Source organism: Burkholderia latens (assembly GCF_902499045.1).
In the GTDB taxonomy this organism is placed as follows: domain Bacteria; phylum Pseudomonadota; class Gammaproteobacteria; order Burkholderiales; family Burkholderiaceae; genus Burkholderia; species Burkholderia latens.
Map to the genome: position 1 here is coordinate 1 of NZ_CABVPL010000028.1, position 55,751 is coordinate 55,751.

Sequence of the window (55,751 nt, forward strand, 5' to 3'; positions counted from 1 at the left end):
TGGACGCAGCTGGATGCGGGCGGCCTGTATGCGGTCTACGCGGCCGCGGGCACGCCGGCGTGCGACGCGCTGGTGTGGGAAAGCGCGCGGCAGTCGCGCACGCGCGACGTGACGGTCGTGCTCGCACGGCAGCCCGCGCAGGTCGCCGCGCAGTTGCAGACGCGCGGTTTCGCGGGCGGCGCGCAGCCGGCCGGCTGGCCGCGCAACCTGAACGTGCTCGCGATGCCGGCGGCGCATGCCGCGGACGACGACGATGCCGCGACGCAGCCCGATGCGCCGCGCCGCGCGGCGCCCGCGCCGTTCGCGCGGCTCACCGGCGGCCTGCGCGCGATGAAGCGCTACGGTTTTCGCGCGCGTTCCGTCTATTTCGTCGAAGGCGCGCAGCGCTGGTTCAGTTGGGACGATCCGGCCGCACTCGCGGAGGAAGGCGCCGCGCTCGCGGACTGGTGCCGCACGCACCGGATCGCGCTGGTGTTGCTGGTCGACCCGGACATCGCGCGCGCGGACACCGGCCCGCGTACCGACGATCCGCCGCTCGTGCGCGACGCGAGCCGTGCGACGCGCAGCGGCTTTCACGGCGTGTGCACGGGCGTCGCGCAGCTGCAGCGCACGCACGGCGAGCTGCTGTGGGTCGTCGATTTCTGGCGCGCGGGCGACATGCTCGCGGCCGGCGAGGTGCGGCCGCTGCGCTTCGCGCCGAGCGGCCGGCTCGCGGCGATCGCCGATGGCGATGCAGCCGAGCCCGCGCGCCGGATGAAGCTCGCGACCGACGAGGATCGCGTCGTCGCGAGCCGCGCGGTGCTCGAGGACGGCACACGCGCGCCCGCCGGCTGGGAAATCGTCGACGACAACGCGGCCGTCGTCGCGGCCTGCACGCATGCGCAGGCCGCGACCGCGGTGCTCGCGTTTCGCTCGCACGCGCAGCTCGAGAGCGTGTGCGCGGCGGTCCACGCGTTGCGCCGGCAGTGCGGCGGCGCGCTGAAGATCGCGGTGGTCGAGCGCGACGTGGTGCTGCGCCAGCAGTTCGAGATGCTGGTGCTGAGCGTCGGCGCGAACCGCGTCGTCGCGCGCGACCTGCCGATGTCGCGGATGCAGACCGCCGTGACCGCGCTGCGCGGCCAGCTGTATGCGCGGCCCGTCGCGCCCGACTATCGTGCGGCGCTCGCGGCCGCGCTCGGCGACTCGGTGCTCGGCTACCTGCCAGTCGGCGCGTTCTGCCTGCGGATTCGCGCGGTGCTCGACCGCGGCGCCGTGCTCGCGCTGCCGCACACGCTCGCGAAGATCGCGCTGCTGCCGGGCGTGTCGCACGTCGATGCGCTGCGGCACTGCCGGCCGCGGCGCGCCGGCGACGTCGTGACGGCCGACGCCGCGCACCTGTACGTATTCCTGTTCGCGTGCGAGCCGGCCGATGCCGACGACGCGCTCGCGCGGATCTTCGACGTGCCGGTCGATACGCTGTCCGATCGCATCGTGTGTCTCGGGCAGGGCAGCATCGACGCCGAACTCGACGCGCTGAAGGCAGAGAACCGGCGCGCGCCGATCGCCGACTACAGCGACCTGTTCGCGGCGTCGCGGCCGGCGGGTGACGCGGCTGTGGCCGGTGCGGCGGCGCGCGTACCGGGTCGACACACCGCAGATCCCGCTGCGTTCGCCGAAGAACCGGCTGCCGAGCACACCGCGCCCGGCGGCCATGCTCCGAACGCAGCGCCGCAGCTCGCAGACGCCGACGATGCACCGCCGGCCGCCGATACGCCGGCCCCGGTTTCCGCGTTTCCCGCCGCGCGTGCGCGCGGCGCCATCCGCAGCGCGATGCCGTTGCGCAAGCAGGAGGGCGCATGATCGCCGAACTCGTCATCGGATTCATCGTCGGGATCGCGATCGCGGTGCCGGTGTGGATCGTCGTGCAACACCTGGGCGTCGGCCGCGGCTTCCACGCGCCGCGCGGGCTGCACCGGCGCGACGCGGTGCCGTGCGAGCTCGTGCCGGTCGCGCTGCGCGGGCGCCTGCTGCCCGAAGCCGATCGCACCGGCGAGGCGGCGCCATGAAGACGATCGCCATCACGTCGACGACGGGCGGCGCGGGCCGCACGACGATCGCCGCCGCGCTCTCGGTGCTGCTCGCGCGCCGCGGCCGGCCGGTGGTCGTGCTCGAGCTCGACGCGCAGAACCTGATGGGCGCGACGCTGGGCCTCGACACGCTGCCCGAGCACGGGCTCGCGCACAGCCTGCTCGGCGAGCCTGCCGACGCCGCGCCGTGGCACGCGCATACGTGGCGCAATGCCGACGGCGTGCTGTTCGTGCCGTACGGGCAGGTCGATGCGGCGGGCGCCGCCGCGTGCGATGCGCGGCTCGCCGCCGATCCCGCGTGGCTGTCGCGCGCGCTCGACGAAATCGCGCTGCCGGCCGGCGGCGCCGTGCTGATCGATACCGCGCGCTATCCGTCGCCGCAGGCCGAGCACGCGGTTCGCTGCGCGGATCTGACGCTCGTCGTCGTGCCGCCGGAGCCGGCTGCATGCGCGACGGTGGCCGCGCGTCTCGACGCGCTGCGCGCGGGCGGCGGCGACGTGCAGATCGTCGTGAACCGGCTGAACCCCGCGCGCGACATGCAGCGCGACGCGCTCGCGATGCTGCGTGCGGTGGCGGGGCCGGCGGCGATGCTCGAGCAGCGGATCCACGTCGACGCGGCCGTGCCCGAAACGCTCGCGCGCGGCAGCTGGATCTTCGACGACGCGCCGTATTCGCAGGCATCGCACGATCTGAACGGCGTCGCGAACTGGGTCGATGCGTGGCTCGCGGCCGCGGCCGCCGGCCGTGCGGGAGCCGCGCGATGAACGCCGCGTTCGGCTCGCGCTGGCGCGCCGCGGCCCGGCGCGTGAGCGACTGGTGCGCGCGCGGAATCGGGCTGCCGGCCGAGCGCACGTTGCTCGACTGGCTCGTGCGGCTGTTCTTCCATGCGCCGCCGCCCGGCCGCGCCGATCCGGTGCGCCGCTGGGCGCGCGCGGCGTTCCTGCGGCTCGCGCGCGAATGGGGCGTGCTGCAGCCGCTGAGCGTGCGCGAATGGCTGTGGCGCGCGATCGTCCGTGCGCCGCGCACGGACGACGACCGTCCCGTGCGCGATCCGCTCGCGTGGTTCGACACCTTCGTCGTGCCCGTCTACGTCGCGGTGCGCGCGCTCGGCGCACGCGCCGACGCGCTGCTCGCGAGACTGCCGTGGGCGCGCTGGGGCGGCTGGCTCGATGCGCGCGCGCACGGCGTCGGCCGGCACCGCTGGCTTGCGCCGCTGCTGCTCGTCGCCGGCGCGCTGATGTGGGCGGCGGCCGGGATGTCGCCGCTGATGCCCGGCGCGCAGTTCGCGTTCTTCGCGATCGTCGCGGTGCTGGCGCTCGCACTGCGCCGCCTGCCGGGCCACCTGCCGACGCTCGCGCTCGCGTCGCTCGCGCTGCTCGCCATGGTTCGCTACGTGTGGTGGCGCACGACCCAGACGCTCGATTTCCGCAGCCCGGTCGAGGCGTTCGCCGGCTATCTGCTGTACGGCGCCGAAGCGTATACGTGGATGATCCTGCTGCTCGGTTTCATCCAGACCGCGTGGCCGCTCGACCGGCCGATCGTGCCGCTGCCCGACGATCCCGGCAACTGGCCGAGCGTCGACATCTACATCCCGACCTACAACGAGCCGCTGTCGGTCGTGAAGCCGACCGTGTTCGCGTCGCAAAGCATCGACTGGCCGACGGACAAGCTGCGCGTGTACCTGCTCGACGACGGCCGGCGCCCCGAGTTCGAGGCGTTCGCGCGCGAGGCCGGCATCGGCTACCTGACGCGCGACGACAACCGCCACGCGAAGGCCGGCAACATCAACCGCGCGCTGCCGAAGACGCGCGGCGAATACATCGCGATCTTCGACTGCGATCACGTGCCGACGCGCTCGTTCCTGCAGACCACGATGGGCGTATTCCTGCGCGACCCGAAATGCGCGCTCGTGCAGACGCCGCACCATTTCTTCTCGCCGGACCCGTTCGAGCGCAACCTCGGCACGTTCCGCGAGATTCCGAACGAGGGCAACCTGTTCTACGGGCTCGTGCAGTCGGGCAACGACCTGTGGAACGCGACGTTCTTCTGCGGATCGTGCGCGGTGCTCAAGCGCAGCGCACTCGAGGAAGTCGGCGGCGTCGCGGTCGAAACCGTGACCGAGGACGCGCACACCGCGCTCAAGCTGCATCGCCGCGGCTACACGTCGGCGTACCTGCCGACCGTGCAGGCGGCCGGGCTCGCGACCGAGAGCCTCGCGGGCCACGTGAAGCAGCGCACGCGCTGGGCGCGCGGGATGGCGCAGATCTTCCGTATCGACAATCCGTTCCTCGGGCGCGGGCTCGGCTTCATCCAGCGGATCTGCTACGGCAACGCGATGCTGCATTTCTTCTACGGAATCCCGCGGCTCGTGTTCCTGACGATTCCGCTCGCGTACCTGTTCTTCCACCTGTACTTCATCAACGCGTCGTCGGTCGCGCTCGCCAGCTACGTGATTCCGTATCTCGTGCTCGCGAACGTCGCGAACTCGCGGATGCAGGGGCGCTACCGCCATTCGTTCTGGGCCGAGGTCTACGAATCGGTGCTCGCGTGGTACATCGCGCTGCCGACCACCGTCGCGTTCTTGAGCCCGAAGCACGGCAAGTTCAACGTGACCGACAAGGGCGGCAAGATCGACGAAGGCTACGTCGACTGGTCGACGTCGAAACCGTACCTCGTGCTGTTCGCGCTGAACGTGCTCGCGATCATGGCCGGCCTGTGGCGGCTCGCGGCCGAGCAGGGCGACGAGGCGTCGACGATCCTGATCACGCTCGGCTGGACCGTCTACAACCTCGCGATGCTCGGCGCGGCGCTGGCCGTCGCGCGCGAGACCAGGCAGGTGCGCGTCACGCACCGGATCGCGATGCGCGTGCCGGCGACGCTGCTGCTGGCCGACGGGTCGACAGCCGCGTGCTTCACGAGCGACTACTCGACCGGCGGCCTCGGCCTCGAAGCGGTGCCGGGGCTGCCGCTCGCGGTCGGCGACACGCTGACCGTGTGCGTGACGCGCGGCGACCGCGCGTTCCCGTTTCCGGTGCGCGTGACGCGCGTGACGCCGGCCCACGTCGGCGTGAGTTTCGACGCGCTGACGCTCGAGCAGGAGCGCCAGCTCGTGCAGTGCACGTTCGGCCGCGCGGACGCATGGCTCGACTGGCACGCGGCCGCGCGCGCCGATACGCCGCTGCGCGGGCTGAAGGAAGTGCTGCGCGTCGGCCTGGACGGCTACGTACGAATGTGGAAGGGCGCGGCGCGCGGCGTGCAGTCGATGCTGGCGCCGAAGCTCGATCGCGCGCGCGACTGACGCGGCGCGCATCATGGAGTGGTTTAGATGACGTTCTGGAATCTGTATTTCATCCTGAAGTTCGCGCTGTTCGCGACCGGCCACCTGCAGCCGCTGTGGGTCGCGAACCTCGCGTTCGCGGTGGCGCTCGCCGCGAGCGCGCCGATCCGGCAGCGCGGGTGGCGCATCGTGCGGCAGCTCGTCGCGATCGCGATCGCGGTGCCGCTGCTCGCGCGCGAGCTGCATGCGCCGCCGCTCGCGCGTCTCGCCGAAGCCGTGCGCGAAGTCAGCACGTTCAGGCTCGACTACTGGATGGAGCTGCTGCCGCGCCTGTTGCCGCCGGTGCTCGTGCTGACGGTGGCCGGCGCGCTGATCGTCTATTTCATCGTCAATCGCTGGGTGCGCGTCGCGACGTTCGTGCTCGCCGTGCTGATCGTGATGCCGCTGTGGCAGGCGGGCAGCGGCTTGATGGCGCGGGTCGTCGCGCCGCTGCCGCAGCAGGCCGATGCCGCGGCCGTTCGTTCCGGCCAGCCCGAGGATCACAACGCGGCGCTCGCGACGTTCCGCGCGCAGGAGTCGCAGCGGCAGGTCGCGTTCGGCCATCTCGGCAACGATCCGGCCGCGCAGTTCGACGTGATCGTGCTGCACGTGTGCTCGCTGTCGTGGGACGATCTCGACGCGGCGAAGGTGCGCAACCATCCGATGCTGAGCCACTTCGACTACCTGTTCACGAACTTCAGCACGGCGGCGAGCTACAGCGGCCCGGCCGCGATCCGCGTGTTGCGCGCGAGCTGCGGCCAGGAAGCGCATGCGGACCTGTACAAACCGGCGCCGCAGCAGTGTCATCTGTTCTCGCAGCTCGCGTCCGCCGGCTATACGGTGCAGTCGCTGCTGAACCACGACGGCCATTTCGACAACTTCCTGCAGGTGATTCACGACAACATCGGCGTGCCCGATGCGCCGATCGTGTCGAACGCGGCCGCGCCGGTCGCGATGCACGCGTTCGACGGCTCGGCGATCAAGGACGATTACGGCACGCTCGCGAACTGGTATGCGCAGCGTGCGTCGGTGCCGGGCCCCGTCGCGCTGTACTACAACACCATCAGCCTGCACGACGGCAACCGCGTGGTCGGCAGCGCGCTGACCAGCATCGATTCGTATCCGCAGCGCGCGACGAAGCTGATGAGCGACTTCGACCGGCTCGCCGACCTGATCGCGCAGTCGGGCCGGCGCGCGGTGATCGTGTTCGTACCCGAGCACGGCGCCGCGCTGCGCGGCGACAAGAACCAGGTGGCCGGCCTGCGCGAGATTCCGACGCCGCGCATCGTCCACGGGCCGGTCGGCGTGCGGCTCGTCGGCTTCGCCGGCAACCACGGCACGGCGACGGTGATCGACCAGCCGACCAGCTTCCTCGCGCTCGCACAGCTGCTGTCGAACCTCGTGTCGAACAGCCCGTTCAAGCCGGGCGTGACGCTCGCGCAATACGCGGCGGACTTGCCGCGCACACGGATGGTCGGCGAGAACGAGGGCACGGTGACGATGCAGACTAACACCGGCTATGCGGTGAAGACTCCGGATGGCGTATGGATCGACGAACAGTAATCAACGTCGGCGACGACGATCGCCTGTCGCAGCCGAACGACGTGCGCGGCCTCGCGCGGCATCTGCCCGCGCTCGACCCCGAGCGCTATGTCGACGAGCAGGCGCGGCGCGCGTTCGTCGAGTCGCTCGAGCGCTGGCCGGTGCTTGCGAAGCTGATGGGATTGAAGCGGTAAACGCACGACGGCCGGCGTGCGTGCCGGCCGTCGTGCGGCGACGAGCGGGCCGATTTACTGCGCGCGGCGCTCTGGCTGGCGCGTCCATTCGTGCTCCTCGCCCGGCACCTTGCCGAAGGTCTGCGCGGCCCACGCATTGCGCGCCGCGTCGATCTTCGCGCGCTCGCTCGACACGAAATTCCATTCGATGAACCGCTCGCCCGGCAGATGTGCGCCGCCGAGCAGCATCACGCGTGCGCCGCTCGCGCTCGCGAGCGCGACGGTGGCGCCGGGTTCGAGCACGGCCATCGTCGAAGGCGCGAGCGGCGTGCCGTCGATCGTGAGGTCGCCGTCGACGAGATACACGCCGCGTTCGTCGTGTTCCGCGTCGAGCGCGAGCCGGCCGCCCGCCGCGAATTCGACGTACGCATAGAGCGTCGGCGAGAACACGTCCACCGGCGACGTGAGCCCGAACGCGGTGCCCGCGATCACGCGCACGCTGGCGCCGTCGCGCGTGAGCGACGGCAGCGTGTCGGCCGCGTGGTGCGCGAACGCCGGCGCGGTGTCCTCGTGCTCGACCGGCAGCGCGACCCAGGTCTGGATTCCGTGCACTGGCTGCTCGCGCGGGCGATCCTCGTCGGGCGAGCGCTCCGAGTGGACGATGCCGCGGCCGGCCGTCATCCAGTTCACGTCGCCGGGCACGATTTTCTGGCGATAGCCGAGGCTGTCGTGATGCATCAGCGTGCCGTCGAACAGATACGTGACGGTCGCGAGGCCGATGTGCGGATGCGGCAGCACGTCGATGCCGCGGCCGGCCGGCAGCACGGCCGGCCCCATCTCGTCGAAGAAGATGAACGGGCCGACGAGGCGCGCGGCGCGCGCGGGCAGCACGCGGCGCACGACGAGGTTGCCGATGTCGCTTTCGCGCGGCGTGAGCAGGGTCTTGATCGATGCGGACATGGTGGGCTTGGTCATGGTCAGGGGCGATGCGTCACGCGATGGCCGTATCGATCGCGATCGGGTTCGACAGGATCTTGTGCACCGGGCACGCGTTCGCGATCTGCAGCAGACGCGCGCGCTGCTCGTCGGTCAGGTCGCCGTCGAGCGTGATGCGGCGCACGATCGTGCTGCCCGCGCTGCCTGCTTCGTGCGCGAGCTTCACGTGCACTTCGGCGAGCGGCCAGCCCTTGCGTTGCGCGTACATCTTCAGCGTGATCGCGGTGCATGCGCCGAGGCTCGACAACAGCAGCGCGACGGGTGTCGGCGCCGCGTCGCCGCCGCCGAGCGCCGCCGGTTCGTCCGCGCGCCACTGATGAACGCCGTCGGTGAAGTGGACCAGGTAGTCGACCGAGCCGATGCTCGCTTCGACGGTGAGTTCGCTCATAGCAGTTCCAGGAGGGGAAAGGGGACGGGCCGGCGGCGCGGCCGGGCGTTACGGTTCGAGCAGACGCTGCAGCCGAAGCTCCTCGAAATCCAGCTCGGATTCTATGCGGTGCAGCACCGCGTCGTCGACGCGGCCGTCGCGATGCAGGTCGAGCAGCGCGTTGCGCGACACGCCGACCAGCTCGAGTTCGACGCGCAGCATCCGTGCGCGCACGTCCGCGGGCTCCGCGCCGTCGCGATGCGCGCGTTCGTTGAATGCGACGCGGCTCCGGTATTCGGTCAGCAGCCGGTCGAGCGACGCGCGTTCGAGGCTCGAGCCGCGCTGCTCGCGCGCATCGAGTTCGGCAAGCGCCGCGCCGAACGTATGCGCGCGCACCGCGTGCTCGGACATCGTATGCCGCGCGGCCGGGCGCAGCTTCATCACGCGGATCAGCGGCGCGAGCGTGCCGCCCTGGACGACCAACGTCGCAATGATCAGCAGGAACGTGCTGAACAGGATCAGGTCGCGCGCGGGGAACGCGCTGGGCAGTGCGATCGCGGCGGCGAGGCTCACGACGCCGCGCATGCCGGACCAGCCGAGCACGACGGCCTCGCGCCACGACCACGGTGCATGGCCCGCGCGCCGCGCGCGCATGCGGCCGGGGAGCCACATCGCGACGAACACCCATACGAGCCGCGCGCCGATCGCGGCGGCGGTGGCCGGCAGCGCGACGCGCAGGCCGGCCATCAGCACCGCGCCTTCGTGATTGACGCCCGCGAGGATCGCGTGCAGCGCGAGGCCGATCAGGATGAACACGAGCGCGTCGAGCACGAATACGATCGCTTCCCATGTCGCCTTCGCCTTGATCCGCATGTCGGCGCCGAACACCCGATGCTGACGCACGCCGAGCACGAGGCCGCAGGTGACGACCGACAGCACGCCCGAGCCGTGCACGGCTTCGGCGATCCCGTAGCTGCCCCATGCCATCGCGAACGTGACGACGATGCCGAGCATCGGCTCGCGCAGGCGCTGCAGCACCCAGCACATCGCATGGCCGCACGCGAGGCCGACCGCGATGCCGATCAGCGTGAGCGAGAAGAACAGGCCGGTCGCGCTCGCGGTCGTGATCGTGACGGCGAGCGCGGCCGACACGGCCATCTGGTACAGCAGCAGGCCCGACGCATCGTTGACGAGGCTCTCGCCTTCGAGCACCGCGACGAGCCGCGCGGGCAGCGGATGGCGCTGCAGGATCGCTTTCGCGGCGACCGCGTCGGGCGGCGACACGATCGCGCCGAGCGTGAAGCACGCGGCCCACGGCAGCGCGGGATTCGCCGCATGCACGGCGAGCGCGACCGCGACCGTCGTGAACGCGACCGCGCCGAGCGCGAGCGATGCGATCGACGCGAGCTCGCGCCGGAACTCCTTCCACGCGGTATAGAAGCCGCTCGACATCAGCAGCGGCGGCAGCACGGCCGCGAGCAGCAGCGCCGGGTCCATGTCGGGCACGCGCTTGCCGGCGACGGCCACCACGCAGCCGCCGAGCAGCAGCACGACGGCCGGCGGAATCGACACGCGCTCGGCAAGCCACGTGAGCGCGCCGGCGCCGCAGATCAACAGCAGCAGATAGTGGAACAGTTCGACGTTGCTCATGCGCGGTGCAGGCGGCGATGCCGTATCACGACGGCTTGCGCTCGTTCGTGCTGCCGCCCGGCAACGCGCCGAACATGTGCTGGCTGCATTTCGCGTCGCGCCACGCGGCGTTCAGCCGGTGGCCTGCGAGCATGCGCCGCGCGACGGGGAGGATCTGTTCTCCGGCCAGCATCCCGAGCAGGCCGGTGAGCGCGATGATCGGCGGCGCGGGCGAGTTTACGCCGATCGCGCCGTAGATGACGCCGGCGAGCATGCCGGCGAGCAGCGAGAAGACATAGGCTTTCATGATGGGCGTCTCGTGGTCTCGTGATCGGACGATGGGCGGCGACGAGTGCATCGCCGAGGTCCTGGAAGCGTATCGGGTTTACGTGAGGAAAAAAAGGGCGGATTGCCCTTTATGGACCACCTATTCTGGAATTCGAGTGATTCCATTTGTTGGATGTTCGCGGCAGAGGATTGCGGTTTTAATAAGCCGAGACGGACGACGCAAGCCGGACGTAGTACCTGCTGGAGGCCTCCCGCGTTTACGGCGAGGCAAGACTCTCTTTCCATTCCACGGATGATCACGCCATGAGCAACCCGAAACTTGAAGTACTGACTCCGCACAACAGCCAGCTGATCTTCATCGATCAGCAGCCGCAGATGGCGTTCGGCGTGCAGTCGATCGATCGCCAGACGCTGAAGAACAACGTCGTCGGGCTCGCGAAGGCGGCGAAGGTGTTCAACATCCCGACCACGATCACGACGGTCGAGACCGAGGCTTTCTCCGGTCACACTTACCCTGAACTGCTCGACGTGTTCCCGAACCAGAAGACGCTCGAGCGCACGTCGATGAACTCGTGGGACGACCAGAAGGTGCGCGACGCACTGGCCGCGAACGGCCGCAAGAAGGTGGTCGTGTCGGGCCTCTGGACCGAAGTCTGCAATACGACGTTCGCGCTGTGCGCGATGCTCGAAGGCGATTACGAGATCTACATGGTGGCCGACGCATCGGGCGGCACGTCGCAGGCCGCGCACGATTTCGCGATGCAGCGGATGGTGCAGGCCGGCGTGGTGCCGGTCACGTGGCAGCAGGTCCTGCTCGAATGGCAGCGCGACTGGGCGCGACGCGACTCGTACGACGCGGTGATGGCGATCGCGAAGGAGCATTCCGGCGCATACGGGATGGGCGTGGACTACGCGTACACGATGGTCCACAAGGCGCCGCAGCGTACCGCGACGCCGCACGAGTCGATCCCGGCCGTCCCGGCGAAGTAACGGGCGACCGGCAACGGGCGACCGGCAATGGGGACCCGGCCGCGATACGCGCCGGACGCCGCCGCTCAGCCCGCCGGCACCGCCCACGGCGCGTGCGCGAAATGTTCGGCGAGGAACTCGAGCAGCACCGTCACGCGCGCGGCGCGGAGCATGCCGGGCGGCGTGACGAGGTTGACGTTGATGTCGGCGATCTTCCAGTCGCACATCACTTCCTCGAGCTCACCGCGCTGTAACTCGTCCCACACCAGGAACTCGGGCTGCAGCGCGAGGCCGTGCCCGGCGACGAGCGCGGGCACGATCACGTCGGCGTTGTTGGTGCGGATGCGTCCGTGCACGTTCACGCCGAAGTCTTCCCCCGATGCCGCGTGACGAAAGCGCCAGTACTCGGGCGTCGGCAGGTTCGTGTAGGTGAGGCACACGTGCTGTTCGATGTCGCGCGGATGCTCGGGCCGGCCATGCCGGTCGAGGTACGCGGACGACGCGACGAGCGGCCGGCGCACCGCGCACAGCCGGCGCGAGCGCAGCGACGAATCGCTCAACTCGGCGATCCGGATCGCGACGTCGAAGCCGCCGGACACGATGTCGACGATGTGGTCGGTGAGCACGAGGTCGACGTCGACGCGCGGGTAGCGTTCGAGAAACGCCGGCAGCACCGGCGACAGATGGTGCAGCCCGAACGACATCGGCGCGTTCACCCGCACGAGGCCGTGCGGTTCGAGCGCATGCGCGGTGGCCTCGCTCTCGATCAGTTCCGCATCGGCGAGCAGCCGGATCGCGCGGTCGCGCAGCAGTTCGCCGGTCGGCGTGAGCGACAGCTTGCGCGACGTGCGGTACAGCAGCATCGCGCCGAGGCGCTTTTCGAGGCGCGCGATCGCCTTCGACACGGTCGGTTGCGACACGCCGAGCAGTTCCGCGGCTTTCGCGAACGAACCGGTCTCCGCGACGCGCGCGAAGATGGCCCAGGCTTCGAGATCAGGAAGGTGTTGCATGGTCGGACAGGATGACAGGGAAGCGGAGTGGATGCGGCGACAGCACATGATGCGGCCAGCGCGACGCGGCTCATTCTAATCCGGCCGGGAGAAAAAATCGTTATGGAATCTTATCTATTGTCGTTGGCCGCTGGTGTGCTGATCGGCGTCGTGTACAGCGTGATCAAGGTGCGCTCGCCGGCGCCGCCGCTGATCGCGCTGATCGGCCTCGCCGGCATGCTGATCGGCGCGCAGGCCATCGGCGCCATCCGCCACTGGCTCGGCTTCTGATCCCATCGAGGACATATCAATGAGCGCAACCGATACTCAACCGGATCTGATCCTGCACAACGGGCGCATCACGACGCTCGACCGCGCGAACCCCGTCGCGACCGCGGTCGCGATCAAGGACGGCCGCTTCGTCGCGGTCGGCAGCCACGCCGACGTGATGCCGCTCGCCGGCCGTGCGACGAAGGTCGTCGATCTCGGCGGCCGCACGGTGCTGCCGGGCCTCGTCGACAATCACACGCACGTGATTCGCGGCGGCCTGAACTACAACCTCGAGCTGCGCTGGGACGGCGTGCGCTCGCTCGCCGTCGCGATGGAGATGCTGAAGCGGCAGGTCGCGATCACGCCGGCGCCGCAGTGGGTGCGCGTGGTCGGCGGCTTCACCGAGCACCAGTTCGCTGAGAAGCGCCTGCCGACGATCGACGAGCTCAACGCGGTCGCGCCCGACACGCCGGTGTTCATCCTGCACCTGTACGACCGCGCGCTGCTGAACGCGGCCGCGCTGCGCGTCGTCGGCTATACGAAGGACACGCCGGAGCCGCCGGGCGGCACGATCCTGCGGGACGACGCGGGCAATCCGACCGGTCTGCTGCTCGCGAACCCGAATGCGACGATCCTGTACGCGACGCTCGCGAAGGGGCCGAAGCTGCCGTTCGAGTATCAGTACAACTCGACGCGTCACTTCATGCGCGAGCTGAACCGGCTCGGCGTGACCGGCGTGATCGATGCGGGCGGCGGCTCGCAGAATTATCCCGACGATTACGAAGTGATCCGGCAGCTGCACGACGCGGGCGAGATGACGGTGCGCATCGCGTACAACCTGTTCACGCAGAAGCCGAACGCGGAGAAAGAGGACTTCGTGAGCTGGACGAAGAGCGTCAAGTATCACGACGGCACCGACTACTTCCGTCACAACGGCGCGGGCGAGATGCTGGTGTTTTCCGCGGCCGACTTCGAGGACTTCCGCGTCGCGCGTCCGGATTTGCCCGCGCAGATGGAGGACGATCTCGAAGGCGTCGTGCGCGTGCTCGCGCAGAACCGCTGGCCGTGGCGCATGCACGCGACGTACGACGAAACCATCAGCCGCGCGCTGGACGTGTTCGAGAAGGTGAACCGCGACATTCCGCTTGCCGGACTGAACTGGTTCTTCGATCATGCGGAAACGATCTCGGAGAAGTCGATGGACCGGATCGCCGCGCTCGGCGGTGGCGTCGCGGTGCAGCACCGGATGGCGTACCAGGGCGAATACTTCGTCGAGCGCTACGGCGCGCAGGCGGCCGAAGCGACGCCGCCGGTCGCGAAGATGCTCGGCAAGGGGCTGAAGGTGTCGGCCGGCACCGACGCGACGCGCGTCGCGTCGTACAACCCATGGGTGTCGCTCGCATGGCTCGTGACGGGCAAGACGGTCGGCGGCATGCGCATGTACCCGCAGCGCAACCTGCTCGATCGCGAAACCGCGCTGCGGATGTGGACCGAGTACGTGACGTGGTTCTCGAACGAGGAAGGCAAGAAAGGGCGCATCGCGGTCGGGCAACTGGCTGACCTGATGGTCCCGGATCGCGATTTCTTCACGTGCGCGGAGGATGATATCGCCGACACGACTGCGTTGCTGACGGTGGTGGGCGGCCGGATCGTGTGGGGCGCCGGGCCGTTCGCGTCGCATGACGCGCCGATTCCGCCCGCGATGCCGGACTGGTCGCCGGTGCGCGCCTACGGCGGGTATGGCGGCTGGGGCGCGACGCAGCGCGAAGGCGCGCCGCTGCAACGTGCTGCTGCGGCGGCCGCTGCCGCGTGCGGCTGTTCGACCGCATGCGGCGTGCACGGCCACGCGCATGCAAGCGCGTGGGGCCGCTCGTTGCCGACGTCGGACGCGAAGGGGTTCTGGGGCGCGTTCGGCTGTTCGTGCTGGGCCGTCTGACATGACGACGCGCACCGTTTACGGCACGCCGGCATGGGTCCGCGCGCTGCTGTCGCAGCCGGGGGTTCTGTCGCTCGTGCGGCTTGCCTTGGTGTCAGCCTATCTGCTCGGCGGCGTCGCAAAGGCGCTCGATTTCAACGGCGCGGTCGCCGAACAGGCGCACTTCGGCCTGCATCCGGCGGCGCTGTGGGCAGCGCTGGCGATCGCGGTCGAGATCGCCGGCTCGCTGTGCGTGGTGTTTCGCCGCTTCACGTGGCTCGGCGCCGGCAGTCTCGGCATGCTGACGCTCGTCGCGATGATCGTGGCGAACGATTTCTGGAACCGTTCGGGCATCGAGCATTTCGTCGCGCTGAACAGCTTTTTCGAACATCTCGGGCTGATCGCGGCACTCGTGCTCGCGACCGTGCTCGACGATGCGCGGCAACCGGCCGATGCTGGCCACGACTGATGCATTGGGCCGTCCAATAAAACAAGGAATCCTGTCATGAAATCCATTCGTTCCGTGCTGATCGCCGCGATGCTCGCGGGCGGCTTGGCGGTCGCGCCGGCCGCGTACCCGAAATCGCCGATCGCGAAGGCCATCGCGACGCCCGCGGTCGCGGTCGGCCCGCAATACGACACGACGCACGTGTGCGTCGCGCCGGAAGACTTCGACCGCTTCACCGACAGTTTCGTCGCGACGTTCGGCGGCAAGAAGTCGAAGCAGGGCGTGTTCCAGGTCACGCCGACACCGAGCCAGACGATGTCGCAGCTCGTGCTGACGCCGGTCGGCACGATCTCGGTGTTCGGCTTCAAGACGCCGATTCCGTATCCGTTCTGCGCGGAGCGCACCGGCTATCTCGTCACCGACATGGACGCCGCGGTGAAGTCGGCGCGCGCACACGGTGCCGACGTGATCGTCGACACGTTCCCCGATCCGATCGGGCGCGACGCGATCGTCAGCTGGCCGGGCGGCGTGAACATGCAGTTGTACTGGCACACGCAAGCGCCGAACTACGACGCGCTTCAGACGGTGCCGGAGAATCGCGTATACGTGTCGCCGGAGCGCGCGGATGCGCTCGCGCGCAACTTCGTCGCGTTCTCGCACGGGAAGATCGTGTCCGACGTGCGTCATGCGCCGGGCATCGAGATCGGCCGGCCGAACGACACGTACCGGCGGATCCGGATCGAATCGGGCTTCGGCAGGATGACGGTGTTCGTGACGGACGGCCATCTGCCGTATCCGTTCGGCCGCGAGATGACCGGCTACGAAGTGGCCGACCTCGGCGCGACGCTGAAGCAGGCCGAAGCGGCCGGCGTGACCGTGCTCGTGCCTCCGTTCGCGTCGGACGGCCGCGACGCGGCGCTCGTGCAGTTCCCGGGCGGCTACGTCGCCGAGATCCACGCGAGCATCGCGCGATGAAGCACGAGGACACGATTCTTGCCGCGGTCGCCGGCTTCGTCGACACGCTGAGCTTCGTCGCGCTGTTCGGGCTGTTCACCGCGCACGTGACGGGCAACTTCGTGCTGATCGGCGCGGGCATAGCGGGCTTCGGTCAGGGCGTCGTGCTGAAGTTGAGCGTGTTTCCCGCGTTCGTGGGCGGCGTGATCGCCGCGAGCCTGATCGCGCGGTCGATGTCCGGCCGGCCCGCATGGCAGGGCACGCGCGTGCTGCACACGGTGCAGGCCGTGCTGCTGCTCGGTTTCTGCGCGGCCGGCGTGTGGGCGACGCCCGTCGCGCATCCCGACAGCCTGCCCGCGCTCGTGGCCGGCATCGTCGGCACGTTCGCGATGGGCGTGCAGAACGCGCATCCGCGCGTGATCGCGCGCGCGGGCGGCGTGCCGAACACGGTGATGACCGGCAACGTGACGCAGGCGATTCTCGACGTCGTCGACATGCTGTCGCCGGGTACGGCCGACAGCGCGCGTACAGCCGCGCGGGCGCGCTTCGGCAAGATGCTGCCGGCGATCGCCGCGTTCGCGCTGGGCGCCGCGTGCGGGGCGCTCGGGTTCCGGTATGTCGGGTTTCTCGCGTTGCTCGTGCCGGCCGGCGCGCTCGCGGCGCTTGCGCTGTGTGCGGCGCAGGCGGCCGCAACCGCCACGCAGGAGCGCGCATGACCGGAATCGGGCGGGGGCGGCGCAGCGCGGGCCGCTTCGAGCGGGCCGCACGCGTATCGATCGTCGCCGGGCTGCTGTTCGCGGGCGCCGACGCAGCGTTGTCGCAAACGGCGGCCGCATCGGCTTCGGCATCCGCGCCCGCCGCCACCTCCACGTGCACGGCCAAACGCCCGACGGTGCTGTTCAACCGCTGGCAGGAAGACTGGTCGGTGCTCGCGAATCCGTGCGTGCCGCGCGCGCCGCTCGACGGGTTGAAATACATTCCGCTCGGCAACGATTCGGCTTCCTATCTGTCGCTCGGCGTGAACCTGCGCGAGCGCCTGGAGATCAACGACGCACCGCTGTTCGGCATCGGCTCGGCGCAATCGGATACGTACGTGATCCAGCGCGTCGAGGTGCATGCCGACGCGCACCTCGGCCGGCACTGGCAATTCTTCGTGCAATTGCAGGATGCGCGCGCATTCGGCAAGAATACCGTGTCGCCCGTCGACAAGAACCCGCTCGATCTCGAGCAGGCATTCGCGACCTACACGGGCGCGCTCGGCGGCGGCACGTTCAAGTTCCGCGTCGGGCGGCAGGAGATGGCGTTCGACCTGCAACGCTTCATCGCCGCGCGTGACGGCCCGAACGTGCGCCAGGCGTTCGATGCGGTGTGGGCCGACTACGAATACGGCAAGTGGCGCTTCATCGGCTACGCGACGCAACCGGTGCAGAACCGCAACGCGTCCGATTTCGACGACGTGTCGAATCGCGATCTCACGTTCAGCGGCGTGCGCTTCGAGCGGCAGTCGGTCGGGCCGGGCGACCTGTCCGGCTACTGGTCGCGCTACAACCGCAGCCGCGCGCGGTTTCTCGATGCGAGCGGTCCCGAGCATCGCGACGTGTGGGACGTTCGCTACACGGGCACGCACGGCCGTTTCGACTGGGATCTCGAAACGATGCTGCAGACCGGCACGTTAGGCAACGCGACGATCGGCGCGTGGGCCGTCGGCTCGATCGCGGGTTACAGGCTCGATGCGCCGTGGTCGCCGCGCATCGCGCTGCAGGTCGACGCCGCGTCGGGCGACCGGCATCCGCACGACGGCCGCGTCGGTACCTTCAATCCGCTGTTTCCGAACGGCTACTACTTCACGCTCGCGGGCTATACGAGCTACGCGAACCTGATTCACGTGAAGCCGTCGGTGACGCTGAAGCCGTCGCCGAACCTGTCGCTGCTCGGTGCGCTCGGCTTCCAATGGCGCGAGACGACGGGCGACGCCGTCTATCAGCAGCCGAACGTCGCGGTGCCGGGCACCGCGGGCAAGGGCGGCCTGTGGACGGGCATGTACGTGCAGTTGCGCGCGGACTGGACGATCGCCGCGAACCTGATCGGCGCGGTCGAGGCCGTGCACTTCCAGGTCGGCGACGCGATCCGGCAGGCAGGCGGGCACAACGCGGACTACGTCGGCGTCGAGCTGAAGTACGGGTGGTGACGGCGGCGGGCGGCGCACCGCACGCGGCATGAAAAAGGGCAGCCCCCGCGGGGCTGCCCTTCGTTCGTCCGGGCCGACGGCATTGTCGGCCCGTTCGCGACGATGACGATGATGCGATTACAGGTTCGGCGACAGCGCGAGCGCGTTCGTCAGGTCGCCCATCGGCTGCGCGCCGTTCGCCTTCAGCGCGTCGTCGCGCTGCTGCAGGCCGGGCAGGCGCGGCAGCGAGAAGCGGCGCGTGATGAAGCGCAGGATCGAACCCGTGTCGTACTGCGTGTGGTCGACGAAGCCCTTCTTCGCGAACGGCGACACGATCAGCGCCGGAATGCGCGTGCCGGGGCCCCAGCGATCGGCGTTCGGCGGCGAAGCATGATCCCAGAAGCCGCCGTTTTCGTCGTACGTGACGATCACGACCATGTTCTTCCACTGCGGGCTGGCCTGCAGGTGCGCGATCACGTCGGCGATGTGCTGGTCGCCGGAGGTGACGTCCGTGTAGCCCGGGTGCTCGTTCAGGTTGCCTTGCGGCTTGTAGAACGTGACCTGCGGCAGCGTGCCCGCATCGATCGCCTTGATGAACTCGGCGCCGTTCGTGCCGCCGTCGAGCAGATGCTGCGCGCGGCTCGCGGTGCCCGGCGCCTGGTTCGCGAAGTAGTTGAACGGCTGGTGATGCGGCTGGAAGTTCGGCGCCGACAGATCGGCGCCGTAGATCACGTTCGACGTGCCGTTCTGGCTCGCCTGCAGCGCCTGGCCCCACGCGCCGGCATACCACGCCCACGACACGCCCGCGTTGGTCATCAGGTCGCCGATGTTGGTGGCTGTCTGCGGCGGCATCGTGGACGGATTGGCCGGGTCGGCGAGCAGCGGGTCGCCGCCGGCGGCCGCCTTGTTGCCGCTCGGCTGGTACGCCGGCTGCATCGTGTTGACACCGTAGAAGTCGGGCGTGAGCGCGCCGTCGTTGACGAACTTCGGCGGGCCGCTGAGCGCGGAGGCCGGCGAGTTCGCCGCGACCTTCAGCGACTTGCCGTCGGCGTTCAGCACGGCGATCTTGCCGGCTGCCGGGCTCTTGTCGGCGTTCGGATAGTACGGTGCGCACGCGCAGATCAGGTACTGGTGGTTCAGGAACGAACCGCCGAACGCGCCCATGAAGAAGTTGTCGGCGAGCACGTACTGCTGCGCGATCTTCCACAGCGGCAGCTTCGACGGATCCGGCGTGTAGTGGCCCATCGTCAGGCCGCCCGCATCGGTCCACGCGGCGTACATGTCGTTCTTGCCGCCGTCGATCTGCATCTGGTCCTGATAGAAGCGGTGCACGACGTCGCGCGTCGCGATGCTCATCGGCTGGTTGAAACCGTTCGGGTCGTCGATCGCGAACGGCGCGTTCGGCAGGTTCGCCGTCATCGCCTCGGTCACCGCCGGCGTGATGCCGGTCGCGGTCAGGCCGCCCCAGATCTTCGGCAGCGTCGCCATCGTCGAGCCGTCGCGATCCTTCTGCACGGAGTTCGCAGCCGTCGCGTTCTGCAGGCCGTTCGCGCCCGGGAAGTTGCCGTACAGGTTGTCGAAGCTGCGGTTTTCCGCGTAGATCACGACGACGTTCTTGACGGCCGACAGGCCCTGCTGCGTGACGTCGTCGCCGCCGCAGGCGGTCAGGCTCAGCGCGGCCGCGAAGGCGAGCGGCGTGTAGCGAATCCAGGCGTGCTTCTTCATGCGATGTTCTCTCTCATTCGTCGTTGGTCGCGTGTGGGAACCGGATGGCGGAAGGGCCGGCACGCGAACCTCGCGATCCCGCCCGGCTGCGCGCATTATCTGGAACCGATTTGACAGCGGGGTGTAGGGGCGCTTTCAATTGACTGTCGGTGGAACGTCATTGAACGGTCACGGAACTGACATAAGCTCCGGCCGATCGCCCACCGCTACAAGAAGAACGACGATGCACAGCCTTCTGACATCCTTCGCGTCCGCGCGAACGCTGATTCCCGCGGCCACGCTGGCACTTGCGGGCGGACTCGCGGCGCTTGCCGGCTGCGATGCGCAGCCCGGCGCGAATGCGCCGGTCGCGTCCGTCGTGCCGGCGGCGCAGGCCGCGCCCGCTGCCCCGGCGGTCGCACCGGCCAGCCAGCCGCAGACGCGCGCGCAGGTGTTCGAAGGCGTGAAGCAGATGACGGCACTCGGCAAGCAGCTGTTCTTCGATCCGTCGCTGTCCGGGTCCGGCAAGCTCGCATGCGCGTCGTGCCACAGCGCCGAGCATGCGTTCGGCCCGCCAAACGCGCTGTCGGTGCAGCTCGGCGGCGACGACATGCGACGTACCGGTTTTCGCGCGGTACCGTCGCTGAAGTATCTGCGCGGCATTCCGCCGTTCAGCGAGCACTTCCACGATTCGCCGGACGAAGGCGACGAAAGCATCGACGCCGGGCCGACCGGCGGCCTGACCTGGGACGGCCGCGTCGATACGCGCGATGCACAGGCGCGCATTCCGCTCACGTCGCCGTTCGAGATGAGCAGTTCGCCGGCACGGGTTGCGAAGGCCGTTCGCGCGGCGCCGTATGCGAACGCGTTCCGCAACGCGTTCGGCGATCAGGTCCTGGCCGACGACCAGGCGACGTTCAACGCGGTGCTGCGCGCGCTCGACGCATTCCAGCAGCAGCCGGCGCTGTTCGATCCGTACACGAGCAAATACGACGCGTATCTGGCCGGCCGTGCGCAGCTCACGCCGGCCGAGTTGCACGGGCTGCAACTGTTCAACGACGAGAAGAAGGGCAACTGCGCGAGCTGCCACGTGAGCCAGCGCACGCTCGAGGGCGGCCCGCCGCAGTTCAGCGATTTCGGGCTGATCGCGATCGCGGTGCCGCGCAATCGCGCGCTGCCGGTCAATCGCGATCCGCGCTTTTACGATCTCGGCGCGTGCGGGCCCGAGCGCACCGACCTGACGGGCCGCGACGAATTCTGCGGACTGTTCCGCACGCCGTCGCTGCGCAACGTCGCGCTACGCAAGACGTTCTTCCACAACGGCGTGTATCACTCGCTCGAGGACGTGATGCGCTTCTACGTCGAGCGCGACATCCATCCGGAGAAGTTCTATCCGGTCGTGCACGGCAAAGTGCAGATCTACGACGATTTGCCGAAGCGCTACTGGCCGAACATCAACCGCGAGCCGCCGTTCGACCGCAAGCGCGGCGATGCGCCGGCATTGAACGCGGCCGAGATCAAGGACGTGATCGCGTTCCTGAACACGCTGACCGACGGATATCAACCGGCGGCTACGTCGGCCGCGCGCTAGCGCCCGGCCGTTGCGGCACGCATGCTATGCTCGCTCGCTGACGGGCGTGGCGCGTGCCGGCGTGCCGGCCGCCGGTTCGCCGGCATGCACCGCGCCGTTCGATCGAACATCCAAGGAGAAAAACATGTCGATGCGTGCATCCCTTTCCATCGTCACGCGCGTGCTGGCCGGCGCCGCGTGCGCAGCCGCGATGCTGTCCGCTCACGCGCAAAGCAACCTGGGCTTCCTGAACGACACGCCGCTGACCTATTTCAGCAAGGCCGATCGCGCGTCGCTGACGAAGGCCGTCGCGCAGGCGCGCGACGAGGGCAAGGACGGCGAGACCACGACGTGGCAGAGCAGCGGCCGCGGCACGCAGATCGACGCGAAGCTCACGCCGTCGACGTCCGAGAGCGACGGCAAGACCTGCCGCGAGATCGCGACCGAGATCGCCGCGAAGGGCCAGACGATGACGCTCAAGCCGGTGTTCTGCAAGACCGCCGCGGGCAAGTGGCAGTTGCAGAAGCGCTGAGCACGCGTGCGATGAAGCGCAGCGGTGCGCCGCGCACGGTGTCGTGCGGCGTCGTGATGCTCGACGGCGCCGGCCGCGTGTTCCTCGCGCATGCGACGGACACCACGCACTGGGACATCCCGAAGGGGCAGGGCGAGCCCGGCGAGACGCCGGCCGAAGCGGCGTTGCGCGAGCTGCGCGAGGAAACCGGCATCGAGCTGGATGCCGCGCGGCTGCTCGATCTTGGCCGCTTCGCGTACCGTCACGACAAGGACCTGCACCTGTTCGCGGTGCAGGTCGCGGACGACGAGATCGATCTCGCGCACTGCACGTGCACGTCGCTGTTCCCGAGCCGCCGCGACGGCTCGCTGATTCCCGAGATGGACGCGTATCGCTGGACGGCGCCGGCCGACGTCGATACGTATGCGAGCCGCAGCCTCGCGCGGCTGTTTCGCACGACGCTGCCGCTCGCGGATCTGCATCGGCGTTTGACGCGCGCGTGAGCGCGCGCGGCCCGCATCGGTTTTGCGCCTCGGGCCTCCAACAGGCAATAAAAAAACCGACCCGTGCGGGTCGGTTTTTTTTCGTCGTGCGACGGCGGGCCGTCAGGCCGGCTTGCCCCAGCTGTCGCGCAGGCCGACGATCCGGTTGAACACCGGCTTGCCCGGCTTCGAATCGACACGATCCGCGACGAAATAGCCGTGACGCTCGAATTGCAGGCGCGTTTCCGGTGCGACGTCGCCGGCGCCCGGTTCGACGAAGGCCTGCGTGATCTTCTTCGAGTCCGGGTTCAGCGCGTCGAGGAAGTTCGCGCCGCCCGCGTCCGGGTGCGGCTCCTTGAACAGCCGGTCGTAGATCCGTACTTCGGCCGCCTGCGCATGCTTCGCGCTGACCCAGTGGATGTTGCCCTTGACCTTGTAGTTGTTCGCGCCTTCGGTGCCCGACTTGCTGTCCGGGAAGTAGTTGCAGTGCACGGCCGTCACGTTGCCGTCGGCGTCCTTGTCGAAGCCCGTGCACTCGATCACGTAGCCGTAGCGCAGGCGCACCTTGTTGCCCGGGAACAGCCGGAAATAACCCTTCGGCGGGTTCTCGACGAAGTCGTCGCGCTCGATCCACAGCTCGCGCGAGATCGGGAACGTGCGCACGCCGCGGTCCGGGTGATGCGGATGCACGGGCGCCGTGCACGCTTCCTCGAGGTCTTCCGGATAGTTGTCGATCACGAGCTTCAGCGGATCGAGCACCGCGACCGTACGCGCGGCCTTGTCGTCGAGATCGTCGCGCAGCGCGCCTTCGAACACGCTCATGTCGATCCACGAATCGACCTTCGTCACGCCGATCCGCTCGCAGAACAGATGGATGCTCTCCGGCGTGAACCCGCGGCGGCGGATGCCGACGATCGTCGGCATCCGCGGGTCGTCCCAGCCGTCGACGTGGCCCTCGGTGACGAGCTGCAGCAGCTTGCGCTTGCTCGTGATCGCGTACGTGAGATTCAGCCGCGAGAATTCGATCTGCTGCGGCAGCGGCCGCGTGAACACGCCGGCTTCCGCGAGCTCGTTCAGCACCCAGTCGTACAGCGGGCGGTGATCCTCGAACTCGAGCGTGCACAGCGAGTGCGTGATGCCTTCGAGCGCGTCGGAGATGCAGTGCGTGTAGTCGTACATCGGATACACGCACCACGCGTCGCCGGTGCGATAGTGGTGCGCGTAGCGGATCCGGTAGATGACCGGGTCGCGCATGTTCATGTTCGGCGACGCCATGTCGATCTTCGCGCGCAGCACGTGCTCGCCTTCGTTGAACTCGCCGGCCTTCATCCGGCGGAACAGGTCGAGGTTTTCTTCGGGCGAACGGTCGCGGAACGGCGACGGCTTGCCGCCTTCGGTCAGCGAGCCGCGGTTCGCGCGCATCTCTTCCGCGCTCTGGCTGTCGACGTACGCCTTGCCGCGCTGGATCAGCAGTTCCGCGAATTCATAGAGCTTGTCGTAGTAGTCGCTCGCGAAGTACTGGTGATCGACTGCATCCTTGCGCCAGTCGAAGCCGAGCCAGCGCACCGAGTCGACGATCGAGTCGACGTACTCGATGCTTTCCTTTTCCGGGTTCGTGTCGTCGAAGCGCAGGTGGCACACGCCGCCGTAGTCGCGCGCGACGCTGAAGTTCAGGCAGATGCTCTTCGCGTGCCCGATGTGCAGATAGCCGTTCGGCTCGGGCGGGAAGCGCGTCTCGACGCGGCCGCCCCATTTGCCGGTGCGGTTGTCGTCGTCGATGATGTTGCGGATGAAGTTGGAAGCCGCGGGGGCGTCGTTGCGTTCGGTGCTCATGCGGTTGGCGTCAGGTTGTGTCGGCGCGTCGCGCCGGTTTAATCCCGTAATTCTACCTGACCGGGGTCGGTACCGCGCGGGTCGCGGCACGGCGGCGCCGGCGCGCCGCGCAGTCCGCCGCAATATCTCGATATTGTGTCGGCTGTAACACGACGTAAATCGGATTGCCCGTCGCATTCGGCTTTTCCTATGATGGCCTTACCGATTCAATGCCGCCATTCACGATTGTGCGTGGCGGGAGGACGCCAACAATCATGATGAAGAAGACCACCTTTCTCGTTCGTACCGCGGTGATCGTCGCGGCCCTGTCGCAACTCGGCGCATGCGCGATGACGCATACGCAGCGCAATGCCGGTATCGGCGCGGCCGCGGGCGGCGCGCTCGGCTATCTGATCACGGGCGGCCCGGTCGGCACGGTGGCCGGCGCGGCGGCCGGCGGCCTGGTCGGCGCAGGCGTGCGCTGATCGCAGCCGGCGCGCATGCGCGCCGGCCGTCGCGACCCGTTGATTCACCGCACATCCATTCCGCGATTCGACAGGCAGCATCAGGGAGGAGCGGGTGTGCGACACTTCGTCGACGTCATATAACGACATTCTTCGTCGACGAATCCTTCATGAACGATGCTCTCGTTTTCGTGCTGCCGGGTTACGGCAACTCCGGCCCGCTCCACTGGCAAAGCCGCTGGGAGCGGGCCGATCCGCGTTTCGTGCGGATCGCGATGCCCGACTGGGACCGCGCGTTCCGCAACGGCTGGTGTCTCGCGCTCGACCGGGCGGTCGAAGCCGCGCCGGGGTCCGTGACGATCGCCGCGCACAGCCTCGGCACGCTGACCGCCGCATGGTGGGCGACCCGCTATGCGCGGCCTGCCGCGCTCGAGAAAGTGCGCGGCGCGCTGCTCGTCGCATTGCCTGACCCGGCCGGGCCGGCGTTTCCCGCCGACGCACACGGCTTCGGGCCAGTGCCGTACGAGCGGCTGCCGTTTCCTACCTGCGTGGTCGCGAGCAGCGACGATCCGTACGGCTCGCTCGCGTTCGCGCGCGGGTGCGCGCGGGCATGGGGCAGCGCCTTCCACGATATCGGCCCGCGCGGCCACATCAACGCGGACAGCGGGCTCGGCGAGTGGCCGCAAGCGCGCGGCTGGCTCGACGCGATGGGGACGACGGACTGACCGGCGGACGTGGGTCATCGCATCCGGACACGTTTTTTAACCAAGCGCGAATTTCATGCGATGCGTCGCGGCGCGCTGTGAGCCTTGCTGCCCGTACGATTGTCGTGGGCGCGACGCGCAACCGGCTGCATTGTGTGACGAACCCCATGACTTTGTGATCGGCCGGCCGGTAACGTGACGGTCTATTCAATTCGATCGGAAGGAGGGGCCATGTCGAGCGGCGCAAGGCGGAATCAGCGGGTCGGCGGAAAGAAATCGTCGGCGGCGAAACGAATCGTCGTCGATCTATCGAGTCAGAGCGTGGAGGCGTTTGAGGGGGCAGCAAGGGTGTTCCGCTTCGATTGTGTGACGGGAGACAGTGAGCATCCGACCGATCGTGGTGCCTTCCGCATCATGCGGAAATGCCCAACCTATCGCAGTCGTGCCTATAACGTGCAAATGGATTACGCGATGTTCTTCACGGGAGACGGCAAAGCGCTTCACCAGTACCACGGGCCGATGCCACTGTCGTTTGTGAGAATGGCGCGTAATACCGTCAGCGACTGGTTCGGATCGCACGGCTGCGTACGTCTGGCTGAGGCCGATGCGAAAACACTGTACGACTGGGCTCCGATGGGAACCGTGGTGCAGGTATCGTGAAGAGCGCACCGGCAACGCGATTCGCGATCCCGTGTCTGGCGATGCTGGTCGGTCTGCTCGCCGGTTTCGGCTGGCGCAGCCTCGCCGACTGGACCGACAGCCCCATACGGATCGATCCCGGCACCGACTTGCTCAGCGTGCTGCCCGACGAGGTGATGTCGCTGACCTATACGACCGCCGCGCTCACACTGACCGCGCAGCGCTCACAGCCCGCGGCGCGGTTCGCCGTGCAGGTGACTTATGCTGACGGCCGTGCCCCGCGGCAATGCGTGGCGTCGGCGGATCTGGCCGCGCATCTTGGGCCCCTTTCGACGATCGTCGCGCAACGACAGCTCAATCCGGCCGACCTCGCGCGTGAATTTCCACGGCAGATCGGGCGGCTGGACATCCGTGATCGCATTGCGTCGGAGCCGCCGCCGTCGCTCGTCTTTCTGGCCGCGGCGGATTCGGACGCGGTCGCCGTCACCGTCGACAGTTTGTCGGTCGGGCACGGTGGTTATGCGGCAGTCGTGCGTTCGCCATTGCCCGCGGCGCTTGCGGCGCTGGCCGGCGGCTGCGATACGCTGGCCTGGCGCTGACCGGACGGCGGCCGCCCCCCGTTCCGGCCCGCCGCCGCGCCGCCGCGTCGCTCAGATCGCCTGCTTCGCCTTCAACGCCGCGATCCGCGCGGCGTCGTAGCCGAGCATGTCGCGCAGCACGTCTTCCGTCTGCGCGCCGAGCAGCGGCGGGGCGGTGCGCGCATCGGGCGGCGTCGCGCTCATCCGGATCGGATTGCGCACGAGCTTCACGTCTGCGCCGCACGGATGCGGCAGCGACACCTGCATTCCGCGCGCGACCACCTGCTCGTTGTCGAACACCTCGTCGAGTTCGTTGATCGGCCCGCACGGCACGCCGGCCGCTTCGAGCGCGCCGATCCAGTCGGCCTTGTCGCGCGCCTTCACCATCTCCGCGAGGATCGGCACCAGCGTGTCGCGATGGCGCACGCGCGACGGATTGGTCGCGAACCGTTCGTCGTCGGCCAGTTCCGGGCGGCCGCCGGCTTCGACGAACTTGCGAAACTGCCCGTCGTTGCCGACCGCGACGATGATCCAGCCGTCGCTCGTCTGGAACGTCTGGTACGGCACGATGTTCGGATGCGCGTTGCCCCAGCGCACCGGCGGCTTGCCGCTCGCGAGGAAGTTGGTGTTCATGTTCGCGAGCAGCGCGACCTGCACGTCGAGCAGCGCCATGTCGATGTACTGGCCTTCGCCCGTGCGGTCGCGGTGCGCGAGCGCGGCGAGCACCGCGATCGTCGAATAGAGGCCGGTCGCCAGATCGGCGATCGCGACGCCGGCTTTCTGCGGGCCGCCGCCCGGTTCGCTGTCGCGCTCGCCGGTGATGCTCATGAAGCCGCCGATCCCCTGCACGATGAAGTCGTAGCCCGCGCGGTGCGCGTACGGGCCGGTCTGGCCGAAACCCGTGACCGAGCAATAGATCAGGTCCGGCTTCACCGCGCGCAGCGAGTCGTAATCGAGTCCGTATTTCTTCAACTGGCCGACTTTGTAGTTCTCGAGCACGACGTCGCTCTGCGCGGCGAGTTCGCGCACGATCTGCTGGCCCTCGGGCGTCGCGATGTCGACCGTCACCGAACGCTTGTTCCGGTTCGCCGCGAGGTAGTACGCGGCCTCGGCCGTATCGGCGCCGGCCGCGTCCTTCAGGTACGGCGGCCCCCAGTGGCGCGTGTCGTCGCCGGCGCCGGGGCGCTCGACCTTGATCACGTCCGCGCCGAAATCGGCAAGCGTCTGCGCGCACCACGGGCCCGCGAGCACGCGGGTGAGGTCCAGCACGCGGATATGGCTCAGGGCACCCATCGTCGAATCGTCTCCTTTCATGGCTCGCCCGGCCGGAGCAAGGCGGATTGGCATGCCGAGCATCTTAAGGCGAATCGGCCGCGGCGGTGGCCCGGCGGTCGGCCCTGCGCTGACCGGCCTCGCAGAGGATCACGACGCAGGCCAGATGCGGCCGGATTCGGGCTCGAGTCGAACTGGACCGGCGCCGCCCGGGCGTGCCGGCCGCGCATCCGGATCTATCCCGTATAATCGATCGTTTCAGAAACCTGCCGCCGAGCGCCCGCAAGGGCCGCCGGCGTTTGTAGCCGTCTTAGCCAGACCGTCCCCGCACGCCATGAAAGCTGCCGAAATCCGCGAGAAATTCCTCAAATTCTTCGAATCGAAGGGCCACACGATCGTCCGCTCGTCGAGCCTCGTGCCCGGTAACGACCCCACGCTGATGTTCACGAACTCGGGCATGGTCCAGTTCAAGGACGTGTTCCTCGGCACGGACCAGCGTCCATACTCGCGCGCCACGACGGCACAGCGCAGCGTGCGCGCGGGCGGCAAGCACAACGACCTCGAGAACGTCGGCTACACGGCGCGCCATCACACGTTCTTCGAGATGCTCGGCAACTTCTCGTTCGGCGACTACTTCAAGCACGACGCGATCCGCTTCGCGTGGGAACTGCTGACGGAAGTCTACAAGCTGCCGAAGGAAAAGCTGTGGGTCACCGTCTATCAGGAAGACGACGAGGCGTACGACATCTGGGCGAAGGAAGTCGGCGTGCCGACCGAGCGGATCATCCGGATCGGCGACAACAAGGGCGCGCGCTACGCGTCGGACAACTTCTGGACGATGGGCGACACCGGCCCGTGCGGCCCGTGCACCGAAATCTTCTACGACCACGGCCCGGACGTGTGGGGCGGCCCGCCGGGGTCGCCTGAAGAAGACGGCGACCGCTACATCGAGATCTGGAACCTCGTGTTCATGCAGTTCAACCGCGACGCGCAAGGCAACATGACGCGCCTGCCGAAGCAGTCGGTCGACACCGGCATGGGCCTCGAGCGTCTCGCCGCGGTGCTGCAGCACGTGCACAGCAACTACGAGATCGACCTGTTCCAGAACCTGATCAAGGCCGCCGCGCGCGTGACCGAGATCAGCGACCTCACGAACAACTCGCTGAAGGTGATCGCCGATCACATCCGCGCGTGCTCGTTCCTGATCGTCGACGGCGTGATTCCCGGCAACGAGGGCCGCGGCTACGTGCTGCGCCGGATCGTGCGCCGCGCGATCCGCCACGGCTACAAGCTCGGCCGCAAGGGCTCGTTCTTCCACAAGCTGGTGGCCGATCTCGTCGCCGAGATGGGCGCGGCGTACCCGGAGCTAAAGGAAGCCGAGCAGCGCGTGACCGACGTGCTGCGCCAGGAAGAAGAGCGCTTCTTCGAAACGATCGAGCACGGGATGTCGATCCTCGAAGCGGCGCTCGCCGACGTCGAAGCGAAGGGCGGCAAGGTGCTCGACGGCGAACTCGCGTTCAAGCTGCACGACACGTACGGCTTCCCGCTCGACCTCACGGCCGACGTGTGCCGCGAGCGCGGGATGACGGTCGACGAGCCGGCGTTCGACGACGCGATGGCGCGCCAGCGCGAGCAGGCGCGCGCGGCCGGCAAGTTCAAGGCGACGCAGGGCCTCGAATACTCGGGCGCGAAGACCACGTTCCACGGTTACGAGGAAATCGCGTTCGACGACGCGAAGGTCGTCGCGCTGTACGTCGACGGTTCGGCCGTCAACGAAGTGAAGGCCGGCCAGGATGCGGTCGTCGTGCTCGACCACACGCCGTTCTACGCGGAATCGGGCGGTCAGGTCGGCGACCAGGGCGTGCTCGCGAATGCCGCGACGCGCTTCGCGGTGGCCGACACGCTGAAGGTGCAGGCCGACGTGATCGGCCACCACGGCACGCTCGAGCAGGGCACGCTGAAGGTGGGCGACGTGCTGCGCGCGGAAATCGACGCGCACCGCCGCGCGCGCACGCAGCGCAACCACTCGGCGACCCACCTGATGCACAAGGCGCTGCGCGAAGTGCTCGGCTCGCACGTGCAGCAGAAGGGCTCGCTCGTCGACGCGGAAAAGACCCGCTTCGATTTCGCGCACAACGCGCCGATGACCGACGACGAAATCCGTCGCGTCGAGCAGATCGTCAACGACGAGATCCTCGCGAACGCGCCGGGCATCGTGCGCGTGATGCCGTACGACGAAGCGGTGAAGGGCGGCGCGATGGCGCTGTTCGGCGAGAAGTACGGCGATGAAGTGCGCGTGCTCGACCTTGGCTTCTCGCGCGAACTGTGCGGCGGCACGCACGTGCACCGCACCGGCGACATCGGCCTGTTCAAGATCGTGATGGAAGGCGGCGTCGCGGCCGGCATCCGCCGCGTCGAGGCGATCACCGGCGACAACGCGGTGCGCTACGTGCAGGAACTCGACGCGCGCGTGAACGAAGCGGCGGCCGCGCTGAAGGCGCAGCCGTCGGAGCTCACGCAGCGCATCGCGCAGGTGCAGGAGCAAGTGAAGTCCCTCGAGAAGGAACTGGGCGCGCTGAAGTCGAAGCTCGCATCGAGCCAGGGCGACGAGCTCGCGCAGCAGGCCGTCGAAGTCGGCGGCGTGTACGTGCTGGCCGCGACGCTCGACGGCGCGGACGCGAAGACGCTGCGCGAAACCGTCGACAAGCTGAAGGACAAGCTGAAGAACGCGGCGATCGTGCTCGCGGCCGTCGAAGGCGGCAAGGTCAGCCTGATCGCGGGCGTCACGCCGGACGCGAGCAAGAAGGTCAAGGCCGGCGAGCTCGTGAACTTCGTCGCGCAGCAAGTCGGCGGCAAGGGCGGCGGCCGTCCGGACATGGCGCAGGCAGGCGGCACTGAACCGGCGAACCTGCCGGGCGCGCTCGCGGGCGTCAAGGGCTGGGTCGAAGAACGTCTTTGATCGTCACGGCCGATGCGATGCGCTTGCGCTGAGCGCATCGCATCCATCGCAAGAAAAAACGACCTGATCGGCACGCGTGCCGGTCAGGTCGTTTCTTTTGGCGGGCACGAACGGTGAACCCGCGCCGGCGGCCTCCCGGCCCGCCGACTTACGCCGACTCACGCCGACACCGAAACCGGCGCCGCGGCTTTCGCCGCATCGTCGGTCTCCCGCGCGGCTTCGCCGAGCGCATCGCGCAGCGCGGCCAGCGCCGCCGACGCATAACCGTGCCGCCACGCGAGCAGCGTGTCGATCGCGTCGAGTTCGGCGATCGCGTGGGTCGCGACGTTGCCGGTTTCCGGCTGCAGATCCAGCACCGAACGCGGCGCGACCGCGATGCCCGCACCGGCCGCGACACACGCGACGATCGCGTGATATGAGCCGAGTTCGAGCACGCGCGCGGGTTTCATCCCGTACGCCGCATACCATTGCTCGACGTATTTCCGGTACGTGCAGCCGCGCTCGAACGCGATCAGCGTCGGCAGGATCACGTCGCGCGGCGTGCGCACCGGCGGATGGCCGCGCGGGGTCAGCAGCACCAGTTCCTCGCGGTAGATCGGCACCGTTTCGAACGTGTCGGGCAGCGTGTCCGGCGCGGGCGGGCGTGCGAACAGCGCCGCGTCGACCTCGAAGTCGCGCAGGCGGTCGATCAGCCAGCCGGTCGTGCCGGTCACGAGCTCCAGCGACACGTCCGGCCACGCATGGTGATAGCGCGCGAGCACGGCCGGCAGCCGGCTCGCGGCCGTGCTCTCCATCGTGCCGAGCCGCAACCGGCCGCGCGGCGTGTCCTCGCGCACCGCGTCGCGCGCCTCGTCGGCGAGCGCCAGCAGCCGCTCCGCGTACGGCAGCAGCGTGTGCCCGGCCGGCGTCAGCACGAGCCGGCGGCCGTCGCGCACGAACAGCGCCGCGCCGAGCTCCTCCTCGAGCTGCTTGATGCGCGTCGTCACGTTCGACTGCACGCGATTGAGCTTGGCCGCCGCGCGTGTGACGCCGTTTTCGCGCACGACGGCCCGGAAAATCGCCAGCGCCGCCAGGTCCATGGTTCTCTCCGTGAGATATAAGGATTCTTCATTATTCATTTTTCGAGAACGGTCGGTCAAGCTACGATACAGGCATTCCGACTCCCGTTCGGCCGGTGCGCAGCGCGCGCGGCCCATCCCGCCATGTCCCGTTCCGACGTTTGCGGCGCCGCCGGCGCGCAGTTGTCCGATGACGCCGGCCGCCGTGCCCGCGCGGCTGCGCTCGCGTGCATGACCGGACTCGCGGTCGCACTCGGCATCGGGCGTTTCGCATTCACGCCGCTGCTGCCGCTGATGCTCGCCGACGGCTCGATCGGCCTGAACGCCGGCAGCTGGCTCGCGTCCGCGAACTACGCCGGGTATTTCGTCGGCGCGGTCAGCTGCGCGGCGCTGCGTGTCGCTCCGGCGCGGATGGTGCGCTTCGGCCTAGCCGCGACCGTACTGCTGACCGCCGCGATGGGCCTCGGCCATCTGCTGTCCGTCTGGCTCGTGGTGCGCTTCGCCGCGGGCGTCGTCAGCGCATGGACGTTCGTGTTCGTGTCGCAATGGGGATTGCGGCGGCTCACCGAGCTGCACGCGCCCGAATGGAGCGGCGTGATCTACGCGGGGCCCGGTGTCGGCATCGTGCTGACGGGGTTGATCGGCGGCGCGCTGGCAGGCCATCGCGCGGCGCTCGGGTGGCTCGGGTTCGCGGCGTTGTCGGCGGTGCTCGCGGTCGCGATATGGCGTACGTTCGAGGGGGCGTCCGCGTCGGCTTCGGCTTCGGCTTCGACTGGGACTTCGACTGGGACTTCGACTGGGACTTCGACTGGGCCTTCGGCTGGGACTTCGGCTGGGACTTCGGCTGGGACTTCGGCTGGGACTTCGGCTTCGGCGCCGACATCGACAGTCGTCCCGTCGGCTATACCGCGATCGTCGGCGGTGCCGACGGCCGCTGCGCCCGCTGCGACTCCTTCAGCGGCCCCGCACGATACCCGCCGCCGTCGCGCCGATGCCGCGTGGCTCGTCGCGCTGTACGGGATGCCCGGCTTCGGCTACATCATCACCGCGACGTTCCTGCCGGTGATCGCGCGCGCCGCGCTGCCGCCCGGCTCGCCGTGGCCGGACCTGTTCTGGCCGATGTTCGGCGCGGCGTTGATCGTCGGCGCGATCGCGGCGTCGCGGCTGCCCGGCCACTGGGACAACCGGCTGCTGCTTGCGGCCGGCTGCACGACGCAGGCGCTCGGGATCGCCGCAGGGATCGTGTGGCCGAACGCGGCCGGCTTCTCCGTCGGCAGCGCGCTGCTCGGCCTGCCGTTCACCGCGATCACGCTGTTCGCGATGCGCGAGGCGCGGCGTCTGCACGGCGAACGCGCGGCCGGTTTGATGGGTTACGCGACCGCGTCGTACGGTGTCGGGCAGATCCTCGGTCCGCTCGTCGCGGCGCCCCTGACCGCGCGTTTCGGGTCGTTCTCGCCGGCGTTGTGGGTCGCGGCGGCCGCATTGCTCGCCGGCGCGGCGGGCTTTGCCGCGACCGCCGCGCGCGGGCGCACGCGGGCCCGCCTGCAACCCTGACGTCGGCGGGGCCGGATCGTCTGCGGCGCGGTCAAACTCGCTAGAATGAAGCCTTTCCCGCGCCGAGCGGGCGCGCGACGCGGCCGGCACGCCGCCGCGAGACGCCCGCCAGATCCTCATCGATGACCATCGCCGACTACCGTTTCTGCCCGCGCTGCGCGCGCCCGCTGACCGAGCGCGCCGATCCCGAACACGAAGGCGGCCGCGTCCGCCAGGTGTGCCCGGACGACGTGTGCGGCTACGTGCACTGGAACAATCCGCTGCCGGTGGTTGCCGCGATCGTCGAGCTCGACGGCAAGATCCTGCTCGCGCGCAACGCGGCATGGCCCGAAGGGATGTTCGCGCTGATCACCGGCTTCCTCGAGAACGGCGAGACGCCGGAGGCGGGCATCGCGCGCGAGGTGTTCGAGGAAACCGCGCTGACGGCCGAGCAGGTGACGCTCGTCGGCGTCTATGAGTTCATCCGCAAGAACGAGCTGATCATCGCGTACCACGTGCGCGCGTCGGGCACCGTCGCGCTGTCGCCGGAGCTGCTCGAGTACCGGCTCGTCGATCCGCCGCGGCTGCGCCCGTGGCGCGCCGGCACAGGCTACGCGCTGGCCGACTGGATGCGCGCGCGCGGCCTCGATTTCGAATTCGTCGACCGGCCGGGGCAGTGACGGGCCGCGCCGCTTTCCGCACGTCATGCACCGTGCCGCGTCCGGTCGCGACGCGGCATCCGGCCGTTCGCCGGCGAACCGTGCCGCCCGGCGCGCGCGCAACGCCCGGTTCATCCGCTTTGCCGTCCACGTCCTCGTCGTTCTCTTCCTCACCCTGAGCGCCATCGCCATGTCCGACAAGCCGCAGCCGCGTCCGCGCGACGCCTATCGCCACTTCCTGCCGATCACGACCCGCTGGATGGACAACGACGTCTACGGGCACGTGAACAACGTCGTCTACTACAGCTACTTCGACACCGTCGTGAACGAGTACCTGATCCGCGCTGGCGTGCTCGACGTGGAGCACGGGCAGACGATCGGCCTCGTGGTCGAGACGCAGTGCAACTACTTCGCGCCGCTCGTGTTTCCACAGTCGGTCGATGCGGGGCTGCGCGTCGCGAAGCTCGGCACGTCGAGCGTGCGTTACGAGATCGGCTTGTTCGCGGCGGGGGAAACCGCGCCGGCCGCGCAGGGGCATTTCGTGCACGTGTACGTCGATCGCGGCACGCGCCGCCCGGTGCCGCTGCCGGACGCGCTGCGCGCGGCGCTCGAGCCGCTCGCCGGCTGACGGGCGCGAGAAGTGCACGCATTGGCGCTCCAGGCCTTCAACGGCCTCAGCTACGGATTGCTGCTGTTCATGCTGTCGGCCGGCCTCACGCTGATCTTCAGCGTGCAGGGCGTGCTCAACTTCGCGCATGCGAGCTTCTACATGCTCGGCGCGTACGTCGGCTACAGCATCGCCGCGCGCGCCGGCTTCTGGGCCGCGCTGGCGTTCGCGCCGCTCGCGGTCGGGCTGCTCGGCGCCGGCTGCGAACGCTGGCTGCTGCGCCGCGTGCAGGCGCGCGGCGGCCACACGAATGAGCTGCTGCTGACCTTCGGCCTCGCTTACCTGATCGGCGAGGCCGCGAAACTTCTGTGGGGCCTCGCGCCGCTGCCGGCTCCGGTGCCACCGCTGTTCGACGGCGCGCCCGTGACCGTGTTCGGCCTCGCGCTGCCGCGCTATCGGCTGTTCATGATGGGGATGTCCGCGGCGATGCTGGTCGCGCTCGGCGCGTTGCTGCGTGCGTCGCGCATCGGGCTTGTCGTGCGCGCCGCGCTCACGCATCGCGCGGCCGTCGAGGCGCTCGGCTACGACGTGCCGCGCATGATGACGGGCCTGTTCGGCGCGGGCACCGCGCTCGCGGCGCTGGCCGGCGTGATCGGCGCGCCGCTCGCGGTGATCGAACCGGCACTCGCCGAGACCGTCGGATCGATCGTGTTCGCGGTCGTCGTGATCGGGGGGCTCGGCTCGCTCGGCGGCGCGTTCGTCGCGTCGCTCGCGGTCGGCTTCGCGCAGACCTTCGCCGCATCCAGCGACACGTCGCTGCGCGACTTCGCGCAATGGGCCGGTGTCGCGCTGCCCGACAACATCGCCGCCGTGTCGGTCGCGCAGCTCGCACCGCTGGTGCCGTACCTGCTGCTCGTCGCGGTGCTGGTCGCCCGGCCGCGCGGGCTGTTCGGCGAGCGTGTCGATGGCTAGCCGCGCACGGGCCGGCGCGCTGCGCTGGGGGCTGTTCGCCGCGTGCATCGCGCTGCCGGCGTGGCTGTGGCCGCATGGCGCGATGCTCGGCTATCTCGCGCAGACGGCCGCGCTCGTCGTGCTCGCGCTGTCGTACAACCTGCAGCTCGGCACGACCGGGCTGCTGTCGTTCGGCCATGCCGCGTTCGCGGGCCTCGGCGCATTCGCTGCCGCGCACTGGTTCAATCATGTCGGCGGCCCACTGCCGCTGCTGCCGCTCGTCGGCGGCACAGCCGGCGCGGGCGCCGGGTTCGCCGCCGGGCTGCTCGCGACACGCCGTGCGGGCACCGTGTTCGCGATGATCACCCTCGGCCTCGGCGAATGCGTCGCGGCCGCCGCGTGGAGCGTGCCCGCGTGGTTCGGCGGTGTCGGCGGCGTGCCGATCGACCGCGCGAGCGGCACGCCGGTGGGCGGGTGGAATTTCGGCGCGCAGACGCAGGCCTACGTGCTGATCGCCGCGTGGTGCATCGTGTCGGCGCTGACGATGCACGCGCTCACGCGCACGCCGCTCGCACGGCTCGCGAACGCGGTGCGCGACAACCCGGCGCGCGTGGCCGCGCTCGGCACCGATCCGCGCCGCGTACGGCTCGCGATGGTTACGTGCGCGTCGTTCTTCGCGGGCGTCGCGGGCACGCTCACGCTGATCGACGTCGAGGTCGCGACGCCCGACAGCGTGTCGATGGCGCGTTCCGCGACCGTATTGATCGCCGCGGTGATCGGCGGCACCGGCACGTTCTTCGGGCCCGCGGCCGGCGCCGTCGTGCTGACCGCGCTGAGCGTCGTGGTCGCGGGCGTGTCGCGTGCATGGGCGCTGTATCTCGGCGTGCTGTTCGTGGCGGTCGTCGTCGCCGCGCCGCGCGGCATCGCCGGCATCGCGCGGACGTTCGTGCAGGCGCTGCGCCGCGACGCACCGGCGGCCGAGCGCTGGCGCGTGCTGTGCGGCGTCGGCGCGTGCGTGTTCTGGGCCGTCGCGATCGTCTGCGCGGCCGAGCTCGGCTATGCGTGGCGCTTCGCGCAGGACGACGGCGCGGGGCTCGCATTCGGCGCGTGGGGCATCGATGCCGATGCGCCGGCCGGCTGGGCCGTCGCGGGCTCGGCGGCCGGCATCGGCGCTCTGCTGTGGGGCTGGCGCGCACGGCTCGCGAACCGCGGCGGGCAGGGGGACGCGCGATGAACGGCAACGCGATCGCGCTGCACGGAATCGTGCAGCGCTTCGGCGCGCAAACGGTGCTCGACGGTATCGACCTGAGCGTGTCGGCCGGCGAGCGTCATGCGCTGATCGGGCCGAACGGCGCGGGCAAGTCGACGCTGTTCGGCGTGATCGCCGGCGCGACGCGGCCGACGCGCGGGCGCGTCGTGCTGCACGGCGTCGAGTTGCGCGGGCGTGGGCCGGTCGTCGCGAGCCGGCTCGGCGTCGGCCGCAGTTTCCAGCAGACGAGCGCGTTCGCGCGCCTGAGCGTGTTCGACAACCTGCGCTGCGCGGCGCTGCACGCGCCGGCCGAGCGGCGCCGCTGGTGGAACCGGCTGCGCGAGTCGGCGTCGGTCGATCGTGCGGCCGAGCGCGTGCTGCACGACATCGGCCTCGACGCGCGGCGCGATGCGCTCGCCGGCGAGCTCGGCTATGCGGAACAGCGCGCGCTCGATCTCGGCATCGCGCTCGCGAGCGGCGCGCGCACGCTGTTGCTCGACGAGCCGACGGCCGGCATGAACCGCGACCAGGCGGCGCGGATGATCGCGCTGATCCGTGCGACCACGCAGGGCCGCACGGTACTGATGATCGAGCACGACATGGATACTGTCTTCGGCTTCGCGGAGCGCATCACGGTGCTCGTGCGCGGCACGGTGGTCGCGACCGGCGCGCCCGACGCGATCCGCGCGGATCGGGCCGTGCGCGCGGCCTATCTGGGCGAGCGCGCATGAACGCGCTGCTCGACATTCGCGCGCTGCGCGCGTGGTACGGGATGCAGCCGGTGCTCGACGGCGTGGACCTCGCGCTCGCGCCGGGCGAGACGCTCGCGCTGCTCGGCCGCAACGGCTCGGGCCGCTCGACGCTCGCGAAGGCCGTGATGGGGCTCGTGCGCACGGCCGGCTCCGTGCGCATCGACGGCGCCGAATGCGCGGGCGCGCGCACGTTCGAGATCGCGCAGCGCGGCGTGGCTTACGTCGCTGAAAGCCGCGACGTGTTTCCGCTGCTCACCGTGCGCGACAACCTGCGGCTCGGGCTGCGCGGCGTGAGCGGCGCGGCCGGACGTGCGGCGCTCGACCGGCTGCTCGCGCGTTTTCCGCTGCTGGCCGCGCGTGCCGACGTGAAGGCCGGCCGGTTGTCGGGCGGCGAACAGCAGGTGCTCGCGCTGGTGCGCGCGCTCGCCGGCGGCCCGCGCGTGCTGATCGTCGACGAACCGGCCGAAGGGCTCGCGCCGCTCGCGGTCGACGAGGTCGGCGCGTGTCTCGCCGCTTTGCAGGCCGCCGGCGTCGCGATCCTGCTGATCGAGCAGCGACTGCAGCTCGCGCCGCGGCTTGCGCGGCGCGTCGCGGTGATGGGGCGGGGACGGATCGTCTACGACGGTGCGCTCGACAGGCTCGGCGGCGACGTCGTCGGCGCATGGCTGAGCACCGGCTAAGCGCACGCGCGCGTGGCCGAGTGTTCGCGATTGTTCGTCAAACTCCGCCACTCAATTCGTGTCGAGCCGCTTTATCGCCGCGGCTGAAACCCCGAAGATTGCCAGCAAGGCCGGTGCAGTGCACCACGCACGACCGGTACCCAACCATCGAAGTCTTCCGACTGAGGAATGAAATCATGAGCAAGCTGGCAGGCAAGGTCGCGATCGTCACGGGCGCATCGAAGGGCATTGGCGCGGCCATCGCGAAGGCACTGGCCCACGAAGGTGCGTCGGTCGTCGTCAACTACGCGAGCAGCAAGGCGGGCGCGGACGCGGTCGTCGGCGCGATCACCGAAGCGGGCGGCCGCGCGGTCGCCGTCGGCGGCGACGTGTCGAAGGCCGCCGATGCGCAACGCATCGTCGATACCGCGATCGAAACGTATGGCCGTCTCGACGTGCTGGTCAACAACTCCGGCGTCTACGAATTCGCGCCGATCGAAGCGATCACCGAAGAACACTACCGCCGGCAGTTCGACACGAACGTGTTCGGCGTGCTGCTGACCACGCAGGCGGCCGTCAAGCATCTCGGCGAAGGCGCGAGCATCATCAACATCAGCTCGGTCGTGACCAGCATCACGCCGCCGGCGAGCGCCGTGTACAGCGGCACGAAGGGTGCGGTCGACGCGATCACCGGCGTGCTCGCGCTCGAGCTCGGCCCGCGCAAGATCCGCGTGAACGCGATCAACCCGGGGATGGTCGTGACCGAGGGCACGCACACGGCCGGCATCATCGGTTCGGACCTCGAAGCGCAGGTGCTCGGCCAGACGCCGCTCGGCCGGCTCGGCGAGCCGAACGACATCGCGTCGGTCGCCGTGTTCCTCGCATCGGACGATGCGCGCTGGATGACCGGCGAGCACCTCGTCGTGAGCGGCGGGTTGAACTGATCGCGCGAGCCGGCGCGCGCCGCTACGCGCTCATCGCGAGCGCGTTCGCGCCGACGTGCCAGCACAGGCTTTCGACGGCGAGCGCGTGATCGCGCTCGTCGTCGAGCCCCGCGATCGCCATCGCGCCGACGATCGCACCGCCGGCGAGCCGCAGCGGCACGCCGCCGCCGTCGAGCGCATAGTCGGCGTCCGGCAATCCCCGCGACTGCAACGACCAGCCGGCGCGGCGAAAGCGTGCGCCGACCTCGAGCGAGCTTGCGCCGAAGCGCAATACCGTGTTCTGCCTGCGGCGGATCGCGTCGCTGTCGTGCGCGCGGCTGCCGTCGAGCGCACAGTAGAACAGCGGCGCCGCTTCGCCGACGATGCCGACCGCGATCGGCAGCCCGCGCCGCGCCGCGAGATTGACCGCGATGTCGCCGAGCCGGCGCGCGACGTCCGCATCGAAGTGCGGCAGCGTCGGAACCGACGCAGTTTCGCCGAAGGGTGCGAAGCGCGGGAAGGTCGTCGTCATGGCTGCTCCGTGTCGTCGCAAGTGCGGTTCATGTGAGCGTCGGGCGCCGACGTCCGAGCGCTCGTCGCATCAACGCATCAACGCTTCGGCGCCGCATCGAGCATCCATTCGTGCGCCGGATCGTTCTTGAACGCCCACGCGCGGCTCGGCCCCGCCATCACGTTCAGGTAGTACAGGTTGTAGCCGTGCGGCGCGACCACGGGGTGATAACCGCGCGGCACCATCACGACGTCGTGGTTTTCGACCACGCATGCTTCGTCGAGGCTGCGATCGTCCGTGTACACGCGCTGGAACGCGAAGCCCTGCGGCGGGTCGATCCGGTGGTAATAGGTTTCCTCGAGCGACGTTTCGTCGGGCGCCGCGTCGCGGTCGTGCTTGTGCGGCGGATAGCTGCTCGAATGGCTCGCCGGCGTGATCACCTCGACGACCAGCAGCCGGTCCGCGGCCGGGTTGTCGCCCATCAGGATGTCGCACACGTAGCGCGTGTTCGTGCCTTGCCCGCGCACCGCGCGGCGCATCCGTTCTCCGTCGAGGCGCTGCACGCGCTTGCTGCCGCTCACGTACGGCGCGGTGCACAGCGCGACCTCCGCGTCGCGGGTCGCGGCCAGCGTGACGGTCTTGCCGCCCGGCACGTACAGCGCATCCGGCGACACGTCCTCGAACACGCTGTCGCGCTTGCCGAGCGCATCGTAGGTTTCGCCGTCGACTTCGGCGCGCACGGTGCCCGTCAGCACGACCACACACAGTTCGCGCGCACCCGTATCGACCGTTTCGGTATCGCCGGCCTTCAGGCGCAGCGCACGAAAGCCGACGTGCTTCCAGCCGGCCGACTCCGGTGTGACGTTGCAGATTTCGCGCTGCGGCGACGCCTTGACCAGCAGGGGAGAAATCGTCATGGAATGAGTCTCCTCGATGAGATGACGGCGCTCAAGTACTCAGGTACTCAGGCGCTCAACCGGTCGACGATCGCGCGCAGCGAGTCGTACCCCTTCTTCGCATACTGATAGCTCGGCGCGACGGCCGGATCCTGCTCGGCCTCGACGACGAGCCAGCCTTCGTAGCCGGCATCCTTCAGCGTGCGCAGCGTCGCCTCGTAATCGAGCGCGCCGTCGCCGGGCACCGTGAAGGTGCCGTTGATCACGCCGTTCAGGAAGCTCCAGCCGCCGTTGCGCGCCTGCGTGACGACCTGCGGACGCACGTCCTTGCAATGCACGTGCACGACACGCGCGACATGCTTCTTCAACAGCGCGACCGGATCGGCCGCGCCGCCGAAATACGCATGACCGGTGTCGAACAGCAGGAACACCTTCGCGGGATCGGTCAGCGCCATCAGCCGGTCGACGTCGGCCGGCGATTCGACGTATGCGCCCATGTGGTGATGGTAGGCGAGCTTGATCCCGTACGTGTCGAGCAGGTGCGCGCCGAATGCGTCGAGGCGCGCCGCATAGCGCTGCCACGACGCGTCGTCGACGAAGCGCGGCCGCTTCGCGACCGGCGTGTCGATGCTGCCCTGGATCGTGCCTGCGCATTCGCCGTAGACGACCACCTTCACGTCGTTGTACTGCAGCTTCGTCATGTGCGCACGGCAGCGCTCGATCTCGGCGGCGACCGCATCGGCGTCGCTCATGCCCGGCGCGACTTCCGCGAGGAATCCCGAATACCAGCCGGACACGCACACGAGTCCGAACTCGGCGAGCTTCGCCTTCAGCTCGGGGCCGGTCTTCGGAAACTTGTTGCCGAGCTCGAAGCCCGCATAGCCGATTTCGGCGCCTTCCTTCAGCGCCGTCTCGAGCGGCGTCTCGCCGCCGAGCGACGGCAGGTCGTCGTTCATCCACGACAGGGGATTGATACCGATGCGAACGTTCCAGCTCATGACGTGCGTCCTTGGGTCGAATGTTGTTTTACCGGTGCGGCGGATGGATAAGGCATGCGTATCAGCGCCGCTGCCGGGTTTTTTCGTCGAGGTATGCGTGGTGCGCGCGTTCGACGTCAGCACGTTCGGACACCTGCGGCACCGCGACTTCCCACCACGCGCCGCCGTCCTCCGTCGTGCGCTCGTGCGTGGTGTCGATCACGAGTACCTGGCTCGTCGCCGCCGCGCGCGCGCGCTTCATCTCATGGCGCAGCTCTGCCACGTCGCGCACGTGCACGGCTTCGGCGCCCATCGACCGCGCATGCATCGCGAAGTCGATCGTCGAGCGTTCGCCGCCTTCGGGCACGCAGTCGTCCAGCATGTTGTTGAAGCTCGCGCCGCCGCAGTTCAGCTGCAGCCGCTCGATGCAGCCGTAGCCGCGGTTGTCGAGGATCACGACGATGATCTTGCGGCCGAGCATCACGGACGTCGCGAGCTCCGCGTTGAGCATCATGTACGAGCCGTCGCCGACGATCACGATCACTTCGCGCTCGGGCCGCGCGAGCTTCGCGCCGAGGCCGCCCGCGATCTCGTAACCCATGCACGAATACGCGTAGTCCATGTGATAGTTGCCCGGCACGCCGCTGCGCCACAGCTTGTGCAGCTCGGCCGGCAGCGTGCCGGCCGCGCACACGACGAGATCGTCGCGCGCGCTGTCGCGCCCCGCGTCGGCCGCGGAGTCGCGCACCGCGCCGATCACTTCCGCGTCGTACGGCAGCGTGTCGTTCGGCACGCGCGTGGTCAGCTGGGTCACGCGCGCGTGCCACGCGGCGGCCTGGTCGCGGTTCGCGGCCGTCCACCCCGCATCGGCCTGCCAGCCCGCGAGCGCGGCCGACAGCTGGCCGAGGCCCGTGCGCGCGTCGGCGATCAGTTGCCGGCCGCGCTTCTTGCCCGCATCGAACGGCTGCACGTTCAGGCTCAGCAGCGTCGCGTTGCCGAACAGCGCATGCGAGCCGGTCGTGAAGTCCTGCAGCCGCGTGCCGACCGCGAACACCACGTCGGCCTGCGCGGCCGCGCGGTTCGCGGCGGGCGAGCCCGTCACGCCGATCGAGCCGAGATTCAGCGGGTGGTCCCACGCGAGGCTGCCCTTGCCGGCCTGCGATTCGGCGACCGGCACGCCATGCGTGTCCGCGAACGTGCGCAGCGCGTCCCACGCCTGGCTGTACAGCACGCCGCCGCCGGCGACGATCAGCGGCTTTTTCGCGGCCTTCAGCACGTCGAGCGCATCGGCGAGCTCGAGCGCGTCGGCCGGCGGCCGGCGCATCCGGATCACCGGCGGCGCGAAGAAATCCTCGGGCCAGTCGTACGCGAACGTCTGCACGTCCTGCGGCAGCGCGAGACACACGGGCCCGCATTGCGCCGGATCGGTCATCACCTGGATCGCGCGCGGCAGCGCGACGAGCAGTTGCTCGGGCGTCGTGATCCGGTCGAAGTAGCGCGTGACCGGGCGGAAGCAGTCGTTCGCGCTGACGTCGCCCTGTTCGAAATCCTCGACCTGCTGCAGCACCGGGTCGGGCAGCCGCGACACGAACACGTCGCCGGGCAGCAGCAACAGCGGCAGCCGGCCGACGTGCGCGAGCGCGGCGGAGGTCAGCATGTTGGTCGCGCCGGGGCCGATGCTCGACGTCGCGGCCATCATCCGCTGGCGGAAATTCGCCTTCGCGAACGCGATGGCCGCGTTCGCCATCCCTTGCTCGTTGTGCGCGCGGAACGTCGGCAGCCGGTCCTTCTCCGCGTGCAGCGCTTCGCCGAGGCCGGCCACGTTGCCGTGCCCGAAGATCGCGAACACGCCGCCGCAGTACGGCAGGATTTCGGTGCGGCCGTCCGGCTGGACGACTTCGGCGCGCAGGGCGGCCAGGTAGCGCACGAGCGCCTGGCTGACGGTCAGTCTCACGGTGGTGGTCATCGTCTGTCGATCAGGAAGAGTCGGGGGGGCATCGTGGGTGTCGGGCACGCGCATCGGCGATCGTCGCGCATCGGCATCAAGCCGCGGCTGCGGCGGCGCGCGCGGCGCCACGCCGGCCGAGCCACGCATCGACGAGCTGCGCGAAGTTGCCGGCGACTTCGTCGATCAGCGCCTGATCGTCGATCCCGCCGGCGAGCCACTTCAGCGACGCGTCGGCCCACAGCGTGCGCCCGACCATGAAGCCCTTGACGATCGGGTTCGTCGCCGAGCGGAAGCTGTCGACGAGATACTGCAGCGGCTGGTTCAGCCCGAGGATCACGGCGCCGCGGCAGTGCGGATCGCGCTCGGCGACGAGCGTGTCGAGTCGCGCCCAGCCGTCGGCGCTCATCGGCGCGAGCTTCCACCATTCGGGCATCACGCCGAGGTTGTAGAAGCGCGCGACCGTGCGCAGCACTGCGTCGTCCTCGGTGCCGGCCGGCGTGACCGCGCGCGGCGGGATGATTTCGAGCAGCAGCTCGTTGCCGCTCGCACGCGTGGCCTCCCACAGCTCCAGCACCCGCTGCTCCTGCGCGACGCGCAGGTCGACGTCGTCGTCCGGGTGGTAATGCACGAGGCACTTCACGACCTGCTCGGTCGGCCAGTGCGTGAGCGACGAGCCGACCGAGCGCGTGTCGTCGAAGCACAGCGGGCGCGAGCCCGGCAGCTCGACCGGGCGGCCGACCCACCAGCCGCGGCCGGTGGCCGACGCGAGCGCGTCGCGGCCGTACGCGCCGCCATCGATCAGCACGCCGACGTGGCCTTCGATATGGCGATCGCGTTCGACCTGTTCGGCCGCGCGCACGAGCAGCCGCTTGAGCGTCTTGATCCGCGCTTCGTCCGCGCCGGCCTGCACCGCGAGTTCGTAAAACTGGCTGCGATGATCGAACGCCATCACGCACAGATCGTCCCATTGGCGGCGCGGCACCGTCACGCGATGCAGATGCGCGAGCGTGCGGTCGGCATCGACCTGCGGATTGCGGCTGCCGCCGAACCAGTGCGCGAGCTCGGCCGGCGTCGGCATCGCGGCCGAGCACGCGTGGCGCGACACGACGATCGCGCCGCACGCGTTCGCGATGCGCGTCGCCTCCGCCCAGTCGCGTCCGCGCAGCAGCCCGGACAACAACCCCGACAGGAACGCGTCGCCCGCGCCGAGCACGTTCAGCACCTCGACGCGTTCGCCGTGGAAGGTCGGCGCATCGTCGATGCGCGCGGGGATGTCGCGTTCGATCACGCAGCAGCCCAGCGCGCCGCGCTTGACCACCAGCACCGCGCTGCTCGCGCGGCGCACCGCCTGAAGCGATGCGATCAGGTCGTGCGGCACGCCGCCCGCGATCAGGAATTCCTCCTCGGTGCCGACCAGCAGGTCGAACTCGCCGAGCACCTGCTGCAGCTGACGCGTGACGTGCGCGTCCGGCACGTAGCGGTTTTCCCCGGCGCCGCGCGCGGTCAGGCCCCACAGCACCGGCCGGTAGTCGATGTCGAGAATCCGCACGACGCCGTGGCGGCGCGCGTAGCCGAGCGCGGTCAGCGACGCTTCGCGCGTGCCTGGCGTCGACAGGTGCGTGCCGGTGATCGCGAGCGCGCGGCAGCCGGCGATGAAGTCCTCGCTGATTTCGTCGGCGCGCACGGCCATGTCCGCACAGTTCTCGCGCACGAACAGCAGCGGGAACGTGTCGCGATCCTTCAGCCCGAGCAGCACGAGCGCGGTCTGGCGTTCCGGGTCGGTCTGCAGCTGGCTCGTGTCGCAGCCTTCGCGCTCGAGCGTCTCGCGCACGAAGCGGCCCATCTGCTCGTCGCCGACGCGCGAGATCATCGCGGTCTTCAGCCCGAGCCGGGCGACGCCGAACGCGACATTGCCCGACGAGCCGCCGAGATACATCTGGAAGCTGCGTGCGTCCTCCAGGCGGCTGCCGTACTGCTGCGCGTAGAGGTCCACGGCGACGCGGCCGAGGCACGCGAGATCGATGGGGCGGTCAGTCGGAAAGTTCAACGGGCTCATATCACGTATCACGCTCGCGGCCGGCGCTCGGCGCTGCCGGCAGATTGGGGACCGATCCGGCAACGATGCTCCGTCACCTGCGCGGCACGACGCGCAAGCGCGTGCCGTAACGAATCGGGCTACGGAACGCAGTCTAGGCGTTTTGGAAATCCAGTTCCCTAGGTGAAATCACGTAGAAATAAATTTCCAAATTTTCGAGCAAGTGATCTACAGTTTCATCCGGATGCTTCAGTCCCGATCGGACCAGGTCGGACTCGGCGCCGGCGGCGCGCAAAAGCGCCGTTTTCCGCCCCCCGGAGATGAGGAGACAGAGTGATCATGAAGACCAAGCTGATGGCCGCCGCGGCCGCCGCGATCCTGGCCATGCCGCTCGCGCATGCCGAGAAGATCGGCGTGACGATGGCATCGTTCGACGACACGTTCCTGACGATCCTGCGCAACAGCATCGCCGATTCCGCGAAGAAGGACGGCGCGACCGTGCAGATCGAGGACGGCGGCAACGACGTCGGCAAGCAGTTGAGCCAGGTCCAGAACATGATCGCGCAGAAGGTCGACGCGATCATCGTGAATCCGGTCGATACCGACGCGACGCCGAAGATCACGAAGATGGTGACCGCAGCGAAGATTCCGCTCGTCTACGTGAACCGCAAGCCGGTCGACTTCGACAAGCTGCCGGCCGGCGTCGCGGTGGTCGCGTCCGACGAGAAGCAGTCGGGCACGCTGCAGACGCGCCAGGTGTGCAAGCTGCTCGGCGGCAAGGGCGACGTCCTCGTGCTGATGGGCGAGCTGTCGAACGAGTCGGCACGCACGCGGACGAAGGACATCGAGGACGTGATCGCGACGAAGGACTGCGCCGGCATGAAGATCGTCGACAAGCGCGAAGGCAAGTGGAGCCGCACGCAAGGCCAGGACATCACGATGAACTGGCTGAGCTCCGGCACGAAGTTCGACGCGATCATCTCGAACAACGACGAGATGGCGATCGGCGCGATCAACGCGCTGAAGGCCGCGCGCAAGCTGACGCCGAAGACGATCGTCGCGGGCATCGACGCGACGCCGGACGGGCTCGCGGCGATGAAGAGCGGCGACCTGAAGGTATCCGTCTATCAGAACGCGACCGGGCAGGGCGCGCAGGCCGTCGCGACCGCGCTGAAGCTCGCGAAGAAGCAGCCGGTCGAGCGCTTCGTGAACGTGCCGTTCGAGCTCGTCACGCCGGAGAACATGAACCAGTACGCGAAGCACTGACCGGTTTTTCCGCTGAACTGCGCGGGCCCGGCGCGGCCGGGCTCGCGTGAGACTTTCGAGGAACGTCCATGTTTACAGCCAGGATGGCGCGCTCGATGGCCAGCGAAAGCGCGCCGGCCGCTTCATCCACCGCGCCCGGTTCGTCCGGCGCGCCCGTGGCCGATTGCGTGCTCGAAGTGCGCGGCGTCGGCAAATCGTTTCCCGGCGTCGTCGCGCTCGACGGCGTGCAGTTTCGCGTGCGCCGCGGCACCGTGCATGCGCTGATGGGCGAGAACGGCGCCGGCAAGTCGACGCTGATGAAGATCATCGCCGGCGTCTACACGCCGGACCAGGGCGAGATCCTGATCAACGGCGAGCCGGTCGTGCTGAGCGGCCCGCTCGACGCGCTCGATCGCGGGATCGCGATGATCCACCAGGAACTCAACCTGATGCCGTACATGACGGTCGCGGAGAACATCTGGATCCGCCGCGAGCCGAAGAACCGCTTCGGCCTGATCGACCACGCGGAGCTGCGCCGCCGCACGGCCGCGCTGTTCGAGCGGCTGTCGATCGACATCGATCCGGAAGCCGACGTGCGCACGCTGACGGTCGCGAGCCGCCAGATGGTCGAGATCGCGAAGGCCGTGTCGTTCGACTCCGACGTGCTGATCATGGACGAGCCGACTTCCGCGCTGACCGAGAAGGAGGTCACGCATCTGTTCCGGATCATTCGCCAGCTGCGCGAGCAGGGCAAGGGCATCGTCTACATCACGCACAAGATGAACGAGCTGTTCGAGATCGCCGACGAGTTCTCGGTGTTCCGCGACGGCAAGTACATCGGCACGCATGCGTCGACCGACGTCACGCGCGACGACATCATCCGGATGATGGTCGGCCGCGAGATCACGCAGATGTTTCCGAAGGAAGAGGTGCCGATCGGCGACGTCGTGCTCGCCGTGAAGAACCTGAGCGTCGACGGCGTGTTCCGCGACGTCAGTTTCGAGCTGCGCGCGGGCGAGATCCTCGGCGTCGCGGGCCTCGTCGGTTCGGGGCGCTCGAACGTCGCGGAGGCGCTGTTCGGCGTCGTGCCGGCCACGTCGGGCGAGATCCTGATCGACGGCAAGCCGGTGCGTATTTCGACGCCCGCGCAGGCGATGAAGCACGGGATGGCGTTCCTCACCGAAGACCGCAAGGACAGCGGCTGCTTCCTGAATCTCGACCTGCTCGCGAACATGGAAGCGGCGGTGCTCAGCAACCGCTACGTGAAGTTCAATTTCGTGCGGCAGGCGCAATTGAAACGCGACTGCGAGGAAATGAGCCGGATGCTGCGCGTGAAGGCGCCCGGCCTGCACGAGGAAATCCAGAACCTGTCGGGCGGCAACCAGCAGAAGGTGCTGATCGGCCGATGGTTGCTCACGCAACCGCGCATCCTGATCCTCGACGAGCCGACGCGCGGCATCGACGTCGGCGCGAAGGCCGAGATTCACCGGCTCGTCAGCGCGCTCGCCGGCAAGGGCGTCGCGGTGCTGATGATCTCGTCGGAGATGCCGGAGGTGCTCGGCATGAGCGATCGCGTGATGGTGATGCACGAAGGCCGGATGACCGGCATCGTCGAACGCAAGGACGCCGACCAGGTCCGCATCATGGACCTGGCCTCGCGCTGAGCCGCAACAAGCATGGAGACAACTGAAATGGGCAACCTGAATCCGGTCGCGGACGCGCAGTCCATGACGATCAAGACGCGGCATGCGAAGTGGCCGCCGGAACTGAGCATCTTTCTCGTGCTGGTCGGCATCAGCCTGTTCTTCGAGGTGATCGGCTGGCTCGTCGTCGGCCAGAGCTTCCTGTTCAACGCGGAGCGGCTCGAGATCATCGTGCTGCAGATGGCCGTGATCGGCATCATCGCGGTCGGCGTGAACCTCGTGATCATCACGAGCGGCATCGATCTGTCGTCGGGGTCGGTCGTGGCCGCGGCGGCCGTCGTGTCGGCCAGTCTCGCGCAGGTGTCCGACTTTCCGCGCGCGGTGTTTCCGCATCTGACCGACCTGCCGGTGATCTGGCCGGTGCTCGCCGGCGTGTGCGTCGGGCTGCTGGTCGGCCTCTTGAACGGCTCGCTGATCGCGCTGACCGGCATCCCGCCGTTCATCGCGACGCTCGGCACGATGGTCGCCGCGCGCGGCTTCGCGAAGTGGTTCACCAACGGGATGCCGGTGTCGATGCTGACCGACCAGTTCGCGGCGATCGGCGCGGGCGCGAACCCGGTGATCATCTTCGTCGTGGTGGCCGCGATCTTCCACGTCGTGCTGCGCTACACGCGCTTCGGCAAGTACACGTATGCGATCGGCGCGAACCGTCATGCGGCCGTCGTGTCGGGCATCAACGTGACCCGTCACCTCGTGTTCGTCTATGCGATCGCGGGCCTCCTGAGCGGGATCGCCGGCACCGTGACGGCCGCGCGCGCGATCTCCGGCCAGTCTGGCATGGGCGTGATGTACGAGCTCGACGCGATCGCCGCGGTCGTGATCGGCGGCACGTCGCTGTCGGGCGGCCTCGGGCGCGTGACGGGCACCGTGATCGGCGTGCTGATCCTCGGCGTGATGACGTCGGGCTTCACGTTCATCCGGATCGACGCGTACTACCAGGAGATGGTCAAGGGCGCCATCATCGTCGCGGCCGTGATCGCCGACCAGTATCGCAACAAGAAGTCGCGCCGCTGATTCGCCGCGGCCGGACACGCAACCTTACGGGAAGAAGATGAAGATCGCTCTGGATCCCTACATGATTCGCCACCTGCCGCTCGACCGGCTGCCGCACGCGGTCGCCGAGCTCGGGTACGACCAGATCGAGCTGTCGCCGCGCAGCGACTTTCTCGACTGGTGGGTGATGCCGCGCGCGACGCGCGAGCGCATGGCCGCGTTCCGGCAAGCGATGCGCGCAAGCGGCGTGAGCCTCGCGTCGCTGCAGCCGATGTACCGCTGGGCCAGCCCGTTCGACGACGAGCGGCAATGGGCCGTGCGCTGCTGGAAGAAGGCGATCGAGGTCGCGCTCGAGATGGAATGCCCGCTGATGGTGTCCGAATTCGGGCGCGGCGCGTCGCCGGAGCGCTCGGTCGGCGAGCGGCCGGGCGCGAATCCGAAGGAGCTGTGCGAAGCTGCATGGTTCCGATCGATGGACGAGCTGTTGCCGATCCTCGAGCGCGAACGCATCGTGCTGTCGGTCGAGCCGCATCCGGAGGACTGGATCGAACAGTTGCAGCCGGCGATCGACATCGTCACGAACATCGGCTCGCCGTCGCTGAAGCTGTCGTACATCGCGCCGCATACGTTCTATTACGGCGACGACATGGCCGCGATGATCGCGGCCGCCGCGCCGATTCTCGCGCACGTGCGCGTGGCCGACACGTTCGATCACCGCAAGAGCAGCCAGCTGCGCTACATCGTGAACCCGCCGGGCTCGAACCAGATTCGCGTGCATCAGCATCTCGACATCGGGCAGGGCGAGATCGACTGGGACGTGTTTTTCGGCGCGCTTGGCAACGTGGGTTTCGACGGCGTGATGTCGTCGTGCGTATTCGCGTGGGAGGACCGCGCGGAAGCGTCGTCGCGCTACATGCGCGACACGATCCAGCGCTACGTCGAGCGCCATTTCGAGCGGGCGGCCGCGCGCTGACCCGCTGTTGACCTTTCGCTGACCGGCGCGGCACGGGCCGCGCCGCTGATGAACGAACGACTGGAGATATCCGGATGACCTTGCAAATCGGCGTGATCGGCTGCGGCGCGATCGGCCAGGACCATATCCGCAGGCTCACGCGCACGCTGTCCGGCGCGCGCGTGGTGGCCGTCAACGACATCGATCCGCAGCAGGCGCGCGACGCGGTGACGAAGTACGGGCTCGACGCGGAAATCTACGGCGACGGCCGCGAAGTGGTCGCGGCCGCCGACGTGCAGGCCGTGCTCGTCACGTCGTGGGGGCCGACGCACGAAGCGTTCGTGCTCGACGCGATCGCGCACGGCAAGCCGGTGTTCTGCGAGAAGCCGCTCGCGGTGACGGCCGACGGCTGCATGCGCATCGTCGAGGCCGAGGTCGCGCACGGCAAGCGGCTCGTGCAGGTCGGCTTCATGCGTCCGTACGACGAAGGCTATCGCGCGCTGAAGCGCGTGATCGACAGCGGCGAAATCGGTGCGCCCCTGATGCTGCATTGCGCGCACCGCAACCAGTCGGTCGGCGAGCGCTACACCACGGACATGGCGATCACCGACACGCTGATCCACGAGCTCGACGTGCTGCGCTGGCTGCTCGGCGACGACTACACGAGCGCGCAGGTCGTCTACCCGAAGAAGACGCGCCATGCGAGCGCGCATCTCGCCGATCCGCAGATCGTGCTGCTCGAAACCGCGAACGGCGTGCGCATCGACGTCGAGATCTTCGTGAACTGCCAGTACGGGTACGACATCCAGTGCGAGGTGGTCGGCGAGAACGGCATCGCGAAGCTGCCCGATCCGCCCGCGGTCGGGCTCAAGCACGCGGCGCGCAAGTCGGTCGAGATCATGACCGACTGGAAGGAGCGCTTCATCGCGTCGTACGACGTCGAGCTGCAGGCGTTCATCGACGGCGTGCGGCAGGGCGCGCTGACCGGCCCGTCCGCGTGGGACGGCTATGCGGCGGCCGTCGCGGCCGACGCGTGCGTGCGCGCGCAGCGCAGCGGCGCGGTCGAGCCGATCGCGATGGCCGAGCGGCCGGCGTTCTATCGCGGCTGAGCAGGCTGAACACGCTGGCATCGGGCCGCGCGCCGACGCTGCCACGCTCGCGGCCGCGCGCCGCTTTCCTGATGGACTGACCGACATGACGATGAAGATTGGCTGCGCGCCTTGCTGCTGGGGCGTGGACGACGTGAAGAACCCGCACCTGCCGCCGTGGCGGCACGTGCTCGCCGAAGCCGCACAGGCCGGCTATTCGGGTATCGAGCTCGGCCCGTACGGCTACATCCCGCTCGAGCTCGACGTGGTGAGCGCGGAGCTCGAGCGGCAGCGCTTGAGCATCACCGCGGGCACGATCTTCGACGATCTCGTATCGCCGGAGAACCTGCCGAACCTGCTGCGCCAGACGCGCGAGATCTGCGCGCTGATCACGCGCCTGCCGAAGCTGGCGACGCAGCCGGGCCAGCGCCATGCGGCGCCGTACCTGGTCGTGATGGACTGGGGGCACGACGAACGCGACTACGCGGCCGGCCACGCCGATCGTGCGCCGCGGCTGTCCGCCGAGCGCTGGGCCCGCATGGTCGATCACATTCGCGAAATCGCGACGCTCGCGCGCGACGAATTCGGCGTGCGTGCGGTGATCCATCCGCATGCGGGCGGCTACATCGAGTTCGCGGACGAGATCGATCGGATCGTCGCCGATATCGCGGCCGAGACGGCGGGCCTCTGTCTCGACACCGGCCACCTGTACTACTCGGGGATGGATCCCGAGACATGGCTGCGCCGTCACGCGGCGCGGCTCGACTACGTGCATTTCAAGGATATCGACGCGGCCGTGTACGACGCGGTGATGGGCGAGCACATCGCGTTCTTCGCGGCGTGCGCGCGCGGCGTGATGTGCCCGATCGGCACCGGCGTGCTCGACTACCGCGCGATCCGCCGCGCGCTCGACGACATCGGCTATGCGGGCTACATCACGATCGAACAGGAGCGCGATCCGCGCAATGCCGGCACGAGCCTGCGCGACGTCGCGGCGAGCCGCGCGTTTCTCGCGTCGGCCGGGTTCGCGTGATCGGCCGTCTGCCGGACCTGTGCACACAGACTGAATGAACACCTGAACACCTGAACACGAACAGGAACACGACAATCATGATCGACGGACAGATTCTGCTCGGACATTCCATTCGCTGGGGCATGGTCGGCGGCGGCCTCGGCAGCCAGATCGGCTACAGCCACCGGTCGGCCGCATTGCGCGACGGCAGCTTCCAGCTCGTGGCCGGCGCGTTCGACATCGATGCCGAACGCGGCCGGCAGTTCGGCGTGAGGCTCGGCGTCGCCGCGGACCGCTGCTACCCCGACTACCGGACGATGTTCGACGCCGAGGCGAAGCGCGCGGACGGCATCCGCGCGGTGTCGATCGCGACGCCGAACAACACGCACTTCGAAATCTGCCGCGCGGCGCTGAACGCGGGCCTGCACGTGATATGCGAGAAGCCGCTGTGCTTCACGACCGAGGAGGCCGAGGCGCTGCAGCGGCTGTCGATCGAGAAGAACCGCGTCGTCGGCGTCGCGTACGGCTATTCCGGACACCAGATGATCGAGCAGGCGCGCGAAATGATCGCGCGCGGCGATCTCGGCGAAATCCGCATCGTGCAGATGCAATTCGCGCACGGCTTTCACAGCGACGGCGTCGAAGCCGCGAGCGCGGCCGCGCGCTGGCGCGTCGACCCGAAGTTCGCGGGGCCGAGCTACGTGCTCGGCGACATCGGCACGCACCCGCTGTACATCTCCGAAGTGATGGCGCCGGAACTGAAGATCAAGCGGCTGATGTGCTCGCGGCAGAGCTTCGTGAAGAGCCGCGCGCCGCTCGAGGACAACGCGTTCACGATCATGGAATACGACACGGGCGCGATCGGCTACGTGTGGTCGAGCGCGGTGAACGCGGGCTCGATGCACGGGCAGAAGGTGCGCGTGATCGGGTCGAAGGCGAGCGTCGAATGGTGGGACGAACATCCGAACCAGTTGCGCTACGAGATCCAGGGGCAGCCCGCGCAGGTGCTCGATCGCGGGATGCCGTACCTGCATCCGAACGCGACGCGCGAAGACCGCATCGGCGCCGGGCATCCGGAAGGGCTGTTCGAAGCATGGTCGAACCTGTATGCGCGCTTCGCGCTCGCGATGGACGCGGCCGATCGCGGCGACGCGCAGGCGTTGAAGCACATTCGCTTTCCGGACGTCCATGCGGGCGTCGACGGTGTGCGGTGGGTCGAGAATTGCGTGCGGTCCGCCGATGCGGGCGGCGTGTGGGTCGACTATCGTTGAGCCGGCCGCGGCCGATGCGCGGCGTCGGCCGCGGCCAACAGCGGCTGCCTGCGGCCATCGGCGTTGCCGTGCGCATCGGCGTCATCGGCGTCGGTAGACGCCCTAATCTTTACGGCCCGGCGACGGCGTCGGAAAATCGTTGCCATTCCGGCCGTGGAGCGTGTGCAGGTGAGGGTCGAGCGCGTGGGAGCGAGCGTGCGGTGCGGGCCGTGCCGCAAACGTGATTAAATTCGCCCTTCATGCATGTCCATAGGTGAGTCCCGGGCGCACGCGCAGGCGGCGCGCGCATCGGGGCCGACAACTTCGCGCTATCCGATGAGTTCATCCGAGAAACCACCCGCCACCGTCGAGGCGTTCCTGCAGCATCTGACGCAGGAGTACGACGGCCTCAGCAATCGCCTGAAGGTGATTGCGCGTCACGTGGAAACGCATCGGGACCAGCTGGGCCTGGAAGGCATCCAGTCGCTCGCGGAAGCGTGCGGCGTGCAGCCGTCGGCCGTCGTCCGGTTCGCGAAGCATTTCGGTTTTTCGGGCTTCTCCGAGATGCAGCGGCTGTTTCGCGAAGGGCTGGCGCAGCAGATCGCGCCCGGCCGCGCGTACAACCTGCGCGTGCGCGACGTGATCGAATCGGGCGAGTCGAGCCTGCAGCCCGAGCAGATCGCCGACGAATTCATCAAGGGCAGCATTGCGGGCATGCAGCAGCTGCGGCAGACGCTCGACCCCGACGCGCTCGCGCGGGCCGTCGACCTGCTCGCCGACACGCAGGCGATCTGGATCGCCGGCTCGCGCCGCGCGTTTCCGATCGCCGTGTATCTCGACTATGCGCTGCAGCACACCGACAAGCGCATCGGCCTGTTCAGCGCGTTGGGCAGCATGCATCTGGGGCAGATCCGCTCGGTGCGCAAGGGCGACGTGATGATCGTGATCTCGTTCATGCCGTACGCGGAAGAAACGGTGCAGGTCGCACAGCAGGCCGCGCAGCGCGGCGCGCGCCTGATCGCGATCACCGACAGCCGGATGAGCCCGCTCGCTCGGGAGGCCGAGGTGACGCTGATGGTGCAGGACAGCGCGACGTTCGGGTTCCGCGCGCTGACCGCGACGATGGGCCTCGCGCAGAGCCTGTTCGTGGCGCTCGCGTACCGGCTCGAGCTGTCCTACCGGCCGACCGCCGACGGCGCACACGGCACGAAGGCCGGCTGACGCCCGCGTTCGATTCGACGGCCGCCCGCGCATTCCGTCGGCGGGCGGCGCGTCGCCGCGGCTTACTTCGCGGTCGGCATCGCGAATTCGGCGCCCTTGCCGATGCTCGACGACCAGCGCTGCATCACCGACTTCTGCCGCGTATAGAAGCGCACGCCTTCCTCGCCGTACGCGTGCATGTCGCCGAACAGGCTCTTCTTCCAGCCGCCGAAGCCGTGCCACGCCATCGGCACCGGAATCGGCACGTTGATGCCGACCATCCCGACCTGGATGCGCCGCGCGAATTCGCGCGCGATCCCGCCGTCGCTCGTGAAGCATGAAACGCCGTTGCCGAACTCGTGCGCATTGATCAGGTCGACCGCTTCGCCGAAGTCCTTCACGCGCACGCAGCCGAGCACCGGCCCGAAGATCTCTTCCTTGTAGATGCGCATGTCGGGCGTCACGTGGTCGAACAGCGTGCCGCCGGTGAAGAAGCCCGCCTCGCGGCCCGGCACGCGCAGCCCGCGGCCGTCGACCACCAGTTGCGCGCCTTCGCCGACGCCTTGCTCGATATAGCCTTCGATGCGCTTGAGCGCATCGCCGGTGACGATCGGCCCCATCTCGACTTCCGGCGACATCCCGTCGCCGATCACCAGTTTGCGCGCGCGCTCGGCGATCGCCGGCACGATCTTGTCGGCCACGTCGCCGACCAGCACCGCGATGCTGATCGCCATGCAGCGCTCGCCGGCCGAGCCGTATGCGGCGC

At 69.0% G+C, this 55,751-nt stretch carries 52 protein-coding genes (1 of these 52 running past the window's edge); 37 read left to right on the forward strand and 15 right to left on the reverse strand.

The window, feature by feature from the left end; genetic code table 11:
* The 6 genes from bcsE to BSE24067_RS19065 all read left to right on the forward strand — a co-directional run.
* Positions 1-1,839, forward strand: a 1,839-nt coding sequence (gene bcsE / locus BSE24067_RS19040; RefSeq protein WP_174904829.1) for a cellulose biosynthesis protein BcsE, incomplete at its 5' end; no start/stop codon positions are given.
* Complete coding sequence (locus tag BSE24067_RS19045) at positions 1,836-2,045, forward strand: hypothetical protein (RefSeq protein ID WP_151064009.1); 210 nt, start codon at positions 1,836-1,838, stop codon at positions 2,043-2,045. The genes bcsE and BSE24067_RS19045, both read left to right, overlap by 4 nt.
* A complete protein-coding gene (bcsQ, locus tag BSE24067_RS19050) occupies positions 2,042-2,830 on the forward strand; it encodes a cellulose biosynthesis protein BcsQ (protein ID WP_151064010.1) in 789 nt (262 codons plus the stop codon). The genes BSE24067_RS19045 and bcsQ overlap by 4 nt, the downstream gene beginning before the upstream one ends.
* On the forward strand, positions 2,827-5,364 hold the full coding sequence (gene bcsA / locus BSE24067_RS19055; RefSeq protein ID WP_151064011.1) for a UDP-forming cellulose synthase catalytic subunit: 2,538 nt from the start codon (positions 2,827-2,829) through the stop codon (positions 5,362-5,364). The genes bcsQ and bcsA overlap by 4 nt, the downstream gene beginning before the upstream one ends.
* Before the next feature lie 27 nt (positions 5,365-5,391).
* The gene (bcsG, locus tag BSE24067_RS19060) at positions 5,392-6,945 is read left to right on the forward strand and encodes a cellulose biosynthesis protein BcsG (protein WP_151064012.1); all 1,554 of its coding nucleotides are present in this window, start codon (positions 5,392-5,394) and stop codon (positions 6,943-6,945) included.
* Positions 6,927-7,118, forward strand: coding sequence for a hypothetical protein (locus BSE24067_RS19065; protein ID WP_151064013.1), 192 nt, complete (start codon positions 6,927-6,929; stop codon positions 7,116-7,118). Before bcsG ends, BSE24067_RS19065 begins: the two co-directional genes overlap by 19 nt.
* A 54-nt stretch (positions 7,119-7,172) precedes the next feature.
* Here the strand turns inward: BSE24067_RS19065 and BSE24067_RS19070 are convergent, their stop codons facing one another.
* Genes BSE24067_RS19070 through BSE24067_RS19085 form a run of 4 tightly spaced genes read right to left on the reverse strand, consistent with a single transcriptional unit; the run spans position 7,173 to position 10,396 of the window.
* Complete coding sequence (locus BSE24067_RS19070; RefSeq protein ID WP_151064074.1) at positions 7,173-8,057, reverse strand: pirin family protein; 885 nt, start codon at positions 8,055-8,057, stop codon at positions 7,173-7,175.
* Positions 8,058-8,088: 31 nt separating this feature from the next.
* Positions 8,089-8,481, reverse strand: coding sequence for an OsmC family protein (locus BSE24067_RS19075; RefSeq protein WP_151064014.1), 393 nt, complete (start codon positions 8,479-8,481; stop codon positions 8,089-8,091).
* A 48-nt stretch (positions 8,482-8,529) separates the two neighbouring features.
* A complete protein-coding gene (locus BSE24067_RS19080) occupies positions 8,530-10,110 on the reverse strand; it encodes a cation:proton antiporter (RefSeq protein WP_151064015.1) in 1,581 nt (526 codons plus the stop codon).
* A gap of 25 nt (positions 10,111-10,135) precedes the next feature.
* Positions 10,136-10,396, reverse strand: a complete 261-nt coding sequence (locus tag BSE24067_RS19085) for a XapX domain-containing protein (RefSeq protein ID WP_151064016.1) — start codon at positions 10,394-10,396, stop codon at positions 10,136-10,138.
* 284 nt (positions 10,397-10,680) lie between these two features.
* On the opposite strand from BSE24067_RS19085, the gene BSE24067_RS19090 reads away from it, so the two are divergent.
* Positions 10,681-11,367, forward strand: a complete 687-nt coding sequence (locus BSE24067_RS19090; RefSeq protein WP_151064017.1) for a hydrolase — start codon at positions 10,681-10,683, stop codon at positions 11,365-11,367.
* 65 nt (positions 11,368-11,432) lie between these two features.
* Here the strand turns inward: BSE24067_RS19090 and BSE24067_RS19095 are convergent, their stop codons facing one another.
* The gene (locus BSE24067_RS19095) at positions 11,433-12,356 is read right to left on the reverse strand and encodes a LysR family transcriptional regulator (RefSeq protein WP_151064018.1); all 924 of its coding nucleotides are present in this window, start codon (positions 12,354-12,356) and stop codon (positions 11,433-11,435) included.
* 102 nt (positions 12,357-12,458) lie between these two features.
* On the opposite strand from BSE24067_RS19095, the gene BSE24067_RS19100 reads away from it, so the two are divergent.
* The 6 genes from BSE24067_RS19100 to BSE24067_RS19125 are packed head-to-tail and all read left to right on the forward strand — an operon-like array spanning position 12,459 to position 18,110.
* Entirely contained in the window at positions 12,459-12,626 is a 168-nt protein-coding gene (locus tag BSE24067_RS19100; RefSeq protein WP_151064019.1) for a DUF1427 family protein, read from the forward strand.
* A 19-nt stretch (positions 12,627-12,645) separates the two neighbouring features.
* The gene (locus BSE24067_RS19105; RefSeq protein WP_151064020.1) at positions 12,646-14,541 is read left to right on the forward strand and encodes an amidohydrolase; all 1,896 of its coding nucleotides are present in this window, start codon (positions 12,646-12,648) and stop codon (positions 14,539-14,541) included.
* A 1-nt stretch (position 14,542) separates the two neighbouring features.
* On the forward strand, positions 14,543-14,989 hold the full coding sequence (locus BSE24067_RS19110; protein ID WP_151064021.1) for a DoxX family protein: 447 nt from the start codon (positions 14,543-14,545) through the stop codon (positions 14,987-14,989).
* Between the two features lie 36 nt (positions 14,990-15,025).
* On the forward strand, positions 15,026-15,943 hold the full coding sequence (locus BSE24067_RS19115) for a VOC family protein (protein WP_151064022.1): 918 nt from the start codon (positions 15,026-15,028) through the stop codon (positions 15,941-15,943).
* The gene (locus tag BSE24067_RS19120; protein WP_151064023.1) at positions 15,940-16,638 is read left to right on the forward strand and encodes a YoaK family protein; all 699 of its coding nucleotides are present in this window, start codon (positions 15,940-15,942) and stop codon (positions 16,636-16,638) included. The genes BSE24067_RS19115 and BSE24067_RS19120 overlap by 4 nt, the downstream gene beginning before the upstream one ends.
* Positions 16,635-18,110, forward strand: a complete 1,476-nt coding sequence (locus BSE24067_RS19125) for an alginate export family protein (protein ID WP_151064024.1) — start codon at positions 16,635-16,637, stop codon at positions 18,108-18,110. The genes BSE24067_RS19120 and BSE24067_RS19125 overlap by 4 nt, the downstream gene beginning before the upstream one ends.
* A gap of 117 nt (positions 18,111-18,227) precedes the next feature.
* Here the strand turns inward: BSE24067_RS19125 and BSE24067_RS19130 are convergent, their stop codons facing one another.
* The gene (locus BSE24067_RS19130) at positions 18,228-19,814 is read right to left on the reverse strand and encodes an acid phosphatase (RefSeq protein WP_151064025.1); all 1,587 of its coding nucleotides are present in this window, start codon (positions 19,812-19,814) and stop codon (positions 18,228-18,230) included.
* A gap of 223 nt (positions 19,815-20,037) precedes the next feature.
* On the opposite strand from BSE24067_RS19130, the gene BSE24067_RS19135 reads away from it, so the two are divergent.
* The 3 genes from BSE24067_RS19135 (at position 20,038) to BSE24067_RS19145 (ending at position 22,377) form a co-directional block, all read left to right on the forward strand.
* Positions 20,038-21,384 carry a cytochrome-c peroxidase gene (locus tag BSE24067_RS19135; protein ID WP_151064026.1) on the forward strand — a complete coding sequence of 449 codons (1,347 nt, stop codon included), beginning with the start codon at positions 20,038-20,040 and terminating at the stop codon, positions 21,382-21,384.
* 124 nt (positions 21,385-21,508) lie between these two features.
* Entirely contained in the window at positions 21,509-21,895 is a 387-nt protein-coding gene (locus BSE24067_RS19140) for a hypothetical protein (protein ID WP_151064027.1), read from the forward strand.
* A gap of 11 nt (positions 21,896-21,906) precedes the next feature.
* Positions 21,907-22,377 carry an NUDIX hydrolase gene (locus tag BSE24067_RS19145; protein ID WP_151064076.1) on the forward strand — a complete coding sequence of 157 codons (471 nt, stop codon included), beginning with the start codon at positions 21,907-21,909 and terminating at the stop codon, positions 22,375-22,377.
* A gap of 102 nt (positions 22,378-22,479) precedes the next feature.
* Here BSE24067_RS19145 and BSE24067_RS19150 read toward each other — a convergent pair whose 3' ends face one another.
* Complete coding sequence (locus BSE24067_RS19150) at positions 22,480-24,189, reverse strand: glutamine--tRNA ligase/YqeY domain fusion protein (protein ID WP_151064028.1); 1,710 nt, start codon at positions 24,187-24,189, stop codon at positions 22,480-22,482.
* A 254-nt stretch (positions 24,190-24,443) separates the two neighbouring features.
* Between BSE24067_RS19150 and BSE24067_RS19155 the strand changes: the two genes are divergently transcribed.
* The 4 genes from BSE24067_RS19155 (at position 24,444) to BSE24067_RS19170 (ending at position 26,574) form a co-directional block, all read left to right on the forward strand.
* Positions 24,444-24,653: an ornithine acetyltransferase gene (locus tag BSE24067_RS19155; protein WP_006497729.1), complete on the forward strand. Its 210-nt coding sequence runs from the start codon at positions 24,444-24,446 to the stop codon at positions 24,651-24,653.
* 149 nt (positions 24,654-24,802) lie between these two features.
* Positions 24,803-25,357: an RBBP9/YdeN family alpha/beta hydrolase gene (locus tag BSE24067_RS19160; protein WP_151064029.1), complete on the forward strand. Its 555-nt coding sequence runs from the start codon at positions 24,803-24,805 to the stop codon at positions 25,355-25,357.
* A gap of 210 nt (positions 25,358-25,567) precedes the next feature.
* Positions 25,568-25,996, forward strand: a complete 429-nt coding sequence (locus tag BSE24067_RS19165; protein ID WP_151064030.1) for a L,D-transpeptidase — start codon at positions 25,568-25,570, stop codon at positions 25,994-25,996.
* Positions 25,997-26,037: 41 nt separating this feature from the next.
* On the forward strand, positions 26,038-26,574 hold the full coding sequence (locus tag BSE24067_RS19170) for a hypothetical protein (RefSeq protein ID WP_151064031.1): 537 nt from the start codon (positions 26,038-26,040) through the stop codon (positions 26,572-26,574).
* 51 nt (positions 26,575-26,625) lie between these two features.
* Here the strand turns inward: BSE24067_RS19170 and BSE24067_RS19175 are convergent, their stop codons facing one another.
* Entirely contained in the window at positions 26,626-27,846 is a 1,221-nt protein-coding gene (locus tag BSE24067_RS19175) for a CaiB/BaiF CoA transferase family protein (RefSeq protein WP_151064032.1), read from the reverse strand.
* Between the two features lie 313 nt (positions 27,847-28,159).
* Here BSE24067_RS19175 and alaS point away from each other — a divergent pair, with 313 nt between their 5' ends.
* The gene (gene alaS, locus BSE24067_RS19180) at positions 28,160-30,784 is read left to right on the forward strand and encodes an alanine--tRNA ligase (RefSeq protein ID WP_151064034.1); all 2,625 of its coding nucleotides are present in this window, start codon (positions 28,160-28,162) and stop codon (positions 30,782-30,784) included.
* A gap of 158 nt (positions 30,785-30,942) precedes the next feature.
* Here alaS and BSE24067_RS19185 read toward each other — a convergent pair whose 3' ends face one another.
* On the reverse strand, positions 30,943-31,863 hold the full coding sequence (locus BSE24067_RS19185; RefSeq protein WP_151064035.1) for a LysR family transcriptional regulator: 921 nt from the start codon (positions 31,861-31,863) through the stop codon (positions 30,943-30,945).
* A 123-nt stretch (positions 31,864-31,986) separates the two neighbouring features.
* Here BSE24067_RS19185 and BSE24067_RS19190 point away from each other — a divergent pair, with 123 nt between their 5' ends.
* The 8 genes from BSE24067_RS19190 to BSE24067_RS19225 all read left to right on the forward strand — a co-directional run bounded on the left by BSE24067_RS19190 (position 31,987) and on the right by BSE24067_RS19225 (position 39,196).
* Positions 31,987-33,396, forward strand: coding sequence for a YbfB/YjiJ family MFS transporter (locus tag BSE24067_RS19190; protein WP_151064036.1), 1,410 nt, complete (start codon positions 31,987-31,989; stop codon positions 33,394-33,396).
* A 122-nt stretch (positions 33,397-33,518) separates the two neighbouring features.
* Positions 33,519-34,055 carry an NUDIX domain-containing protein gene (locus BSE24067_RS19195; protein ID WP_151064037.1) on the forward strand — a complete coding sequence of 179 codons (537 nt, stop codon included), beginning with the start codon at positions 33,519-33,521 and terminating at the stop codon, positions 34,053-34,055.
* Between the two features lie 169 nt (positions 34,056-34,224).
* Positions 34,225-34,662, forward strand: a complete 438-nt coding sequence (locus tag BSE24067_RS19200; RefSeq protein WP_151064038.1) for an acyl-CoA thioesterase — start codon at positions 34,225-34,227, stop codon at positions 34,660-34,662.
* Positions 34,663-34,674: 12 nt separating this feature from the next.
* Positions 34,675-35,613 (forward strand): branched-chain amino acid ABC transporter permease, encoded by a 939-nt coding sequence (locus BSE24067_RS19205; protein ID WP_151064039.1) that lies wholly within the window; start codon positions 34,675-34,677, stop codon positions 35,611-35,613.
* The gene (locus BSE24067_RS19210) at positions 35,606-36,826 is read left to right on the forward strand and encodes a branched-chain amino acid ABC transporter permease (RefSeq protein ID WP_151064040.1); all 1,221 of its coding nucleotides are present in this window, start codon (positions 35,606-35,608) and stop codon (positions 36,824-36,826) included. The genes BSE24067_RS19205 and BSE24067_RS19210 overlap by 8 nt, the downstream gene beginning before the upstream one ends.
* The gene (locus tag BSE24067_RS19215; protein ID WP_151064041.1) at positions 36,823-37,572 is read left to right on the forward strand and encodes an ABC transporter ATP-binding protein; all 750 of its coding nucleotides are present in this window, start codon (positions 36,823-36,825) and stop codon (positions 37,570-37,572) included. Before BSE24067_RS19210 ends, BSE24067_RS19215 begins: the two co-directional genes overlap by 4 nt.
* On the forward strand, positions 37,569-38,273 hold the full coding sequence (locus BSE24067_RS19220; RefSeq protein ID WP_151064042.1) for an ABC transporter ATP-binding protein: 705 nt from the start codon (positions 37,569-37,571) through the stop codon (positions 38,271-38,273). The genes BSE24067_RS19215 and BSE24067_RS19220 overlap by 4 nt, the downstream gene beginning before the upstream one ends.
* Before the next feature lie 176 nt (positions 38,274-38,449).
* Complete coding sequence (locus BSE24067_RS19225) at positions 38,450-39,196, forward strand: glucose 1-dehydrogenase (RefSeq protein ID WP_151064043.1); 747 nt, start codon at positions 38,450-38,452, stop codon at positions 39,194-39,196.
* Positions 39,197-39,218: 22 nt separating this feature from the next.
* On the opposite strand, the gene BSE24067_RS19230 is transcribed toward BSE24067_RS19225, so the two are convergent.
* From BSE24067_RS19230 to BSE24067_RS19250, 5 genes are all read right to left on the reverse strand, one after another.
* Complete coding sequence (locus BSE24067_RS19230; RefSeq protein ID WP_151064044.1) at positions 39,219-39,707, reverse strand: heme-degrading domain-containing protein; 489 nt, start codon at positions 39,705-39,707, stop codon at positions 39,219-39,221.
* A gap of 77 nt (positions 39,708-39,784) precedes the next feature.
* Positions 39,785-40,603 carry a 5-deoxy-glucuronate isomerase gene (iolB, locus tag BSE24067_RS19235; RefSeq protein ID WP_151064045.1) on the reverse strand — a complete coding sequence of 273 codons (819 nt, stop codon included), beginning with the start codon at positions 40,601-40,603 and terminating at the stop codon, positions 39,785-39,787.
* Positions 40,604-40,650: 47 nt separating this feature from the next.
* Positions 40,651-41,580 carry a myo-inosose-2 dehydratase gene (gene iolE / locus BSE24067_RS19240; protein WP_151064046.1) on the reverse strand — a complete coding sequence of 310 codons (930 nt, stop codon included), beginning with the start codon at positions 41,578-41,580 and terminating at the stop codon, positions 40,651-40,653.
* Between the two features lie 61 nt (positions 41,581-41,641).
* Positions 41,642-43,525, reverse strand: a complete 1,884-nt coding sequence (gene iolD / locus BSE24067_RS19245; protein WP_151064047.1) for a 3D-(3,5/4)-trihydroxycyclohexane-1,2-dione acylhydrolase (decyclizing) — start codon at positions 43,523-43,525, stop codon at positions 41,642-41,644.
* 76 nt (positions 43,526-43,601) lie between these two features.
* Positions 43,602-45,563 (reverse strand): bifunctional 5-dehydro-2-deoxygluconokinase/5-dehydro-2-deoxyphosphogluconate aldolase, encoded by a 1,962-nt coding sequence (locus BSE24067_RS19250; RefSeq protein ID WP_151064048.1) that lies wholly within the window; start codon positions 45,561-45,563, stop codon positions 43,602-43,604.
* Positions 45,564-45,881: 318 nt separating this feature from the next.
* On the opposite strand from BSE24067_RS19250, the gene BSE24067_RS19255 reads away from it, so the two are divergent.
* From BSE24067_RS19255 to BSE24067_RS19290, 8 genes are all read left to right on the forward strand, one after another.
* Positions 45,882-46,808: a sugar ABC transporter substrate-binding protein gene (locus tag BSE24067_RS19255; protein ID WP_151064049.1), complete on the forward strand. Its 927-nt coding sequence runs from the start codon at positions 45,882-45,884 to the stop codon at positions 46,806-46,808.
* Between the two features lie 68 nt (positions 46,809-46,876).
* Positions 46,877-48,451 (forward strand): sugar ABC transporter ATP-binding protein, encoded by a 1,575-nt coding sequence (locus BSE24067_RS19260; protein ID WP_151064050.1) that lies wholly within the window; start codon positions 46,877-46,879, stop codon positions 48,449-48,451.
* Between the two features lie 27 nt (positions 48,452-48,478).
* Positions 48,479-49,504: an ABC transporter permease gene (locus tag BSE24067_RS19265; RefSeq protein WP_040143986.1), complete on the forward strand. Its 1,026-nt coding sequence runs from the start codon at positions 48,479-48,481 to the stop codon at positions 49,502-49,504.
* A gap of 37 nt (positions 49,505-49,541) precedes the next feature.
* Complete coding sequence (locus BSE24067_RS19270; RefSeq protein ID WP_151064051.1) at positions 49,542-50,456, forward strand: sugar phosphate isomerase/epimerase family protein; 915 nt, start codon at positions 49,542-49,544, stop codon at positions 50,454-50,456.
* Positions 50,457-50,530: 74 nt separating this feature from the next.
* Positions 50,531-51,544 (forward strand): bifunctional inositol 2-dehydrogenase/D-chiro-inositol 1-dehydrogenase, encoded by a 1,014-nt coding sequence (gene iolG / locus BSE24067_RS19275; protein ID WP_151064052.1) that lies wholly within the window; start codon positions 50,531-50,533, stop codon positions 51,542-51,544.
* 85 nt (positions 51,545-51,629) lie between these two features.
* Entirely contained in the window at positions 51,630-52,556 is a 927-nt protein-coding gene (locus tag BSE24067_RS19280; protein ID WP_151064053.1) for a TIM barrel protein, read from the forward strand.
* A gap of 77 nt (positions 52,557-52,633) precedes the next feature.
* A complete protein-coding gene (locus BSE24067_RS19285; RefSeq protein ID WP_151064054.1) occupies positions 52,634-53,806 on the forward strand; it encodes a Gfo/Idh/MocA family protein in 1,173 nt (390 codons plus the stop codon).
* Between the two features lie 315 nt (positions 53,807-54,121).
* Positions 54,122-55,006 carry a MurR/RpiR family transcriptional regulator gene (locus BSE24067_RS19290; protein ID WP_151064055.1) on the forward strand — a complete coding sequence of 295 codons (885 nt, stop codon included), beginning with the start codon at positions 54,122-54,124 and terminating at the stop codon, positions 55,004-55,006.
* 62 nt (positions 55,007-55,068) lie between these two features.
* Here the strand turns inward: BSE24067_RS19290 and BSE24067_RS19295 are convergent, their stop codons facing one another.
* A protein-coding gene (locus BSE24067_RS19295; protein WP_151064056.1) for a CoA-acylating methylmalonate-semialdehyde dehydrogenase crosses the window boundary here: on the reverse strand, positions 55,069-55,751 show its 3' end. It continues 838 nt past the right edge of the window; the window shows 683 of its 1,521 coding nt (coding positions 839-1,521); its start codon lies beyond the right edge, outside the window; its stop codon occupies positions 55,069-55,071.

What these genes read in the sequence shown, in the direction of transcription:
- iolE (WP_151064046.1), bottom strand. Translation starts at nt 41,580, where the DNA reads ATGAGCTGGAACGTTCGCATCGGTATCAATCCCCTGTCGTGGATGAAC.
- alaS (WP_151064034.1), top strand. Translation starts at nt 28,160, where the DNA reads ATGAAAGCTGCCGAAATCCGCGAGAAATTCCTCAAATTCTTCGAATCG.
- BSE24067_RS19155 (WP_006497729.1), top strand. Translation starts at nt 24,444, where the DNA reads ATGATGAAGAAGACCACCTTTCTCGTTCGTACCGCGGTGATCGTCGCG.
- BSE24067_RS19110 (WP_151064021.1), top strand. Translation starts at nt 14,543, where the DNA reads ATGACGACGCGCACCGTTTACGGCACGCCGGCATGGGTCCGCGCGCTG.
- BSE24067_RS19130 (WP_151064025.1), bottom strand. Translation starts at nt 19,814, where the DNA reads ATGAAGAAGCACGCCTGGATTCGCTACACGCCGCTCGCCTTCGCGGCC.
- BSE24067_RS19280 (WP_151064053.1), top strand. Translation starts at nt 51,630, where the DNA reads ATGACGATGAAGATTGGCTGCGCGCCTTGCTGCTGGGGCGTGGACGAC.
- bcsQ (WP_151064010.1), top strand. Translation starts at nt 2,042, where the DNA reads ATGAAGACGATCGCCATCACGTCGACGACGGGCGGCGCGGGCCGCACG.
- BSE24067_RS19045 (WP_151064009.1), top strand. Translation starts at nt 1,836, where the DNA reads ATGATCGCCGAACTCGTCATCGGATTCATCGTCGGGATCGCGATCGCG.
- BSE24067_RS19145 (WP_151064076.1), top strand. Translation starts at nt 21,907, where the DNA reads ATGAAGCGCAGCGGTGCGCCGCGCACGGTGTCGTGCGGCGTCGTGATG.
- BSE24067_RS19265 (WP_040143986.1), top strand. Translation starts at nt 48,479, where the DNA reads ATGGGCAACCTGAATCCGGTCGCGGACGCGCAGTCCATGACGATCAAG.
- BSE24067_RS19100 (WP_151064019.1), top strand. Translation starts at nt 12,459, where the DNA reads ATGGAATCTTATCTATTGTCGTTGGCCGCTGGTGTGCTGATCGGCGTC.
- BSE24067_RS19125 (WP_151064024.1), top strand. Translation starts at nt 16,635, where the DNA reads ATGACCGGAATCGGGCGGGGGCGGCGCAGCGCGGGCCGCTTCGAGCGG.
- BSE24067_RS19270 (WP_151064051.1), top strand. Translation starts at nt 49,542, where the DNA reads ATGAAGATCGCTCTGGATCCCTACATGATTCGCCACCTGCCGCTCGAC.
- BSE24067_RS19290 (WP_151064055.1), top strand. Translation starts at nt 54,122, where the DNA reads ATGAGTTCATCCGAGAAACCACCCGCCACCGTCGAGGCGTTCCTGCAG.
- BSE24067_RS19115 (WP_151064022.1), top strand. Translation starts at nt 15,026, where the DNA reads ATGAAATCCATTCGTTCCGTGCTGATCGCCGCGATGCTCGCGGGCGGC.
- BSE24067_RS19075 (WP_151064014.1), bottom strand. Translation starts at nt 8,481, where the DNA reads ATGAGCGAACTCACCGTCGAAGCGAGCATCGGCTCGGTCGACTACCTG.
- BSE24067_RS19225 (WP_151064043.1), top strand. Translation starts at nt 38,450, where the DNA reads ATGAGCAAGCTGGCAGGCAAGGTCGCGATCGTCACGGGCGCATCGAAG.
- BSE24067_RS19185 (WP_151064035.1), bottom strand. Translation starts at nt 31,863, where the DNA reads ATGGACCTGGCGGCGCTGGCGATTTTCCGGGCCGTCGTGCGCGAAAAC.
- BSE24067_RS19065 (WP_151064013.1), top strand. Translation starts at nt 6,927, where the DNA reads ATGGATCGACGAACAGTAATCAACGTCGGCGACGACGATCGCCTGTCG.
- BSE24067_RS19085 (WP_151064016.1), bottom strand. Translation starts at nt 10,396, where the DNA reads ATGAAAGCCTATGTCTTCTCGCTGCTCGCCGGCATGCTCGCCGGCGTC.
- BSE24067_RS19105 (WP_151064020.1), top strand. Translation starts at nt 12,646, where the DNA reads ATGAGCGCAACCGATACTCAACCGGATCTGATCCTGCACAACGGGCGC.
- iolG (WP_151064052.1), top strand. Translation starts at nt 50,531, where the DNA reads ATGACCTTGCAAATCGGCGTGATCGGCTGCGGCGCGATCGGCCAGGAC.
- BSE24067_RS19090 (WP_151064017.1), top strand. Translation starts at nt 10,681, where the DNA reads ATGAGCAACCCGAAACTTGAAGTACTGACTCCGCACAACAGCCAGCTG.
- BSE24067_RS19260 (WP_151064050.1), top strand. Translation starts at nt 46,877, where the DNA reads ATGTTTACAGCCAGGATGGCGCGCTCGATGGCCAGCGAAAGCGCGCCG.
- BSE24067_RS19140 (WP_151064027.1), top strand. Translation starts at nt 21,509, where the DNA reads ATGTCGATGCGTGCATCCCTTTCCATCGTCACGCGCGTGCTGGCCGGC.
- BSE24067_RS19230 (WP_151064044.1), bottom strand. Translation starts at nt 39,707, where the DNA reads ATGACGACGACCTTCCCGCGCTTCGCACCCTTCGGCGAAACTGCGTCG.
- bcsA (WP_151064011.1), top strand. Translation starts at nt 2,827, where the DNA reads ATGAACGCCGCGTTCGGCTCGCGCTGGCGCGCCGCGGCCCGGCGCGTG.
- BSE24067_RS19200 (WP_151064038.1), top strand. Translation starts at nt 34,225, where the DNA reads ATGTCCGACAAGCCGCAGCCGCGTCCGCGCGACGCCTATCGCCACTTC.
- iolD (WP_151064047.1), bottom strand. Translation starts at nt 43,525, where the DNA reads ATGACCACCACCGTGAGACTGACCGTCAGCCAGGCGCTCGTGCGCTAC.
- BSE24067_RS19165 (WP_151064030.1), top strand. Translation starts at nt 25,568, where the DNA reads ATGTCGAGCGGCGCAAGGCGGAATCAGCGGGTCGGCGGAAAGAAATCG.
- BSE24067_RS19080 (WP_151064015.1), bottom strand. Translation starts at nt 10,110, where the DNA reads ATGAGCAACGTCGAACTGTTCCACTATCTGCTGCTGTTGATCTGCGGC.
- BSE24067_RS19150 (WP_151064028.1), bottom strand. Translation starts at nt 24,189, where the DNA reads ATGAGCACCGAACGCAACGACGCCCCCGCGGCTTCCAACTTCATCCGC.
- BSE24067_RS19220 (WP_151064042.1), top strand. Translation starts at nt 37,569, where the DNA reads ATGAACGCGCTGCTCGACATTCGCGCGCTGCGCGCGTGGTACGGGATG.
- BSE24067_RS19070 (WP_151064074.1), bottom strand. Translation starts at nt 8,057, where the DNA reads ATGTCCGCATCGATCAAGACCCTGCTCACGCCGCGCGAAAGCGACATC.
- BSE24067_RS19175 (WP_151064032.1), bottom strand. Translation starts at nt 27,846, where the DNA reads ATGGGTGCCCTGAGCCATATCCGCGTGCTGGACCTCACCCGCGTGCTC.
- BSE24067_RS19210 (WP_151064040.1), top strand. Translation starts at nt 35,606, where the DNA reads ATGGCTAGCCGCGCACGGGCCGGCGCGCTGCGCTGGGGGCTGTTCGCC.
- BSE24067_RS19170 (WP_151064031.1), top strand. Translation starts at nt 26,038, where the DNA reads ATGCTGGTCGGTCTGCTCGCCGGTTTCGGCTGGCGCAGCCTCGCCGAC.
- iolB (WP_151064045.1), bottom strand. Translation starts at nt 40,603, where the DNA reads ATGACGATTTCTCCCCTGCTGGTCAAGGCGTCGCCGCAGCGCGAAATC.
- bcsG (WP_151064012.1), top strand. Translation starts at nt 5,392, where the DNA reads ATGACGTTCTGGAATCTGTATTTCATCCTGAAGTTCGCGCTGTTCGCG.
- BSE24067_RS19255 (WP_151064049.1), top strand. Translation starts at nt 45,882, where the DNA reads ATGAAGACCAAGCTGATGGCCGCCGCGGCCGCCGCGATCCTGGCCATG.
- BSE24067_RS19190 (WP_151064036.1), top strand. Translation starts at nt 31,987, where the DNA reads ATGTCCCGTTCCGACGTTTGCGGCGCCGCCGGCGCGCAGTTGTCCGAT.
- BSE24067_RS19250 (WP_151064048.1), bottom strand. Translation starts at nt 45,563, where the DNA reads ATGAGCCCGTTGAACTTTCCGACTGACCGCCCCATCGATCTCGCGTGC.
- BSE24067_RS19135 (WP_151064026.1), top strand. Translation starts at nt 20,038, where the DNA reads ATGCACAGCCTTCTGACATCCTTCGCGTCCGCGCGAACGCTGATTCCC.
- BSE24067_RS19160 (WP_151064029.1), top strand. Translation starts at nt 24,803, where the DNA reads ATGAACGATGCTCTCGTTTTCGTGCTGCCGGGTTACGGCAACTCCGGC.
- BSE24067_RS19095 (WP_151064018.1), bottom strand. Translation starts at nt 12,356, where the DNA reads ATGCAACACCTTCCTGATCTCGAAGCCTGGGCCATCTTCGCGCGCGTC.
- BSE24067_RS19215 (WP_151064041.1), top strand. Translation starts at nt 36,823, where the DNA reads ATGAACGGCAACGCGATCGCGCTGCACGGAATCGTGCAGCGCTTCGGC.
- BSE24067_RS19120 (WP_151064023.1), top strand. Translation starts at nt 15,940, where the DNA reads ATGAAGCACGAGGACACGATTCTTGCCGCGGTCGCCGGCTTCGTCGAC.
- BSE24067_RS19195 (WP_151064037.1), top strand. Translation starts at nt 33,519, where the DNA reads ATGACCATCGCCGACTACCGTTTCTGCCCGCGCTGCGCGCGCCCGCTG.
- BSE24067_RS19285 (WP_151064054.1), top strand. Translation starts at nt 52,634, where the DNA reads ATGATCGACGGACAGATTCTGCTCGGACATTCCATTCGCTGGGGCATG.